The organism is Mucilaginibacter sp. P1_A3 (assembly GCF_056406855.1).
The window spans coordinates 57,672-115,342 of record NZ_JBFTZJ010000011.1 but is presented as its reverse complement, the minus strand read 5'-3'; the positions used below and the strand labels follow the sequence as shown (position 1 = coordinate 115,342).

General features: G+C 42.3%; 51 protein-coding genes and 1 pseudogene (2 of these 52 cut by a window edge). 28 read left to right on the top strand and 24 right to left on the bottom strand.

Annotation, left to right across the window (positions count from 1 at the left end; genetic code table 11):
- On the top strand, positions 1 to 1,496 hold the 3' portion of the coding sequence (locus AC1D0K_RS23185) for a T9SS type B sorting domain-containing protein (RefSeq protein WP_477463108.1). Its footprint begins 1,336 nt before the window's first position; 1,496 of the gene's 2,832 nt are visible here — the last part of the coding sequence; its start codon lies off the left edge, out of view; it ends in the stop codon at positions 1,494 to 1,496.
- A 179-nt stretch (positions 1,497 to 1,675) separates the two neighbouring features.
- On the opposite strand, the gene AC1D0K_RS23180 is transcribed toward AC1D0K_RS23185, so the two are convergent.
- From AC1D0K_RS23180 to AC1D0K_RS23150, 7 genes are all read right to left on the bottom strand, one after another.
- Positions 1,676 to 2,206 carry a DinB family protein gene (locus AC1D0K_RS23180; RefSeq protein WP_477392486.1) on the bottom strand — a complete coding sequence of 177 codons (531 nt, stop codon included), beginning with the start codon at positions 2,204 to 2,206 and terminating at the stop codon, positions 1,676 to 1,678.
- A 196-nt stretch (positions 2,207 to 2,402) separates the two neighbouring features.
- Complete coding sequence (locus AC1D0K_RS23175; RefSeq protein WP_477441434.1) at positions 2,403 to 3,467, bottom strand: S41 family peptidase; 1,065 nt, start codon at positions 3,465 to 3,467, stop codon at positions 2,403 to 2,405.
- Positions 3,468 to 3,730: 263 nt separating this feature from the next.
- Positions 3,731 to 4,078 (bottom strand): protease inhibitor I42 family protein, encoded by a 348-nt coding sequence (locus AC1D0K_RS23170; protein WP_477392490.1) that lies wholly within the window; start codon positions 4,076 to 4,078, stop codon positions 3,731 to 3,733.
- 223 nt (positions 4,079 to 4,301) lie between these two features.
- Complete coding sequence (locus AC1D0K_RS23165; protein ID WP_477392492.1) at positions 4,302 to 5,408, bottom strand: acyltransferase family protein; 1,107 nt, start codon at positions 5,406 to 5,408, stop codon at positions 4,302 to 4,304.
- Complete coding sequence (locus tag AC1D0K_RS23160; protein ID WP_477436632.1) at positions 5,398 to 5,451, bottom strand: hypothetical protein; 54 nt, start codon at positions 5,449 to 5,451, stop codon at positions 5,398 to 5,400. Before AC1D0K_RS23160 ends, AC1D0K_RS23165 begins: the two co-directional genes overlap by 11 nt.
- A gap of 473 nt (positions 5,452 to 5,924) precedes the next feature.
- The gene (locus AC1D0K_RS23155; RefSeq protein WP_477392494.1) at positions 5,925 to 6,365 is read right to left on the bottom strand and encodes a hypothetical protein; all 441 of its coding nucleotides are present in this window, start codon (positions 6,363 to 6,365) and stop codon (positions 5,925 to 5,927) included.
- Between the two features lie 163 nt (positions 6,366 to 6,528).
- Complete coding sequence (locus AC1D0K_RS23150; protein WP_477392496.1) at positions 6,529 to 8,340, bottom strand: glycoside hydrolase family 2 protein; 1,812 nt, start codon at positions 8,338 to 8,340, stop codon at positions 6,529 to 6,531.
- A gap of 405 nt (positions 8,341 to 8,745) precedes the next feature.
- Here AC1D0K_RS23150 and AC1D0K_RS23145 point away from each other — a divergent pair, with 405 nt between their 5' ends.
- From AC1D0K_RS23145 to AC1D0K_RS23135, 3 genes are read left to right on the top strand one after another with little or no spacing between them, the layout of a single operon-like run.
- A complete protein-coding gene (locus AC1D0K_RS23145) occupies positions 8,746 to 11,349 on the top strand; it encodes an N-6 DNA methylase (protein WP_477392499.1) in 2,604 nt (867 codons plus the stop codon).
- Entirely contained in the window at positions 11,346 to 11,522 is a 177-nt protein-coding gene (locus AC1D0K_RS23140; RefSeq protein WP_477392501.1) for an ATP-binding protein, read from the top strand. Before AC1D0K_RS23145 ends, AC1D0K_RS23140 begins: the two co-directional genes overlap by 4 nt.
- Before the next feature lie 8 nt (positions 11,523 to 11,530).
- Entirely contained in the window at positions 11,531 to 12,409 is an 879-nt protein-coding gene (locus AC1D0K_RS23135; RefSeq protein ID WP_477392503.1) for a hypothetical protein, read from the top strand.
- A 337-nt stretch (positions 12,410 to 12,746) separates the two neighbouring features.
- Here AC1D0K_RS23135 and AC1D0K_RS23130 read toward each other — a convergent pair whose 3' ends face one another.
- The 5 genes from AC1D0K_RS23130 to AC1D0K_RS23110 all read right to left on the bottom strand — a co-directional run bounded on the left by AC1D0K_RS23130 (position 12,747) and on the right by AC1D0K_RS23110 (position 17,142).
- On the bottom strand, positions 12,747 to 13,451 hold the full coding sequence (locus tag AC1D0K_RS23130; protein ID WP_477392505.1) for a hypothetical protein: 705 nt from the start codon (positions 13,449 to 13,451) through the stop codon (positions 12,747 to 12,749).
- A 474-nt stretch (positions 13,452 to 13,925) separates the two neighbouring features.
- Positions 13,926 to 14,672: a LytR/AlgR family response regulator transcription factor gene (locus AC1D0K_RS23125; protein WP_295714122.1), complete on the bottom strand. Its 747-nt coding sequence runs from the start codon at positions 14,670 to 14,672 to the stop codon at positions 13,926 to 13,928.
- Positions 14,669 to 15,700 carry a sensor histidine kinase gene (locus AC1D0K_RS23120; RefSeq protein WP_295714119.1) on the bottom strand — a complete coding sequence of 344 codons (1,032 nt, stop codon included), beginning with the start codon at positions 15,698 to 15,700 and terminating at the stop codon, positions 14,669 to 14,671. Before AC1D0K_RS23120 ends, AC1D0K_RS23125 begins: the two co-directional genes overlap by 4 nt.
- A 210-nt stretch (positions 15,701 to 15,910) precedes the next feature.
- Positions 15,911 to 16,246 carry a DUF4288 domain-containing protein gene (locus AC1D0K_RS23115; protein WP_295714116.1) on the bottom strand — a complete coding sequence of 112 codons (336 nt, stop codon included), beginning with the start codon at positions 16,244 to 16,246 and terminating at the stop codon, positions 15,911 to 15,913.
- A 17-nt stretch (positions 16,247 to 16,263) separates the two neighbouring features.
- The gene (locus AC1D0K_RS23110) at positions 16,264 to 17,142 is read right to left on the bottom strand and encodes a LiaF transmembrane domain-containing protein (RefSeq protein WP_477392508.1); all 879 of its coding nucleotides are present in this window, start codon (positions 17,140 to 17,142) and stop codon (positions 16,264 to 16,266) included.
- A gap of 215 nt (positions 17,143 to 17,357) precedes the next feature.
- Between AC1D0K_RS23110 and AC1D0K_RS23105 the strand changes: the two genes are divergently transcribed.
- Positions 17,358 to 18,539: a hypothetical protein gene (locus AC1D0K_RS23105; protein ID WP_477392547.1), complete on the top strand. Its 1,182-nt coding sequence runs from the start codon at positions 17,358 to 17,360 to the stop codon at positions 18,537 to 18,539.
- 284 nt (positions 18,540 to 18,823) lie between these two features.
- Here AC1D0K_RS23105 and AC1D0K_RS23100 read toward each other — a convergent pair whose 3' ends face one another.
- Positions 18,824 to 19,228: a LiaF transmembrane domain-containing protein gene (locus AC1D0K_RS23100; RefSeq protein WP_477392510.1), complete on the bottom strand. Its 405-nt coding sequence runs from the start codon at positions 19,226 to 19,228 to the stop codon at positions 18,824 to 18,826.
- 201 nt (positions 19,229 to 19,429) lie between these two features.
- On the opposite strand from AC1D0K_RS23100, the gene AC1D0K_RS23095 reads away from it, so the two are divergent.
- Positions 19,430 to 20,740 (top strand): flavin monoamine oxidase family protein, encoded by a 1,311-nt coding sequence (locus AC1D0K_RS23095; protein WP_477392512.1) that lies wholly within the window; start codon positions 19,430 to 19,432, stop codon positions 20,738 to 20,740.
- 186 nt (positions 20,741 to 20,926) lie between these two features.
- On the opposite strand, the gene AC1D0K_RS23090 is transcribed toward AC1D0K_RS23095, so the two are convergent.
- Positions 20,927 to 21,820, bottom strand: a complete 894-nt coding sequence (locus AC1D0K_RS23090) for a flavin reductase family protein (protein ID WP_477392514.1) — start codon at positions 21,818 to 21,820, stop codon at positions 20,927 to 20,929.
- A 12-nt stretch (positions 21,821 to 21,832) separates the two neighbouring features.
- Entirely contained in the window at positions 21,833 to 22,828 is a 996-nt protein-coding gene (locus AC1D0K_RS23085; RefSeq protein WP_477392516.1) for a fumarylacetoacetate hydrolase family protein, read from the bottom strand.
- Positions 22,829 to 23,275: 447 nt separating this feature from the next.
- On the opposite strand from AC1D0K_RS23085, the gene AC1D0K_RS23080 reads away from it, so the two are divergent.
- The 6 genes from AC1D0K_RS23080 (at position 23,276) to AC1D0K_RS23055 (ending at position 29,234) form a co-directional block, all read left to right on the top strand.
- A complete protein-coding gene (locus AC1D0K_RS23080) occupies positions 23,276 to 24,433 on the top strand; it encodes a homogentisate 1,2-dioxygenase (RefSeq protein ID WP_295714096.1) in 1,158 nt (385 codons plus the stop codon).
- A gap of 94 nt (positions 24,434 to 24,527) precedes the next feature.
- Positions 24,528 to 25,652, top strand: coding sequence for a 4-hydroxyphenylpyruvate dioxygenase (hppD, locus tag AC1D0K_RS23075; RefSeq protein WP_295714093.1), 1,125 nt, complete (start codon positions 24,528 to 24,530; stop codon positions 25,650 to 25,652).
- A gap of 125 nt (positions 25,653 to 25,777) precedes the next feature.
- Complete coding sequence (locus AC1D0K_RS23070) at positions 25,778 to 26,242, top strand: YciI family protein (RefSeq protein ID WP_295714091.1); 465 nt, start codon at positions 25,778 to 25,780, stop codon at positions 26,240 to 26,242.
- A 3-nt stretch (positions 26,243 to 26,245) separates the two neighbouring features.
- Positions 26,246 to 26,902, top strand: a complete 657-nt coding sequence (locus AC1D0K_RS23065; RefSeq protein ID WP_477392521.1) for a DNA alkylation repair protein — start codon at positions 26,246 to 26,248, stop codon at positions 26,900 to 26,902.
- A 380-nt stretch (positions 26,903 to 27,282) separates the two neighbouring features.
- Positions 27,283 to 28,764: a PAS domain-containing sensor histidine kinase gene (locus AC1D0K_RS23060; RefSeq protein ID WP_477392523.1), complete on the top strand. Its 1,482-nt coding sequence runs from the start codon at positions 27,283 to 27,285 to the stop codon at positions 28,762 to 28,764.
- 26 nt (positions 28,765 to 28,790) lie between these two features.
- A complete protein-coding gene (locus tag AC1D0K_RS23055) occupies positions 28,791 to 29,234 on the top strand; it encodes a response regulator (protein ID WP_477392525.1) in 444 nt (147 codons plus the stop codon).
- 32 nt (positions 29,235 to 29,266) lie between these two features.
- Here AC1D0K_RS23055 and AC1D0K_RS23050 read toward each other — a convergent pair whose 3' ends face one another.
- The 3 genes from AC1D0K_RS23050 to AC1D0K_RS23040 all read right to left on the bottom strand — a co-directional run bounded on the left by AC1D0K_RS23050 (position 29,267) and on the right by AC1D0K_RS23040 (position 32,190).
- Positions 29,267 to 30,247: a type I phosphomannose isomerase catalytic subunit gene (locus tag AC1D0K_RS23050; RefSeq protein ID WP_477392527.1), complete on the bottom strand. Its 981-nt coding sequence runs from the start codon at positions 30,245 to 30,247 to the stop codon at positions 29,267 to 29,269.
- A 198-nt stretch (positions 30,248 to 30,445) separates the two neighbouring features.
- Positions 30,446 to 31,144 (bottom strand): PH domain-containing protein, encoded by a 699-nt coding sequence (locus AC1D0K_RS23045; RefSeq protein ID WP_295714076.1) that lies wholly within the window; start codon positions 31,142 to 31,144, stop codon positions 30,446 to 30,448.
- A 59-nt stretch (positions 31,145 to 31,203) separates the two neighbouring features.
- The gene (locus AC1D0K_RS23040) at positions 31,204 to 32,190 is read right to left on the bottom strand and encodes an acyl transferase (protein WP_477392529.1); all 987 of its coding nucleotides are present in this window, start codon (positions 32,188 to 32,190) and stop codon (positions 31,204 to 31,206) included.
- 248 nt (positions 32,191 to 32,438) lie between these two features.
- On the opposite strand from AC1D0K_RS23040, the gene AC1D0K_RS23035 reads away from it, so the two are divergent.
- The 3 genes from AC1D0K_RS23035 to AC1D0K_RS23025 all read left to right on the top strand — a co-directional run bounded on the left by AC1D0K_RS23035 (position 32,439) and on the right by AC1D0K_RS23025 (position 34,644).
- Positions 32,439 to 32,918, top strand: a complete 480-nt coding sequence (locus tag AC1D0K_RS23035; protein ID WP_477392531.1) for a DUF1203 domain-containing protein — start codon at positions 32,439 to 32,441, stop codon at positions 32,916 to 32,918.
- Positions 32,919 to 33,014: 96 nt separating this feature from the next.
- Positions 33,015 to 33,686 (top strand): lipid-binding SYLF domain-containing protein, encoded by a 672-nt coding sequence (locus tag AC1D0K_RS23030; protein ID WP_477392533.1) that lies wholly within the window; start codon positions 33,015 to 33,017, stop codon positions 33,684 to 33,686.
- 292 nt (positions 33,687 to 33,978) lie between these two features.
- Entirely contained in the window at positions 33,979 to 34,644 is a 666-nt protein-coding gene (locus tag AC1D0K_RS23025) for a lipid-binding SYLF domain-containing protein (RefSeq protein WP_477392535.1), read from the top strand.
- Positions 34,645 to 34,742: 98 nt separating this feature from the next.
- Here AC1D0K_RS23025 and AC1D0K_RS23020 read toward each other — a convergent pair whose 3' ends face one another.
- The 4 genes from AC1D0K_RS23020 to AC1D0K_RS23005 form a co-directional block, all read right to left on the bottom strand.
- Positions 34,743 to 35,090 carry a hypothetical protein gene (locus AC1D0K_RS23020; RefSeq protein WP_295714060.1) on the bottom strand — a complete coding sequence of 116 codons (348 nt, stop codon included), beginning with the start codon at positions 35,088 to 35,090 and terminating at the stop codon, positions 34,743 to 34,745.
- 5 nt (positions 35,091 to 35,095) lie between these two features.
- Positions 35,096 to 37,537 carry a penicillin acylase family protein gene (locus tag AC1D0K_RS23015; protein WP_477392538.1) on the bottom strand — a complete coding sequence of 814 codons (2,442 nt, stop codon included), beginning with the start codon at positions 37,535 to 37,537 and terminating at the stop codon, positions 35,096 to 35,098.
- A 35-nt stretch (positions 37,538 to 37,572) separates the two neighbouring features.
- The gene (locus AC1D0K_RS23010) at positions 37,573 to 38,145 is read right to left on the bottom strand and encodes a thermonuclease family protein (RefSeq protein ID WP_477392540.1); all 573 of its coding nucleotides are present in this window, start codon (positions 38,143 to 38,145) and stop codon (positions 37,573 to 37,575) included.
- A gap of 157 nt (positions 38,146 to 38,302) precedes the next feature.
- On the bottom strand, positions 38,303 to 38,662 hold the full coding sequence (locus AC1D0K_RS23005; protein ID WP_477392542.1) for a VOC family protein: 360 nt from the start codon (positions 38,660 to 38,662) through the stop codon (positions 38,303 to 38,305).
- 229 nt (positions 38,663 to 38,891) lie between these two features.
- Between AC1D0K_RS23005 and AC1D0K_RS23000 the strand changes: the two are divergent.
- Positions 38,892 to 40,038 (top strand): annotated as a pseudogene (locus tag AC1D0K_RS23000) (DUF3095 family protein).
- A gap of 141 nt (positions 40,039 to 40,179) precedes the next feature.
- Positions 40,180 to 40,440: a (2Fe-2S) ferredoxin domain-containing protein gene (locus AC1D0K_RS22995; RefSeq protein WP_295714049.1), complete on the top strand. Its 261-nt coding sequence runs from the start codon at positions 40,180 to 40,182 to the stop codon at positions 40,438 to 40,440.
- Between the two features lie 796 nt (positions 40,441 to 41,236).
- Here the strand turns inward: AC1D0K_RS22995 and AC1D0K_RS22990 are convergent.
- Positions 41,237 to 41,767, bottom strand: coding sequence for a ferritin (locus AC1D0K_RS22990; RefSeq protein ID WP_295714047.1), 531 nt, complete (start codon positions 41,765 to 41,767; stop codon positions 41,237 to 41,239).
- Positions 41,768 to 41,876: 109 nt separating this feature from the next.
- Positions 41,877 to 42,239, bottom strand: coding sequence for a hypothetical protein (locus AC1D0K_RS22985; protein ID WP_477396667.1), 363 nt, complete (start codon positions 42,237 to 42,239; stop codon positions 41,877 to 41,879).
- A 189-nt stretch (positions 42,240 to 42,428) separates the two neighbouring features.
- On the opposite strand from AC1D0K_RS22985, the gene AC1D0K_RS22980 reads away from it, so the two are divergent.
- The 11 genes from AC1D0K_RS22980 to AC1D0K_RS22930 form a co-directional block, all read left to right on the top strand.
- A complete protein-coding gene (locus tag AC1D0K_RS22980) occupies positions 42,429 to 44,291 on the top strand; it encodes a glycoside hydrolase family 13 protein (RefSeq protein ID WP_477441422.1) in 1,863 nt (620 codons plus the stop codon).
- 45 nt (positions 44,292 to 44,336) lie between these two features.
- Positions 44,337 to 44,984 (top strand): beta-phosphoglucomutase, encoded by a 648-nt coding sequence (pgmB, locus tag AC1D0K_RS22975; protein ID WP_477396671.1) that lies wholly within the window; start codon positions 44,337 to 44,339, stop codon positions 44,982 to 44,984.
- Positions 44,985 to 45,119: 135 nt separating this feature from the next.
- Positions 45,120 to 47,429, top strand: coding sequence for a glycoside hydrolase family 65 protein (locus tag AC1D0K_RS22970; RefSeq protein ID WP_477396673.1), 2,310 nt, complete (start codon positions 45,120 to 45,122; stop codon positions 47,427 to 47,429).
- Between the two features lie 101 nt (positions 47,430 to 47,530).
- Complete coding sequence (locus AC1D0K_RS22965) at positions 47,531 to 49,252, top strand: alpha-amylase family glycosyl hydrolase (RefSeq protein WP_477396675.1); 1,722 nt, start codon at positions 47,531 to 47,533, stop codon at positions 49,250 to 49,252.
- A 150-nt stretch (positions 49,253 to 49,402) separates the two neighbouring features.
- A complete protein-coding gene (locus tag AC1D0K_RS22960; RefSeq protein ID WP_477441438.1) occupies positions 49,403 to 50,833 on the top strand; it encodes an MFS transporter in 1,431 nt (476 codons plus the stop codon).
- Positions 50,834 to 50,947: 114 nt separating this feature from the next.
- A complete protein-coding gene (locus tag AC1D0K_RS22955; protein WP_295714031.1) occupies positions 50,948 to 53,422 on the top strand; it encodes a glycoside hydrolase family 31 protein in 2,475 nt (824 codons plus the stop codon).
- A gap of 189 nt (positions 53,423 to 53,611) precedes the next feature.
- Positions 53,612 to 55,831: a 1,4-alpha-glucan branching protein GlgB gene (glgB, locus tag AC1D0K_RS22950; RefSeq protein ID WP_477396678.1), complete on the top strand. Its 2,220-nt coding sequence runs from the start codon at positions 53,612 to 53,614 to the stop codon at positions 55,829 to 55,831.
- A 90-nt stretch (positions 55,832 to 55,921) separates the two neighbouring features.
- Entirely contained in the window at positions 55,922 to 56,113 is a 192-nt protein-coding gene (locus AC1D0K_RS22945; RefSeq protein ID WP_295714026.1) for a hypothetical protein, read from the top strand.
- Between the two features lie 35 nt (positions 56,114 to 56,148).
- On the top strand, positions 56,149 to 56,328 hold the full coding sequence (locus AC1D0K_RS22940; RefSeq protein ID WP_477436414.1) for a hypothetical protein: 180 nt from the start codon (positions 56,149 to 56,151) through the stop codon (positions 56,326 to 56,328).
- Complete coding sequence (locus AC1D0K_RS22935) at positions 56,329 to 56,634, top strand: DUF3784 domain-containing protein (RefSeq protein WP_477396681.1); 306 nt, start codon at positions 56,329 to 56,331, stop codon at positions 56,632 to 56,634.
- Positions 56,635 to 56,801: 167 nt separating this feature from the next.
- Positions 56,802 to 57,671: the start of an ABC transporter permease gene (locus AC1D0K_RS22930; protein WP_477396683.1), read on the top strand. 1,548 nt of this gene lie beyond the right edge of the window; 870 of the gene's 2,418 nt are visible here — the first part of the coding sequence; it begins with the start codon at positions 56,802 to 56,804; the stop codon falls past the right edge of the window.

Here is a 57,671-nt window from a genome sequence, read left to right as displayed (position 1 = left end):
TTGGCGACGCTGTTCAAAATTTGATAACCCTAACTGCCAGTAGTACCAATAAAGAAACCCCGCTTATTTATACCAGCAGTAATCCCGCTGCGGCGATAATTACTGCCGATGGGCACATCCAGTTGATAGGTGTAGGTTATTCAACCATTACCGTTAGCCAGGCGGGTAATGGTAATTATAGCACAGCCGCGCCTGTATCCCGAATACTTACGGTTTACCAGAAGGAAGAGATCGCCTTTGTAGCACCACCAGTTAAACACCTGAACGATGGCGATTTCAGTCCCGGGGCAACAAGCAATGTTTCTGCTTTTCCGGTTACTTATACAAGCAGCAATCCGCAGGTAGCAACCATTGTTAACGGGAAGGTCCATATTACCGGGATCGGCACTACACTTATTACTGCTTCGCAAGCGGGTGATGCATTGCATGTTGCGGCAGCTCCTGTTACGCAGGAGTTTACTGTAAGTCCCTTATTGGCATTTGGCGGCATCCCATTAAAATTAACCTGCGATAATGATTTTGATCCCGGTGCAACAAGTACCAAATCAATAGCCTATGTAAGCGGCAATACTGCCGTGGCAACCATCATCAACGGTAAAATTCATATAGTTGCCCCGGGTACAGCAACTATAACTGCAACCAGTAATGGCGAGGTGCTTACCCAGGAGTTAACTGTGGGCGCGGTGCCACAGCCTGCCATAACCATAAGTGCTTCAATACCTACCCCCAATTGCGCGGGCACCCCGGTTTTGTTTACAGCTTTACAAACAGATGCAGGTACAAATCCAACTTACCAATGGCGGGTAAACGGTTTAGATGCCGGTACCAATACGGCAACTTTTACAAGTAATACCCTTGCCGATGGCGACCAGGTATCCTGCACACTCACCAATAACAGTAGCTGCGCCGGTCCGGTGCCGGCAAAATCGAATATTATAACTGTGGGGGTATTATCAGCGCTTGATCCGGCACCAACTGTGGCAATAGCAGCATCTGTTAATGATGTTTACTCGGGCACAGCCATTACTTTAACGGCTACTACTCAAAACGCGCCATTGGTTACAGCCTATCAATGGAAAGTAAATGGCGTCAATGCAGGTTCAAACCAAAGTACATTCACCAGTACAATCTTTAAAAACGGGGACGAAGTTACCTGCACTATTACGGTAAGTAATGCCTGTACGCTGCCTGCTACGAGCAATATTGTAACAATTAACGTATTGCCGCCGCTTGCCATAACCGTTGCCAATATTTTTACGCCCAATGGCGATGGCGTTAATGATACCTGGAGTATTCCAAATCTTTCTTATTATCCGGATTGTTTGGTAAGTGTTTTTAACCGCTATGGCAACAGGATCATGCAATCCACAGGCTATGCTAAACCCTGGGATGGTACTTATGGCGGTAAACCATTACCACCAGGCGTTTATTATTACATCATTAATATTAAAGATGGCAACCAAAAACTATCCGGCAATGTTACTATTTTAAGATAGGATGATTCGTCGTTTTATCGCTTGGTACCGGGGTGTTGGCATTTATCGCTTTGGGAAACGGCATAGTTTTGTGGAGATAACAGACTGAGTGAATTTGGGTAGATACTGAAAAGTACTCCGCAGGGTTCTTTCAATGAGAAGCCTGCGGAGATGAAGCTTTTTAAACCTGCTTGTGCTGCTTAAAACAATTTTTCCTGTGGTGGTTTAACACCGGCCAGGCGTAAGTAAACGGTAGTTTGCCCCCTGTGATGCGTTTGGTGCTCAAAAGCTTTGGTAAACGCCATTCTCCTTGTAAGATCCATACTGCCGAAAAGTTTAATTTGCTCATCCAATTGTTGGGGCGTTAACTTTTTAAGCGCGTTTATGGCAAAATCATAACTTTCCATCACGGCTTTAGTAACAGCTGCTTTTGATTTGTCGGTTGATTTTTCCAACGCGCCGGGGGCGTAAGGGCTTTTTTCGCCCGATGCACCTGAAGCAAATCCAAAGTTGGCATCGCTAAGGTGAAGCATCTGCTCGGCAAATGAACGCATTTCGGGCGTGGGCTTTAAGGCATAACCAGTTTCGGTCATGGCATCCAGGTACTCTTTGGTGTAGGTTTTTGCCCGTTCCCATTCTTTCACCAAATCGGCGGTGCTTGTTTGTGCTTTAGCAAAGCCCGTGAAGCCTAAAATAAGGCACAACGTAGTTAGTAGTTTTAAAGTTCTCATAATCATGGTGGTTTATGAAGACAAAGTTCGACTATTTAATGTAAAACAACCAAATAGGCAGGTTAATAAATCATAAAAGATTGACCTGCGGGCAGCTTAGGTGCGGCTGAATATCTGTTCTTGTTTTATAGTCCGGGTGGCAATAGTTGAAAAGAAAAAGCTACAGGATAGAACTGGCGGGTAGTTTCATCTCTTTCTAATTTTTTAATGCCTCCAGTTTTTTTTCTTTCTCAGCGATCACCTGCTGCAAGCCGGCTATGCGGTCTTTATCGTTGGGATTACGTTTTATCACCGCCCGGATGGCCATGATCTGCGCGGTCAACAGGGCTTTGTTAGCGGTAACTTTCACATCTGGCTGAACGCCTTTTCCTTCCCAGTCGGTATGCGTAACCGGGTTTACACTGTAAGCAAATGGAATATCGGTTAAAAAATAAGTACCAATCTTGTAGGGCTTAGTTGGATGAGCGCCCCCGCCGGTGACCTCACCGATCACTTTTGCACGGCCCAGCGCCTGCATATTGTAAGCAAAATCTTCCGATGCTGAAAAGCAGTCTTTACTGACGAGGATATAAACATCCTTATCGACCAGTTTGGGACCGGGAACAACCGGCAACGTCCATGACTGGCGCAGCGTTTTTGCGTCGCGGTCATAGTTATCATTCCAGTGTACCGGATCGCCAAAAAAATAACTGGCGATCAAATAGCCGCCGTCGGCAAAACCGTGGTTGTTGCGGATGTCAATGATGATGGCGTCGGAATTGGCGAGAAACGTCATAGAGGATTGGGCAAGGTCCTTGATCCAATCCGAGGGGAAAAATGTATCAACCTGCAGGAGGCCGATATTGCCATCAAGTATTTCGACTTTCTTAAAATTGAAATTACTGCGAGCCCAGGTCTTTCGGAACGCGTCGGCATCTGCTTGCGAAGGAGCTTCCGGTTTTTCATCACCGATAGGAGTAGCCGAATACTCTACGCCTAAATGCCCGTCGTTATTGACGGCATGGAGGTCGGCAGTTAATGTTTTAGCGAGCACTTCCCGGCTGCTAATTGTATCATAGTTGTGATGCTGCTGATGTTGGCGAATGGCCTTAGTCATTTTTTTGGCCAGGTCTTCATAAACATAAAGGGCGTTAATTTTCGCAATCAGCGTATCTATCACCGTGTTTCGTTCTGCGGCTCTAAGTTTAGGCGGCTGAACTGGTTGTTGTGCGTGTACGGTTAGCGCGGAGATAAAGTAGACCAGGTAAATTATTTTCTTCATAATGGGGTGATTTTCAGTTGTTCCATGCCGGTGGATCGGTATCTGAACAATAAAAATAAGAAAATAATTGCTGTGTAAATTGGATTATTGTGGCATATCCAACAAGAGGAGGTATTTCAACTCATGTTTTTATTTTGTGTAGTTGATATTGGAGCGTGCCTGCATTAACACCCATGAAAGATAAGCCCACCTTATCCAGTTAATCCCTTTTCTTAATAAATAACTGATTAAGGGTGCGACCGCCCTTTGTAGTTTTAATGGTTTTATTTTACGGTGATCTGATTAGAAAACAATGATAAAGTCTCGCCGCTGCCGCGGCTGGCTGTAACTTCGAGCGTTGTTGTGCCGCTTCCCTTTGCGGTAAACGTCCAGATATCCTTACCAAAATCGCCAATATTATTTGTACCATTTTGGTGTGTATGGCTCTGCAATGTTAATACCGAACTTTTATACTGAGGGTTGTTAAACTGATAGCCGCCATCTCCGGGGTTCCCTAAGATTAATGAAATACTTTGTCCCATGGTAACCGACGCTGTGCTGCCTGCGTCGGCTGCGGTTAATTGCTTAACGGTAGTTTTATCTCCGGTGTTTTTATCTTTATGGCAACTCATTATGAACAGGCAAGTTATGATACAGGTACAGTTGTAAATTAACTTCATGACAAGTTTAGTTTATTGGTTTATAAATTTAAGCGTATTTATTGAATAACCGCTACATATCATATAACGTAGGGGTACAGGTAAACGCTACAATTGTTTAAAAAATAAAGATCGTTGTGAAAAATCTACAATCAATTATTTTCAACCTCATTGTCTAATCCGGGGACTTTTCTTTTTAGCCAAGTTTTTTTCGCAGCCATTTACGAACTGGCTCATCGTACCATTTCAAAGCGATATACGCCAGGATAATTGCACCCATCAAAATAGCTAACGCATAAGGCCAGGCCTGTACAATGGTTACGCCTTTGTGATTGCTGATCCATGCCACATAAAAATAAACCAGCGGATAATGTACCAGGTAAAGAGGATAGGATATATCGCTGAGAAACCTGCATATCCTGCTCTCCGTTTGGGTATGAACCTCACCGCTGGCGCCAATGTAAACGATAAGCGGAAAAATGATAATGATGCAAACAGATTCGTATATCCCGTTCATCCAAAGATGGTGAGCGCCGCCGATGCGCGGCATATACAATACCATCGCTAATAAAAGGCTGCACCATAAAAAGGCATTCCTGATGCGGGCGGGTTTAGCAATACGCGAAAGCAACAGGCCGGCAAAAAACGGGTATATCGTACGGGTAATGCCCACGCGCACCTGCTCCACATTAAATGTCCAGCCGCCGCTCACATCCCCATTGGTGATCGCCAGGTGCGCAAGTGCTACAGCTGCAACGCATACCAATACAGCCAATGTTGTTTTTGAAAACTTTCTTATCCAAACCGCATAAAGGATGTTGGCGATGTATTCAAAGAATAAAGACCATCCTACGCTGTTAAGCGGATGCATTTCCTGCCAGCCGCGTATATCCAGGGATAGCGGTATAGGCAGAATAGTGTAACCGATGAGCATAACCAGCAGCATTTTCCAAACTGGCACGGTATGGATAAGCGGCCAAAGCGTTGAATCTGTAAAGTAAAAGCCTATAGCACCCAATGTCATACCCAGGACCACGAGCGGCTGAAGGCGCTCGATACGGCGTTTAAAAAAGCTGCCAATAGTCATTTTATGCCAGCGATCGTCATAAGCATAGCCGATAACAAAACCCGACAGCAGGAAAAAGAAATCGACAGCCAGGTATCCGTGATTAACTATGATATCCAGATGGCCGCTCCCCAGCGGTTCGGTTAAGTGAAAGGTAACTACGATGATGGCTGCAACACCGCGTAAACCATCCAGTATCTGGTAATGCGGTTTGGTGATCAGTTTATTATTGTCCATGTATAGGATTAGAGTTGTTGAGTTGGCCGGTATTTGACCAGATGCTAAAGTAGATGTTGTGGGTGATCAGCGGGTAAGCAGGTGCTTATCTATCCTGTGCATGCGCAGGATAGGTCAAACATGTATAGGCCAGTAAGACCGATGACTTAAGTCGGTTAGATTGGTTCATGGATGGTATATAATTATTTATTCAGATGGTAAAAATAAGTAAAAGCGTTGCCGGGATATCTTCATATTGTATCAAAGTCCACGCATATCGTCTCATTTTTGCATGTTTTTGCCCTCCGGTGCTCGGACATGTCATGTTCAGACAGCAAAAGAGCCGCTGTACTTTCGTAGAGCGGCTTCGTAACTCATAGTGGAGTCGGACTCCTAATCTAAGGCGCCTTGAAGAAAGCTATTACCTTCAATTATGTCCCCTCAGGGTCTCTCGTAGAGGATCCTGAGGACAAGACAAGCATTACGCTACCGCAGGGTCCTCGTTGAGAGACCCCGCGGGGACTGAATTTTTCATCCTTAATTAACCTTAGCTAAGGTGATAGTTCCCGATCCGGTAGGATCAGGCGAATTTTTCCAGGTGCCATGTAACCCGCCGGTTTTGTCAACAACAGCTACGGCAACTTCCGTTACGCCAACATTACTGGCAATACCGTAAACACAAGTGTAGGTACAGGTAAGGGTATCGGCTTTTAAAGCCCAGGTGCCTGGCGCTAAATGCTGCTGACCGGCCCCTTTGGTATCGGCAATCATGGTGCCGTCGGGCTTAATGATGAGACTGAAATATTGCTTGCCAAGGCTGGCGTTGGCGTTGTCGGTATAGGTGCCAATCCACAAACCATGTATGGATGTCACTTGTGGTATATCGGCAATGGCCCCTTTCTGACAGCTTATTTGAAACAACATCACCGATAGTGCGAAAACGGTTAATACAACCGCGCTCATTAAAATTTTTTTCATGATATTTTTTTTAACAGTTTAGGCGTGGTTCTGGGCCTCATTAAAGTTAAGTGGAATCATAATAAAAAGCAAGAGGTAATAAGTATCAGGTAGTTAGTGCCAGGTTGCAATACACAAAGCATTGGCCGCTGCGGCGAAAACACCAACCAGCGGCCAAACTTTTTTACTTATTCATTTTATAACTTTCCTTAATAACGGCCTCATTAACTTCTTTTATCCTTTGAAGTTCCATTTTTTCAACGGCGCGGTCATAGGTAAGTACGCCGTTCACTTCATGTTCCACGTCCGTGGTTTGGGTGTATATGGCTACGCTGAGGCCCTTGTATTTCATGAGCTGTTCTACCTGATCAAGCAATAAAATGTAACGGTCGGTAAGCGAGCTTTTGGTGGGTTGTAAATCATAGGCGTTGTTTTCTACCGGCCACATATGCCCACGCACAAACAGGCCAACACCACCAAATTCTCCTAATGATGCCGCACGGTGGGCATCCGGTTCCGAAGCACCGTTAGGGCCAATGTAAATATGGGTATCTACATAATCGCCATTGCCCGGGTCGCCGTAAGCTTTCTGATAGCCGGGGTTATTGTTGAAACCCGAGTTGCCGTTCACCAACCGCGACGGGTCATATTGCTTTACCCAATTGGTGATATTTTTAACATCAAAAGCTCCCCAATTTTCGTTAAAGGGTACCCATGTTATTATCGATGGCGAATTGTAATGATCGTCCATAATGGCTTTCAACTCCTGGCGGTATACGCGCCTGTTTTTGGTGGTGTCTTCATTTTGATACCAGATGGCAGGCATATCCTGCCAAACCAACAAACCCATTTTATCGGCCCAGTAGTAAAAACGCTGCGGCTCGGTTTTCATGTGTTTACGGATGAGGTTGTACCCGGCCTTTTTGGTGTACTCCATATCATATTTCAGGGCTTCCTCCGTTGGGGCAGTTAAAACACCGTCGGGCCAGTAACCCTGATCAAGCAGGCCAAGCTGCATCATAAATTTACCATTTATCAGCGGCCTTACCACACCGTTAAGTTTGCCCAGCTTTATATCGCGCATTCCGAAATAGCTTTTAACTTCATCGGCTTCACTGCCGTCTGCATTATAAAGGGTTAATTTAAGATCATATAAAAAAGGCGCATCCGGCGACCACAGCATAGGTTTATCTATCGGCAGATAAAAGGTTGCGCCCCCGGTTGCATCAGCTTTTGAAACTATTTTTCCGTTATTGAGCGCAACAGCCGAGATCCTGGCGTTGCCATCTGTATTAACCAAAACTTTTAGACGACTATTGTCCAGATCGGGCAGCAGGCGAATACTTTTTATGTAGGATTTACTCACCGGCTCCAACCAAACTGTTTGCCAGATGCCCGAGGAAAAAGTGTAGTCGCCGCGCGGACCGTTTTTACCGGATGGTGTTCTGCCATCATTTAAATCATGTGCTGCAACAACAAGGCTGTTTGATCCTTTTTTTAGATATGGGGTGATGTTGAAGCTGAATGAATCATATCCGCCCGCGTGCGTACCCCCTTTTTTACCATTTACAAAAATGGTGGCATCATGATCTACCGCTTCAAAATGAATAATTACCTGCTTACTCTGCCATTTTGCAGGCACATCAAAAGTACGACGATACCACATATTAATCTCCTGTTTGCGCTGCACACCCGATAGTACAGATTCGGGACAGTAGGGCACCAGTATCTTATCGGGCGTAGCGTTAAAAGATGCCGGTTTTTCGGGGTTCAACGCATCGGGAGCGGTTTTGCCACCCAAATAATCCCACTTACCATTAAGGCATAGCCAATCGTTACGCTGCAACTGCGGTCTCGGATATTCGGATAAGGGAACAGCGGCTTGCATGGCAGCGGTTGTCCACTGCGTAGGCAATTTCGGCTCCTGGGCAAATAAGCTACAGCAGCTAACAACAAATAGGAAAAATGCAGGAATAGTTTTTTTGTAAGGATTCATAATAGGCGTTATTATTCACAGGGTTACTATCGCCTAAAATAGGTATTTGATATAGATTATGACAATTTATTAAGATGGGGGAGGGTTACGCCATGATAATTGTATGCCTAACAGTTCCATAAACCCCTATCTTCCCTTCCCCGGGGAAGGAATCGCACGTAGGCCGGGCTTTTGGATGGTGGTGATGCCCATTTTAGCGCAGGTCTTGTGTGGAGGGCTTTGAGTGATGGTGACCTGTGCTCCACGTTTTGTAAAATAAATCACAAGTCATCAACCCTTAAGCAGCCACACAAGACTTGCGCCAAGGGGGGGATGGGCGACGCCCAAGATTTCCGTTATGCGACAGAAAATATAGCTGATTCCAAAAGGATTCAGCTATATTGCTAAAAAATTGGAATAATTGTTATGACCTTACACGAAGCGATCCAACAGGTGCTGCGGGAACGACAACGCCCAATGACGGCTGCAAATATAGCAGCGACGATCAATGAGCGCGGATACTATACGCGAAATGACCGCGAACCGTTGGAAGCTAAGCAGATTTACGCACGGATTAAAAACTATCCATCTCTTTTTCATAATATCAATGGCTACATACTGCTTATTGAAGATGAAATATGGAAAAACTTTTTAACAGGCTATAAGTTCATCGGTAGTGTGTTGAAAGGTATTTACAATACCTCAGAAGTGCAATTTATTGCCGCGGCGCTGTTATATGCTAAACGTTTAATAGACATCAATGATGGTGACATTTCTGTTGAAAAACATGCAACTTCAATTGAAGACCTTTTTGAAGTTAGTTGGATATCGGTTAAACATAACAGAATTGCAGGCTTCCATTTAGACGATTCAAGGGAAGTATTAGAAGAGAGCTCTCGTCTACTAAGTAAACTAGATTCTTTTAAACGCAATGAGCTATGGGGGGTGATTAGGTTGATTAATACTCAAAAATTAAGCGATTTGGAATTTGGCACGATGTACGAGTATATTTTAACTGGTATATCCTCTGACCAAATCAAACACTCATTTCACGCAACACCTTATAGTTTGCGACAGTTAATGGTTAGTATATTAGATCCAGAACCTGAAACGCTAGTATTCGATCCAGTGGCTGGAACCGGCAACTTATTGATTGAAGTTCTTTCACAAAAAGGAAAGACGCTAAAAGTAAGTGGGGCAGAGATTAACAAGAGGGCTGCTCAATTAGGTAATTTAAATTTAATAGTACACGGATATTCACAGTCAAGTATCACGGCTGAAGACTGTTTTGAACGCGTCAATGAGCAAAAGTATTATGATTATATCATTGGTGATCTACCTGCTAACGGTGTTACCAACTCTTGGGAGCATCGTTTATTATATGAACATTTTGGGCTATCAGCGCCACGATCAGGAAAAAGTTTTGGATCCCTTGTGCTTTATAGCTTTTTCAAATTGAATCCTTATGGAAAAGCGGTTTTAACCGTATCGGACGGTTTTTTAGTCAAAAAAGGTAAGGAAATGGAAATTCGTAAGCTGTTGAGTGAGGAAGATGTTATTGAATCAATCATCAGCTTACCTTATGGAACTTTAAGGCCATACACAGATGCCAAGGCCTCAATCATCGTGCTGAATAGAAATAAGCCTACGCATATGCGTAAGCGTATAAAGCTCATTACCGCTAATGCCGTCGATCAAAATGCCAAATCTCTAATTTTAGACGTTGAAGAGGTACTTAGTGCTTACAATGAAAAATCGAACTTTTCCAAAAATTCTCAAATCATAGATTTAAGTGATTTGCGGGCAGATTTTAATTTGTCGGTAGATGCCTTTGGCCCACAATTTATCCTTGGCAACCAACTATTAAAAGACGGTACAGCACGACGCCTGGGCGACTTAGTTGACATGAAAGCTGGCATAACACCAGAGCGTGAAGACATGCATTCGGATGCACAAGTGCCTCTAATCAAAGTTGAAAACCTATCAAAAGATATACTCGATCTACAATTGGATGTCAGCAAGACTGATCGGGTTGATTTGACTTTACGTTATGAACGTAATATCATAGATAAAGAATGTGTATTGATTGCACGCATAGGTGATCAATTAAAAGCTACAATTTTTAGGCCTACGTTAGAGGTGCCACAAATTTTGCCGCACAGCAATGTAACTACGTTGATCGTAAATCATACAAAATCGATGAATATAGAATACCTTTATTATCAATTGCATTCTGTATTCATTCTGGAACAAATTGAGCGACGCAAATCGGGAACTGTTATGCCTTATGTTAGTATTTCAGCGCTCAAGGAAATTTTGGTTCCATTTATGAGTTTGGCGGCGCAAAGTGAATTTGTACAGTCTCAGAAAGCCAATTTGATTGCAGAAGAGCGTCAGCGTATTGAAGAGCGTATTCAAGCTTTAGGCTACCGGGAAGAAACGAAGCAAGCGGAAGCGGATGTCATTAAAACGCTAACTCACCAATTAAGACCTACCTTTACTGGACTAAACAACCTAGCGAATCGGATCGAGCGAATAGTAAAGCGTGAGAGTTTGGGAAAGCTTCTTGAATATGAGGAACTGGAATTAGACATTGATCCCGAACTTGAAGGACAAATTGCAAAGCCAGATAATTTTAGCCTGGCGCAGTTGATGGAAAAGCTTTCAGGTGACACTCAGCACTTGAGCAATATCTTGACAAATGTCGATAAAGTCATGAATTTTAAATTGGCCAAAGAAGATCTCAAACCGATTGACTTAAACAAATTTTTGCAGAGTTACCGAAAACAAAAAAGCATTGAGCAGGGGCACCCTTATCAAATTGAAGTTAAAGGTGAAACTACCTTGGTGGCACTCCACGAGCCATCGTTTAAAGAATTGTTGGACCAACTATTACTCAATGCTGACCGCCACGCCTTTTCTGGGGACATGATTAAGCGAAATAATCGAGTGCAGTTTAACCTGCGCACCAGTAAAACTCGCCACGTAGCGATCTTAGAATATACTAATAATGGCTTGCGTATGAGTTGACAGAAAAAGATTTTATCACCGCTTTCGAAAAAGGGCAAAAAAGTAGCGGATCGGGCATTGGAGGAAACTACATTAACAGAATCGTTGAAGCCCATGAAGGGAAGTTGACTATCGTTGAGGGCTATAAAAGAGGCTTTAATTTAATTATTGATTTACCATTACTTACAACATAAAATCAACCATGGATAGTATTATCTTAATTGACGACGATGAACAATTTGCAAAAAGCTTTACCAATGAAGTCTTCGCTCAAGCGAAAATCACGGTTGCTCATCAAAGAAGCTTACAAGGTCTAAAAAAATTATTACCCGCTTTGGGGCACAAATATGCAGCTGTAGTATTAGACATAAAAGGTCTTACAGATGATGGACAAGCAAAAGAAGATGCTTCATTTATTACTGCTGCTTTGAAGTACCTGGATACTACCATGCCAAACTTTCCACGCTTCATCTTGACAGGTGATGAATCAGAGTTTGATACGTTAAAAAAATACTATCAGCAGGAAAAATTGTTTCTAAAAAAACCTGACGATCAAACAAGATTGTTACAGGAACTGAATTATTGTGTTATTAACGCAGAACCATTACGCATCAAGAGGGAAAACCCTAATGTGTTTCAAGTGTTTGATCGCAACCTTTTACCATCTGCTAATGAAATCAAGATAATCAATGTTCTCAAAGGCATCACCGAAACTAATACGGCCAATTTTAAGGGTATTATAGCCGATATACGAGAAATTCATGAAGAGATTTATAAGGCGCTCAACAAAAGAAATAAACTGGTGATACCAGATAAATTTATCAATCCAAATGGTTCACCATCCTTTAAAAAAGACTTACATAGCCATCTTGCAGGGAACCCAGGCGGACATCCAAATTTTGCACCGACGAGCACTATTTATCAAGATAGCACTATTTCTAGCCACACAAAGTTAATTCAAATGGCCTGTAGCGAATATCTGCATAACACGTCCAAGGCTAATTATTTTATTAGTATTTATACAGTGAGAGCCTTGATCAACTCCTTAGCTGAAATGATGATATGGTCTTCACAATATTAAATTCCCCGTCGCTGGCGCCCGCGTGTCGCGGGTGCCCCGCTGACAGGTGAACGCTCTGCTAAGTAATGAATTTGCAAATCCCGGACGTTTTACCGTGCAATTGAAGCCTAATTATATACCCATATTAATTAGAAGCCCCTCCGCGTAAGGGATAGCAACGAATACCGGCCTCGCGCTTAATGCCTGAAGCCGTATAAGTGAATAGCCCGACCCGACCTAAGGAGGGTTACGCCATAATTAATGGTGTTACCTAAATAGTTCCATAAACCCCTACCTTCCCTTCCCTGAGGAAGGAATCGCACGTGGCTGGGCTTTAAAAGTTATTGGGGTAAGGTAATTAATTAGCCCATTTGATCATTGTGGTATCAATTTCAAACATTTTAGGATCGACAGGTTGTTCCTTTACAGATATAACATCATATATTTTGGCTGACAAAGCATTTTTGTGCGTACTATCAAAATGGACGGCTTTTAATCTCAAATAAAAGACGCCAGTTTCATCTGCAATTTTGTTAAAAAAGCCAAGGTTCCAGTTTTTAAAGTGTTGTTTATCTATTTTTAAATATCCCCTTGAAATTATAAAGTTGAAATCGGTGTACGTGGTAGAATCCTTTAGGGGATAACTAACGTTGACCTCGATATTTTCGCAGTCTCTTGAAAGTATTTTGTCGCTTATTTTTTTCACTTTAAAACCGTCGAGCTTTTGAACAGGGTAGTTTAAATTCAATTGATGTAAAGTATCCGAGGTATTATAAAGAAACAATCGTAAAGGTTTACTTTCAAGGTAATAATCTTTAACTACGTGAAATTTTGCAGATTTTTCGGAATGTATGCCAACGTAATTGCCATGAGAGTAAAAAAGCTGCACCGTGTCGTTTAAAAAAGATTTGCCATCGGGGTAATTAATAAATTCAACTTCATGGTAAGTGATCACACCTTCAAACTCCTTTTGGGATGTTTCTTTAGGTTTTGCTGCGGATTTACACCCAAATTGGGCGATAGAAATTATTACTGAAAGTATGGTGGTTAAGGTTTTACGCATAGGTTTAATTGGTGTTTGTTGTATTGCAAAGTTCCATAAACCCCTACCTTCCCTTCCCCGGGGAAGGAATCGCACGTGGGCCTTTGCTTGGATGGTGTTGAGGCATGGTTTTTATGAAATTAGCTATTACAATTCCCCCAAAATAAAGTCGTCCCGTCCGTCAGCCGACGGATCGGGGTCCCATAGGACAGGTGGCCTGCATGATGTATACTTAGCATATGGGGTGCCGAAACAAGTTCGGCATGACTTCGGGGGTTAAACCAACTGTCATAATACCAAAAACTGAAGTCGTCCCGAACTTGTTTCGGGATCCCATGGGACAGGTGGCCTGCATGATGTATACTTAGCATGTGGGGTGCCGAAACAAGTTCGGCATGACTGTTTGGGGGGGCGCCGACGCTCTTTGCCCTCCCTCGCTCTATCGAAATGACAATTTTTTTTGGGGCTTTCAGCCTTAAGCCTTAGGCTTTCCGCTTAAATTCCCAATACTTGTTTCAACTTTACATAGCCTGTTTTACTCACCGGTATTTTGGCGCCGGATTTTAGGATGGCCAGGTGGGCGTCTTTTTCGTAGGGATCTATACGGGTGATCTGTTGTATGGCAATGATGTAGGAGCGGTGCACGCGGACGAATTGGCGTGGATCGAGCGTTTGCTCAAAGAAGCTCATGGTTTTGTTTTTGAGGTACGAGCCTTCTTTGGTGATTACGCTTACGTAGTCGTCATCGGCCATCAGGTAGTCAACATCGGCAACGGGGATGATTTTTACTTTGGTGCCGGTTTTAACTACAATACGCTCGTGCTGGGCGGGCGAATGTGCGGCAACGGCTTCCAGTAAATCTTCGGTATGTTTTTGGGCCTGCTTCTCGGGCGCGGCAGCCAGGAATTTTTCCACGGCTTTGTTAAAACGCTCCTTGCTGAAAGGCTTCATGAGGTAATCAACCGCGTGGGCTTCAAATGCTTTAATGGCATATTCGTCAAAGGCGGTGGTAAAAATTACTGCAGGAGGGTTCTCCACCAGTTCAAGCATCTCAAAACCATTGATCTTGGGCATCTGCACATCTAAAAAGATAAGGTCGGGCTGGTGCTGCTGAATGGCTTTTAGGCCTTCAAAGCCATCATTACATTCCTGTATCAGTTCAATCTCTTTAAAATTTTGCAGGTATTCCATTACAACCATGCGTGCTAATGGTTCGTCATCAATAATTAAGGCTCGCCTCATAACTGTGGTACTTTTATTATGGTTGTAAATATATTATCATTTGCGTGAGTTTCCATCAGGTCGTTACGGGCAAATAATAAATAAAGGCGTCGTTGTACTCCCCGCAAGCCAAAACCGGTGCCTTTTTTGGGGCGCGAGGTTTGCGGATCATAGGGGTTTTGTACCATGATGACCAGGTAATGCTCTTCAATTTCGCCGCGGATGCTCACGGTTACGTCGCCGGTGGTATCATATAAGCCAAATTTAATGGCGTTTTCTACCAGGGGCTGTAGCAGCATGGATGGCAGCAAGGCCGCGCCGCATTTGGTATCGCAGCTAATTTCGGTTTGCAGGCGGTGACCAAAGCGCACCTTTTCAATATCGAGGTACAGGTTTAAATGGGCCAGTTCTTCTGATAGGGGTACTTGTTGTTTATCGTCCTTTTTTAAAGTGCCGCGTAAAAAATCAGATAACTGGTGAATCATCCTGCGGGCTTCATCGGGTTTAAAGCCGATAAGGGCATTAATGGAGTTAAGACTGTTGAATAAAAAGTGGGGTTGTAATTGCTGGCGCAGGTTGTACAGCTCGGCATCGCGGGCCAGTTGCTCTGCTTCGTTTTTGCGTTTCTGGGTTTCTTTTTGATCAAGCTGCGAGTACCACAACAGGCTGAGCATGGCCATCCAACCTACGGCCAAAAAGTTGATAAAAAACCTGATGGTGAGGGATTGGATTACAAAATTGATAAAAACTTTATCGGTATTGAGCAGGGGTAACAAGTAGCGGCAACCGGCGGCGCAGATGCCCGCCAGGGCAACAACCCAGATAAAGAGGTTGATATAGCTGCCCTTGCCGGGTTGGTAATAGCGCAGGTTATTGTTGATGAGCCAGCAGGCGCCCGATAATAAAACGGCGCTCAACATACCATCTACCGAGGCGGTGAACCACAAGAAGCCAAAACTATGGATGATATAGGTTTGCAATGCGGCCCATAAAAAGCCGCATGCAACTAATGCACCGTATAATTTTGAAGTAGATGAAGGTATGGCCAATGTTATTTTTTTTTACTTTATAATCTTTTGTCATTTGGAACGAGGTACGGGCGCTCATGCTTACCATGTGCATTGTAGTTGAGCAGGGCGTATAAGGTTTCTCTTTCGCCTCCACCGCTCATTGCCCTCTCCGGCTCTATCGAAATGGCATTTACTTTTATTTATTTTATTCTTCCTCTCACCACTCACAATTCACTCCTCCCCCCCCCCTCAATTCCTAATCCCCAGCAATGCCGCTTTATGGTGCGCCCAGGCAATGTAAAGGTCGGCATCGGGAGTTTCGTGAATGTTGTAATACAGTTCGGCTCCATCGGTTGGTTCATTAATGCGGTTTAGTTCGGCCACATCAATAAACTGCCATTTAACGGTTTGTTTCTCTATGTTTTTAAAGCTATCCTGGTTGGCATGGCCAATCTTGTTAGCTTTTTCAAAGGCATTTAGTTCGGTTTCGGCACTTATAAGTCGTAATTGCTCATCAAATTGCGCCTGATGATCTCCATCACCGCTTATTACCCTGAAAACTAATTTTGCTACGTACCAGTTCATGATTGTTTTTTTTATAATTAATAACTGCGGATATCAACTCCCGCAAAAATGGAAACTCCTTTTAGCACCAGTATTTTACCGTTTACGCTTGATGCGGTGCTTTTTATCCTTTTATCATCCACACTGGCGAAAACCGCTGCCAGGTCTGATACCACCTGCCAGTTGGATGGCACAATAATTTTGGTGCCGCCAAATATTTGGGTAATATCAAGATATACACGCCCGTCAATATCGGCCTGGGTAAAATCAAGTTCGGCACCGCCAAAAATGTTCACTATATCGCCGCCCTTAAAATCTTTACTCAATATGGTTTTGTTAACGCCGCCAAATATGGAAACAGTATCCAGGTAGTCGTCGCCATTATGGTGACCAAATGGAGGAGTGTACGGCGGTGTATTGGGTTCAGTTGGCGGCACATCTTCACCTTCTTTTACCACGTAATCAACCTCGGCGTCGGTGGCTTTTTCAAAGTTAAATTTGGGTTTTTCTGCCTTGCCCCAATTTTGGGGATCGGCATAATTTTTTTCCCATTTTGTTTTGTATTTGCCTTCCCATTGCTGGTCGCCATGTTTGCCGCGCTTCACTATCAGCCACATACCGAAAGCGATAATGGCTATAGGCCATACCACCCTGCCAGCATCGGGAATGTTATTATTGAATAAAAACAAGACGCCTAAAAACACCAGGATAGCCCATGACGAATTTTTGTAATTGTGTTTGGCGCCGATGTACAATCCCCAGCCAATAAGCCACATTGGCCAGCTGAACAGCCAGCCGGGGATAAGAAAAGATGCAAACTGCCTCAAAAGCAGTACCCCACCAACGGCAAGCAAAATGATGCCGGCCATTGCTTTGCCTTTATTTGGGTTTTGCGGAGAATTTATATCGTTGTTCATTTGTTATATGCCTTTTAAATCATATTCAAAACTAAGGTAACATTATAGTTGAGCCAAACAAAAACTGGCGATATATTTAAAGAAATCGGTAAGAGTGGAAGTTTTGTCGGTGAAAAAGTTTGGGGGTTTTAAGTAATTGCTAATTATTAGATTAAAGTTGAACGAAACCTGTTCAGTCCCTGAATAAATTATCATATTTTTAGCCTCCTTATTACATCAAATTGAACAGAGAATATCCTATAAGCCCCGGCTGGAAAATAGTTATTTATATAACTATTGCTGCAGTATTTGCAGGGGGAATTTACCTATATACTACAGTACCACCTACAGATAAATTACTTCATTTTTTAGTGGCAACCTTGCTGGTTAGCTGGGCTGTTTACCTGGTACTTTATGTTAAAAGAAAAAAGGTGATCATTACCCCGAACAGCATAATAGATCAGGCGGTTTTTACAAGCAAGGAACTTCAAAAAAACGAGATAAATGGCTATAAGATTGTGAAGGATAATCTTATTTTAGAAGTTGATAAGCCTGCTAAGTCACTATATATCAGTAATTATACAACCCTTGTTAATAGTGGTGAAATTTTGGTTTGGGCTTGTCAGTTTAAAGATATTTTTGCCAAAAAATACCAAAACGAATTTGATGCGATGCTGCATGACGAGGCTATTGGCAGCACACTAAAGGAAAGAAAATTAAATATTGCCCGGGCTAAAAAACTGAGCGCGTATGCCAATTACATAGGGATAGCTATAGCAATATGGGTGTTTGCTTATCCACATCCTTATAAGTACGCTATGGTATCCGGATTGGTATATCCGTTACTGGTGATAGGCCTGTTTTACGCAAAGCGCGATATCATGATATTTGGCAGCGACATATCTGGTAGCAGCGGAGGTAAAGAGTCGGTTTATCCTAATTTAACAAGCGCGCTGATAGCCACTCCGTTCGCCTTATTGTTAAGGGTTATTTATGACTGGGACCTGCTAAGCTATATGGCCATCTTTTTACCGTCCCTGGTCATCGCGATTGTTTTATGTGTTGTTTTTGTGTTTATATTAAATGATGCCAATATTAAAACCCGGAGCAATGAATTTACAAAATTCAATATCGTTTGTTTTGTTTTATTATATAGTGGCGTAGCTACAATAACAACAAATTGTGAGTTCGATAACGCCCCGGCCCGGATTTATAAAACTACGATCTTGGATAAAAGATATACCACTGGTAAGCACTCGGCCTATTACTTAACCATTGATAAATGGGGGGCAAAGCAAAATTCGGGGGAAATTACGGTGGCTAAGGATTTCTACAACAGCGTGTCAACAGGACAGGCAGTTAAGGTAAATGCAAAGCCCGGTCTGCTGCGAATCCCCTGGTTTTATGTAGATCAATAAAGCCGCAAATTACGGTTACTGACAAGATTCTGTCAGTGTTCGGATTACAAAATCGAGGTGTTCGGGCACCTCCCGCCCGAACACCGGGGTAAAACTAAAGCGCTTATTATCAATGCTTTGGTTTTGTTTGTAAAATATAACCGAACACTTAAGTAGGTTATTATCAATGGTTTAATTTTTACTCCTTTTTAAAACACCCAATCCTCTCCAAAAAGCGAACACCCGCAAAAAAGGGAGAACCGATACCGGCCCTCCCTCACACTTAAATCAAACTATTAAATCAATTAAACTTCCGGCTCAGCGGTTTTATCAAAATGGAATGGCTTTTTAGCCTCTCCAAAAAAGTGTTCTTCTTCTTTCTGTCTGCGTGGTTTTAATACCAGCCAGGTACCAAAGCCCATGATGGCTATTGGCCAAACTATACGGTCGGCATCGGGTACGTTGTTGCTGATTAAACAGGCTACGCCTATGAGTATGATGATGATCCATGATGGTTTCCTGAAATTATATTTGGCACCCATATAGGCTCCCCAGGCTATCATCCACATTGGCCAGCTAAACAACCAATCGGGTATAAAAAACAAGTGAAATTCGTTTATCAGTAAAATACTACCTATTACCAATAAAATTACGCCGGCAGCAGCTTTGCTGTTGTTTGGGGTAATGGCGGTGTTTATGTCGTTGTTCATTGTTGTAAGTTTTAAATAATACCTAAAAGTACAGCGGTACAAAGGCGCCCACAAGCCTATATTGGCGACTTGGGGTGATTAACCCGGTAAGGGATGGGGTTTTCTCGGTGAAAATAGTTGGTGTTTTTACCGGAACTTTGATGCTGTAACACTTCCGGTTAATCCCTGCAAATCGTTATATTGCTTTATCAAATTATAATCATGACAGATGCCGATATACTTATTATAGGTGCCGGTGCAGCCGGGCTGATGGCTGCCCGTACACTGGCAAAATCGGGCAAAAAAGTAACCGTACTGGAGGCCCGTGACCGGGTAGGAGGCCGCATTCATACACTGGAATATGGCTCATCCCAACAACCTTTAGAGATGGGGGCAGAGTTTATTCATGGCGATTTGCCAGTTACCCAATGCCTGCTTGACGAGGCCGGAATAGTCTATCATCATGCAACTGCATCTATGTGGAGATATGATGATGGTGACTTTAAAAATGATGGGAGTTTTGTTGAACACTGGGATCTTTTGATTGATAAGCTGAACGCATTGCAGCAGGACACAAACATCAGTGCCTTTTTAATTGAGGAATTTAAAGGTGATGAATACCAGGGTTTAAGAGAATCTGTAAGGAAATATGTATCGGGCTATGACAACGCCGACCCCAAGAAGGCAAGCGCTTTTTCCTTAAGAAAGGAATGGCAGTGTGAAGATGAAAATGCACAATACCGTATAGAAGGCGGATATATCAGGCTGGTTAAATTTATGGCTGATGAACTGGTGCAGGCCGGGGGCAATATTTATTTAAATGCCGTAGCGCGGGATATTGACTGGCAGCAACACCAGGTTAAAATAACTACCGATGCCGGAATTACCTACACAGCGGAGCAATTGCTTATTGCATTGCCATTAGGGGTTTTGCAGGCGGGTAAGGATGCTATTGGTGCTGTAAAATTAAATCCTCCAATACCTGTTTACATCAACGCTATCAATACCCTGGGTTTTGGAGCTGTGATTAAAGTACTATTGGAGTTTGATAAGGCTTTTTGGGAAAGTATGGAAACAGAAACGCTCCCGGTTGGCAGCCTGGAAAATATGGGCTTCCTGTTTAGTGAAGAACAGATACCTACCTGGTGGACCCAAATACCCAACCATACAACCTTGTTAACCGGTTGGCTTGGTGGCCCCGAAGCAAGCGAAAAAGTTGAAACGCCGGATGAGGAAATATTACTCCAAAGCCTGCATTCATTAAGCAATATCTTTAAGCGCGATCCTCAGCAATTGAAAGATAGCCTCCTAAGCTGGCATGTAGTAAACTGGACGGCGGATAAGTATACCAGGGGCTCATACGCGTATGATACCGTGGAGGCTAACCAATCCAGAAATATTTTGTGTGAACCTGTTCAAGATACCATCTTCTTCGCCGGCGAATACCTTTACGAGGGTACTGCTATGGGCACTGTTGAGGCGGCGCTTACCAGTGGTTTAAGAATGGCAGAAAGGATATTGGATTTTAAATAAACGGTGGGTAGATGTGCAGATTATAGATTTCAGATGTGCAGATTGATTTTGATTGTCTGAACCGAAATTTCTCGAATTCATGGAATTATTTGAATTTTAAGAATTCTGTCGCACACAATATAAGTTTGGTAATTCTGTTCATTCTCTAATTCGAAAAATTCCGGTTCAGACAATCAATCTGCACATCTAATCTCCTATCAATAATACCATGAAGGCTTCTTCAACCCTGCCTTCATCAAGTAATTGTTTGGCTTTTAAGTGAAGTTGCAATTCGCGGGTGTTGCTATCGCCGATGGTGGCATCAAGCAGGTCCTTAATTTCGGGGACCTGGGCATAGGTTTCAATGGCTTCGTCGGCAGGGATGAGCTCCAGGTTGCCCAATTGGCCCAGGTTATTCCCGGTTAATATCCTCGAATTGCGGATGGCATGTGGCAAAGCGTCCACCCCGATACCTATTTTTACGTTCGGTTTAGCTACTTTAAAAAGATTATCGCGGGTTACCCTGCAATACCAGTCGCCACCAAGGCGGGCTACCTGGTCTGTTTTAGTTTGATCTATCTTTCCATCAGCCCCCAAAATACTTTCGCTGATGTGGATCAGCTTTATTTCGGCCAAAATTAAATTTCCGGCACCGGCGTTTTTACCCAGGCTTATCACCTCATTTACCACGCACTCCAACTGTACAGTTGATTCTGCTACCCGTGGCGGTTTTACCAAATGGGAGGCAATGGGGGTTAATCCCGATTTAATAAATTCATTTATCCCTTTACCGTACTCCACGCTTGATAAGGAAACCTGCTGCACCATATCGTAATTGACAATATTTATGACACATTCCGGTACCTCCAGTATATTATCCAAGGTGTGCTTGGTGGTATTATCGCGTACCCGGCGCGACGGCGAAAACACGCATATCGGCGGGTTAATGCTAAAAACATTAAAGAAACTAAAAGGGCTCAGGTTTACATTACCAGCCTTATCAATGGTTGATGCCAGGCATATAGGGCGAGGGGCAACTGCATGGTTAAGATAGTTCTGTAGCTCTAAGGTTGTAAGGTCTTTAATATTTATAGATAGCATATGGTATAAAACTTATTTCTTCAGGGCCAAAATGGAAAAATCATCCTTGGCTTTAGTGATGATATTGCCCAGCATACCCAGGCCGGTTATTTCCATCTCTACCAGGTCATCGGCTTTAAGCCATTGGGTTTCGTAGTTGGGGTCATTCAGTAACCCTGTTCCGTTAAGTTCCAGGAAGCAGCCGGTACCAACCGTGCCTGATCCTATAACATCACCGGGCAGCACATCGCAACCGTAGGCACACCGTTCAATGATTTCGGCAAAGGTCCAGTCCATATCGCCCATATTACCTGCCGATACCTGCTTGCCGTTTACCACGCATTTCATTTCTAAATTATAGGCATTGCCGGTATGGCCAGGTTTGGCAGCCACCTTATAAGCTTCCAACTCATCAGGCGTTACCAGCCAGGGGCCAATCACAGTTGAAAAATCTTTTCCTTTTGCCGGCCCAAGGTTCAGCAACATTTCTTCCATCTGCAGGGTGCGGGCGCTCATATCATTCATGATCATATAACCGGCTATAAAGCTATCCGCATCAGCAGCCCTAATGTTGCGGCCTTTTTTGTTGAGTACAACGGCCACTTCCAGTTCAAAATCAAGTTTATTAAAATGATCGGGCATGCACTCAATTTCGCCGGGGCCCTGTATGGCATTATGATTGGTGAAGTAAAATATAGGGTATTGGTCAAATTCGGGTATCATATCAGCCTTTCGGTTGCGACGTGCGGCGGCCACATGCTGCCTGAAGGCGTATCCGTCCCGACATGATGTAGGGTGGGGCACGGGGGCTATCAGTTCAAAAAACAATTCCTCTTTAGCATCCATTTTTCCCAAACTTATGGCCTCATGAACCTTTTGGGCACGATCCATCAGCTCGTCGCCACCCCACAAAAACTCGTTCATATTATTGGGGATCAGCTTATCGCACGAGTTCAGATTATAAATGTGTCCGTTTATAAAAATGCCTAAATGCTCGCGGTCTTCGGTTTTATAGGATACTAATTTCATAAATTGAGGTGTTGGTTGTGTCAAAACTAATAAAATTTAGTTGAATGCTGAGTGTATGATGATGTGTGTGATTATTTAATTGAAAGCGTTAGGCATGCGGATATTAACCAATCGCTCAACAAGTCGCCTCGTCAATCATTCATCCAAACTAAAACTTGCATCACAATAATATTCCACCTAACTTCGTATTCAATAAACCATGAGCATACAAAAGCATTTTTATTTTTCCCTGGGGCTTACCTCAATGAGCGATGCATCATCGTTCAGGGATGCCATGCTTGCCAAAATTGTATTGGCTCAATACTAATTACCTTTCCAACTCTTCTTTTTTAAATATTACTGAAGCCATTTTAGTCGGCTTATTCACGTTGTTTTTGGGCAATTTTTGATTGCTTATGAAACTATCCGGATACTTTAAACGTTTTATTTTCAACCAATTAAAACACTATGCCTGTTTATCATTCATTAGGAGCTATTCCGCCTAAGCGGCATACGCAGTTCCGTAAGCCCGATGGTACATTATATGCCGAAGAGCTGGTTTCCACCGAGGGTTTTTCCAGCCTTTACTCGTTGGTTTACCATGCTTACCCGCCCACTATAGTAAAAACATTAGGCGAGCCTTATAGTGTTGAGCCTAAAATAGCGCGCGAAAAGCACCTGAAGCATACCAGCCTCATCGGCTTTAACATTGAGCCCGAAGATGACTACCTGCAAAGCCGTAAACCTGTGCTGGTAAACAGCGATCTGCATATCTCGCTTGCTGCGCCGCGCCAAAGTATGACTGATTATTTTTACAAGAACAGCCAGGCCGACGAAGTAGTTTTTATACATGAGGGAACAGGAACATTAAAAACCGGTTTTGGTAATATTAAATTTCAATATGGCGATTATTTGGTGATACCGCGTGGTACTATTTACCAAATGGAGTTTGATACAACAGCAAACCGCTTGTTCATCATTGAAAGTTTTAGCCCTATCCGCGCGCCAAAACGTTATCGCAACCAATACGGGCAACTGATGGAACACTCGCCTTATTGCGAGCGCGATATTAAGCGGCCAACGGATTTGAAAACCCACGATGAACATGGCGATTTTAAAATACTGATTAAGAAACAGGGACTCATCTATCCATATATTTATGGCACTCACCCTTTTGATTTTATTGGCTGGGATGGCTTTCATTACCCATGGGCGCTATCCATACATGATTTTGAACCTATTACCGGGCGCCTGCACCAACCACCGCCGGTACACCAAACCTTTGAGGGCAATAACTTTGTGATATGCTCCTTTGTGCCCCGTAAGTTTGATTATCATCCCATATCAATCCCGGCGCCATATAACCACAGTAATGTAGATAGCGACGAGGTTTTATATTATGTTGATGGCGACTTTATGAGCCGTAAAAGCGTAGTAAAGGGACAAATTACCCTGCACCCGGGCGGTATTCCACATGGTCCGCACCCTGGTTCTGTAGAGAAGTCAATAGGTAAAGAATCAACCGATGAGCTGGCCGTGATGATAGATCCTTTTCGCCCGCTGATGCTTACCGAGGATGCTATTAAAATAGAAGATGAAAATTATTATAAAAGCTGGCAGATGTAAGGCGAAAAGTTAAAGGCGAAAGCTGAAAGGTACCCGCACTTTAATTAAATCACTAATTCAATAAATCACTACCTTACTAATTAATTAAGAAACAATGAATACACAAACCATAGATAAGCCAACAACCGCAACTGATTTTTTACCTCTTAATGGTACCGATTATGTTGAATTTTATGTGGGAAATGCCAAACAGGCGGCCCATTATTACAAAACTGCTTTCGGTTTTCAAACGCTGGCCTATGCCGGGCCGGAAACCGGAGTTAGGGACAGGGCATCTTACGTTTTAAAACAGGGTAAAATAAGGCTGGTATTAACTACCCCCTTGCACTCCAGTCACCCCATTGCAGAACATATTAAAAAACACGGCGACGGTGTAAAGGTACTGGCCCTTTGGGTTGATGATGCTTATGACGCTTTTGAACAAACTACCAGCCGCGGTGCCGAGCCTTATCAGCAACCGCTAACACTTAGTGATGAATATGGCGAGGTGCGCACTAGCGGGATTAAGCTTTATGGCGAAACCGTTCATCTTTTTGTGGAACGTAAAAATTACAAAGGTTTATTTTTACCAGGTTACAAAGCGCTGGAAACCACCTATAATCCAACAGAAACTGGCTTGTTATATGTTGATCATTGCGTGGGCAATGTTGGCTGGCATAAAATGAACGAATGGGTGAATTTTTATGAGGAAGTATTGGGTTTCAAAAACATTTTAACATTTGATGATAAAATGATCTCGACAGAGTACTCGGCCCTTATGAGCAAGGTAATGAGCAATGGTAACGGGTACGTTAAATTCCCTATCAATGAGCCCGCTGAAGGAAAAAAGAAATCGCAGATTGAGGAATACCTCGACTTTTATGAGGGTGAAGGCGTGCAGCATTTGGCCCTTGCCACACATGATATAGTTGCAACGGTAACCGAATTGCAAAACCGTGGTGTGGAGTTTTTAAACATACCAACTTCTTACTATGATGAACTAACTGATCGGGTTGGCCATATAGATGAAGATTTGGAGCCACTTAAAAAGTTGGGCATTTTAGTTGATCGGGACGATGAAGGATATTTATTGCAAATATTTACCAAACCTATTGAAGACAGGCCTACCCTTTTCTTCGAGATCATTCAACGTAAAGGTGCTAAATCATTCGGTGCCGGAAATTTTAAGGCGCTTTTTGAAGCTATTGAACGCGAACAAGAGTTGAGAGGGAATTTGTAATTCTGATGTTCAATTTTCATAATCGATAATTTCCAATGGTTTAATATCAAATCAGCCGGGCCATTCGCCCGGCTTTTTGTTTATATAACAATGCCTATATTTGATATGACTAAAACCTCAATCAGATGAAAAAGATCGTTTTGCTACTGGCAATTATTACCCTGGGTTTTAACTGCTTTGCTCAAACCACCTCTAAGCCTGTTTATAACGCCGCATTGGCGAAAAAATTAGGAGCCGATAAATATGGAATGAAAAAATATGTAATGGCATTTTTAAAAGATGGGCCTACCCAAATTAAAGATTCTGTTGCAAGGGCCAAATTGCAAAACGCGCATCTGAAAAACATTATGAAGCTTGCTGCCGAAGGTAAGTTAATTGTTGCTGGTCCGTTTTTGGATGATCAGGCTATAAGAGGTATATTCATTTTTAATGTGGAAACGGTTGAAGAAGCTAAAATACTAACAGAAACCGACCCGGCGATAAAAGCGGGGGAACTAACAATGGAACTACACCCCTGGTATGGCAGCGCTGCTTTAATGGAAGTAGTGAATATTCATCATACTATTGAAAGTAAAAGCGTTGCCGATTAACCAATGCAAACAGAAGATATTATTGACCTGCTAAAACAGAAGGCCAATCCTGCTTATCTCGCCGGGATGCTCCGCTTTGGGGTAGATAATTCACATGCATTGGGAGTTAAGCTCCCCGATTTGCGAAAGTTGGCAAAAACAATAAAAAAAGACCACACCCTGGCCCAGCAACTTTGGGACAGCGGTATTCATGAGGCCCGCATTATGGCTTCATTGATAGATGACCCGGATTTAGTTACCGGAGAGCAAATAGATAGCTGGACAAAAGATTTTTATTCCTGGGATCTGTGCGATCAGGTTTGCGGCAATCTCTTCGATCGCACGCCATTTGCTATTGACAAAGCTATAGCGTTTAGCGCCCGTGAAGAAGAGTATGTAAAACGTGCCGGATTTGTTTTAATGGCCGAATATGCAATACATAATAAAAAGGCACCGAATGGGTCATTTATCCCTTTTTTTGCCATTATGGAACGTGAGGCCTGGGATAACCGCAACTTTGTTAAAAAGGCAGTGAACTGGGCACTAAGGCAAATTGGTAAAAGAAACGACTTTTTAAGGCTTGAAGCAATAGCCACCTCCCGGCGTATGTTGCTGCAAAATCATAAATCGGCTAAATGGATAGGCAATAATGCATTGGCCGAATTGCTAAATAAGCAATGATTGATCAATAAACTTAAATAATTAATATAGAAGAGTAATATTATTATTCTTTATTAAAAATTTCAAATAATGCAGGCTACCCGAGGTTTGATGTTTGAACATTAAAGAATAACACATAAATTACATAACGAGAGAGTATTGTAAACATACTTTTGGTATAAATAATTTACTAATAGTTATAAGTTGTTGTAATTGTCAGTATTTGAGTGGTTTATACCATATCAAATACTATATTTGGAATCCCATAATTATTAAGAAAAAATAAAAGTTCATCAAAATATAAAACAACCTCGGGTTGTAGGGATAGTTTTCTGATTGTGGCACGTGATTTATTATTAGCATGTGTCATTAACAAAGTAAATGAAGAGGTTATTTATTGTATGAGTTTTTCTATAGGGCATAAATTTTCTGATGATAGCAAGCGGCATCTTGCTCAAATTATCGATAATATTAATGCCGGTATATGGGAATATAATATTACGACTAAAGACATTAGGTGGTCATCCGGTTTTTATTTGCTTTTGGGATATGAACCCGGCGAAATAGAGTGCTCAAATCATATGTTTTTTGAACACCTGCTATACCATCAGGATAAACCAGCTTTTCTGGCCGCTTTAAGTAATCAGCAATCGGCTATTACTCAGCCTTTACAAATAAGACTGCTAACCAAAACATCAGGCTATCATTGGTTTGAAAGCACTATAAGGAAATATAACGACGAAACCGGACACATCATTTACGGTTCTCTCATCAACATTAATCAATATAAGCAGGCTCAGATACAGGCAGCGCATAATGATGCCATTTACAGGGATACCCTTAAAATTGCAAAATTGGGCAGTTGGGAAATCAACGCTGCTTCTATGGGTTTATCGTTATCAAAGCAATTATATGATATTTATGAGCTGCAAAACCACGTTAAACTTTCATTGGATGAGGCTATAAGTTTCTTTGAACCCCAGTATCGCCACGTAATTAAAAATGCTATTGATAGCGCCATCGCCTTTTGCCAGCCCTATGATCTGGAACTGCTTTTCAGATCGGCAAAAAACAATGTAATATGGGTACGGGCTAAAGGAATACCTATTATAGATGATTTTGGTAAATGTGTAACCGTACATGGCATTATCCAGGATATCAACAATAAAAAGCGAAAAACTCTTGGATTGGAATCCTCGTTAAATTTGCTGACAGATCAAAACCGGCGGCTGCAAAATTTTGCTTATATAGTATCTCACAACCTGAGGTCGCACACTGGTAATCTGCAGTTTATGGTCAAATTACACGATGATACCGCGGTTGATGAGGATCGAACTGAAATTTTTTCGCACATTAAATCTATCAGCGATAGTTTAAGCACCACCATAGAGCACTTGAATGAAATAGTTGCCATACAAACCGAAATTACCCGTGAAAGAACAGTAATTGATTTTCAAGCGCTTTTCAAAAATATTTTATCGGCACTTAAAAGTAATATAGAAGCACTTGATGCTACAATTGAGCTTGATTTTAGTAAATGCCCGCAAATAAGCTATATCCCGGCTTATATGGAGAGCATTCTGCAAAACCTGCTTACCAACTCTTTAAAATACAGCGACCCGGCGAGGAAACCGCTAATAAAATGCCATACGCTGAAGGACCGCAATCATATATACCTCATTTTTGAGGATAACGGAATAGGTATAGATATGGAGCGCTACGGCGATAAAATTTTCGGGATGTATAAAACATTCCATCAAAATCCAGATGCTAAAGGGATTGGTTTGTTTATAACCCGTAACCAGATAGAGGCTCTTGGGGGCACCATCAAAGTGGAGAGCACTGTAAATATTGGCACAAAATTTACTATTAGGCTAGTATAAAAAAATTCTAAATATACTATCAATAGATGAATGTAGAGAAAGATGCCGTGCGTGTTTGCTTAATTGATGATGATCAGATTTATGCTTTTGGATTTAAAACACTAATAAAATTAAAGGGACTTAATAGCCAGGTAACTCATTTTAGCAATGGAAACGCGGCAATTGCCTGGTTGAAAAATTCACTAAACCGCGATAATTTGCCAGATGTGATATTCCTGGATATTAATATGCCTGTTATGGATGGCTGGGAATTTATGCACGAGTTTGCAGAGATAAAACCCCAACTGGGAAAAATAATCACAATTTATATGCTCAGTTCCTCAATTGATCTGAACGATATTTACCGGGCGAGAAAAATTGCCGACGTTGAAGATTATATATTTAAACCGGTAAACGGGTACCAGTTAGGTGAGATCATAAATTTGTTGCAGGAGCAACGGGAAACCAAAAATTACAAGTACAGGTCCTGATAATTCAGGACCTATACTTGTAATAAATTTTATTATTCAATATAGCTTTCCAATATTTTAAAGCCGCCTGTAGTTTCCAGTTCAACTTTATCAATGCTTTTTGGCAGCAAAATACACTCGCCCATTTTTACCTGGTAGGTCTCGCCATTATAAGTAACATTGTAGGCTCCCTCAACACAAACATGTATCACAAAAGAATCAAGTGCGGAGTAATCTTTTGAGGTGCTTTTATCAAAATCCAATAAATTGGTAGTGAAATATGGGCAGCTCACCAATTTAACAGTCTCGTCCTTTGCCGGCTGGTATTTGGTTTTATATTCGGGATAATGCTTGTAATCAATAGCTGCAAGAGCTTCCTGGGTATGCAGTTCGCGCTTGTTGCCTTTATCGTCAACCCGGTCAAAGTCGTAAATGCGATAAGTGATATCTGATGTTTGTTGTATTTCGGCAATTAATAAGCCTTTACCAATGGTATGTACACGGCCGGCCGGTAAAAAGAAAACATCACCTGCTGCAACATTTTCTTTATTTAAAATATCCATGATATGGCCGCTATTTAGCTTATCAAGATAAGTTTGTTCATCCAATTCCTGGTTAAAGCCTGCAATGAGTGTTGAACCCGGATCAGTTTCAATAATATACCACATCTCTGTTTTACCGAAAGAATTGTGGCGTTTTTTAGCCAGTTCATCATCAGGATGCACCTGTATAGAAAGGTCATCATTGGCATCAATAAACTTTACCAGCAAGGGGAAAATATTACCAAAATGGTCATAAACCTTTTTACCCACCAGTTCATCTTTATATTGCTCCAGCAGGTTGGCAAGTGATTCACCTTCCAGTGCTCCGCCTGCTACTACAGATACATCAGATTTTACGCCCGATATTTCCCATGTTTCACCACAGTTTGGCAGATCGCCAAAATCTTTATGCAGATAGGTCTTGATTTTTTGACCACCCCATATTTTATCTTTATATATGGTTTTGAATTTTAATGGATATAATGCCGACATAGTATGAATGATTTTTAAACGCTAAGTTAAAAGTTAAATAGAAAAAGCCCTAAATAACTTTCAATCTATAATTGAACCCTGCAAATAAGGCTGTTGATTTACCGGTTCCGGTGCTTTTTAATTGAAAATATTTCCAAAACAAAAAAAGCTGCCCTTTTTTGAGGCAGCTTCTTTTGGTAATTATATAATGCTTAATAACTAAAAGTCACTCAGCAAGTCCAGTTTTTTATTGTTGTATTCTTCCTGCGATATCAAACCATTATCAAAAAGCGTTTTCAGCTTCTTCAATTTTTCGGTAAGCTCATCGGGTTTTGGTGTTTCATGAACTATTGGGGCAGGTGCCGGTGGTGCAATAGGTGCCGGTGCTGGCGGCGGTGGTTGAGGCGCAGCTACGGGCGCTTGTGCGGCATATGCCTGTTGCGCGGTTGAAGCATGTGCTGCAGTTGGGTTCTCAAATTGAATAGAGCCAGATTCGGCACGTTTTTGTTCCAGGTCGCGCAGGCGGCGGGCTTCACGCTCAACCTCTTTACGTTCCTGGGCATATTGGTATAATTTACGGCCTTGTATTTTAGGCAGGTAATCAACAGCCATTTCTGCCCCGTTGGTAGTTTTTACACTAAATACTGCACCAATGATTTCTTCTTTAGTATATACATCAACTATATCCTTCCATACAAAATCAACAAATTTGATAGAAAGGCCCAGGTTTGCCGGGGTAAAAAACAATATACGCTTGTTGGTTATAGCAATACAATCAGGAAATAAATTCACCAATGGCTTTTTCTGAACGGCAATATATATTACCTCTTCACCTGAAGAAAGCAGGTCGACCAAACGGGAATAAACTTTTTCAACCGTTTTTGGATCTTGTTCTTCGTTTAAAAATTTCTCAATCATGTTTTTAGCATTTATGATGCGCGCAAAAATAATAATAATACTTCAGTTGGCTATAAGTTTTAAGCAATCAGCAAATTACAGCCACGAATATCGCTCTGGTCAAACCTACCCAATACCTCAAAGGAGCCGTCGACATAAGTTTTACCCAGGTCCTGTGTAGCAATAAACGAGCAGGAATTGATATTAGCCAGGTCAATAACGTTAATGCCCCCGGTTTTACCTGTGGTTAACGTACTGATAGGGTCGTTAGTATCACGGATGATGATCTTCATCCAGGGGGGGCAGTCAAAAATACCATCGCCTTTTGAATAGGCCTGTGAAAGCAGTTCGGTCATGCCATACTCCGAATGAATGGTTTTAACCCCGAAACCCTTACATAACACTTCGTGCAATTCCTCCCGTATCATCTCCTTACGGCGGCCTTTCATCCCCCCGGTTTCCATCACAATCAGTTCGGGGAAATCAATATGGTGATTCTCAATAAAATCAAGCAACCCAAAAGTAACGCCAATTAATAATGTGGGTTTTTTAGCATCCTGCTGTTTTTTTAGCTGATGATAAAGCTCCTCATGGTTGTATAAAAAGAAGCCGCTATCAGGGTTGCCAGATAATTTAATCAGTTCATCAACCATATAAATCAGCGATGAGCCTTCCCGCTCCAGGTAAGAGGGGAGCAGCGCCAGCACCGTATAATTTTTGATGTCGCCATAAAACAAATGGAAGGCATTACAGAAGCTGTCTTCATACCAGGTTTTATCGGTTACATAATGGCTGCTGGTTACCATCCCCGTAGTGCCCGAGCTGGTGAACGTTACTTGAACCGGCTCCTTTGTGCTGAGGATTGGGTGCGATTTAAAAAACTCGATGGGTAAAAAGGGGATTTGATTTACAGTGTTAATTTTATCAGGATTGATTTTTAATCCCGATATAAACTGCCCGTAAACCGCGCAGTTTTTGGCCTGGTAGTTAAAGATCTGTAGAGCTGCCTCTTCAAACTGCTCCTTATTATTTATTGAAAATACCTGTTTTTTATCCGGGATACTCATTTGATGCAAAGATAGGTAAATGTGCAGATGTGCAAATTTCAGAATGTCTGAACCGGAATTTATAGAATTAAGGAATTAACCGAATTTTAAAATACTGCAATGGGAAGCTATACATAAATTCTCAAAATTCTTTAATTCGAAGAATTCGGGTTCAGACAAAATTCCTCTCTTCAGACAAAATCTCCGCAAGTTCCGGGTTTTAAACCAGCCATGATAGCCAGACCTTTGATTTATAAAAATACAACACCATGAATAAATTTAAAATAGTTCCACTTTCAAAAGCCTTTGCTCAGCGGATAAAAGCAACCATGACCGATGATTTTGGTAACCCGGTTATAGAGCAACTGGCTACTGGGCTGGGGCCTTGCCGCATATCCTTAAAACCATTTAACAAAGGCGTGGACAAGCGTTTATTATTTAAGCATTCGCCTTTTGAGGTAGAGAACGCCTATAATCAGCCAGGTCCGGTTTTCATAAATGCTGCCGACGTGGAGGAATACAGCGATGTTTTTCGTTTCCCACCCGAAATTAAGGCCAACAAACAAAGCTTTCCATTGTCGCTTATCGGGTATAATCATGATCAGATGATGGTTTTTACCCGGCTTGTTGGCGATGCTGATGTTGATGAGCTGATAGGGGAGATATTTGATAAAAACAAGGGGGTTGCTTATCTGCATGCCCGTAATGCGCAGGCTTGCTGCTTTATCTGTAAAATTGAACGAATTTAATTAGATAGTTAAATAATTTAATTGGAAACAAAGCGTCCGGTTTCGGGGTTGATTATTTGATGAATGATTAATAATGGTAATTAAATGATCGACCCCATGAAAACAATCAAATTTTTAATAACCCCGCTGATATTGAGCCTCTTTTTGGTGCTGATATCGGCAAAAGCAGGGGATAAGGAAAATGAGCGTGTGCACAGCGCGGCAAATGTGATGAAGGAATTTGGCAAAATGAAGGAAAGTATTCCGGGCGAGTTATTGAAGCAGTATGAAGGTATTGTTATTATCCCCAAACTGATTAATGCCGGTTTGGGTATTGGCGGCAAGCACGGCAAGGGAGTTGCCATGGTAAAACTGGCTGGTGGTAAATGGAGCGACCCTGTATTTGTAACTTTAACAGGTGGAAGTATTGGTTTACAGATAGGCGTACAATCAGTCGATTTGGTTTTGGTGTTCCGCCATAAAGGCGTCCTTACCAAAGTTAAAAACGGCGATTTTACCATAGGTGGCGATATCTCTGCAGCAGCTGGTCCCGTTGGCCGCAGCTCAACCGCCAGCACCGATTATAAATTGGAAGCAGAAGTGTATTCATATTCGCGTAGCCGTGGTTTGTTTGCGGGTATCACCATAAATGGCTCAAACCTGGGTATAGATAAGAAAGGCAACGCTAATTTTTATGGTAACTATGCTACTTCGGCTGATATATTTGCGATGTCAAAAAGTAACAAAGAATCAGTTGCAGTGTTAAAGGAAACTTTGAAAACATTTTAAAGTTCATATCCTCACACAACAGAGCATAGATATTAAAAAAAAAAGCGATGAGTTGTTTAAGCTCATCGCTTTTTAAAATGTGTTTTTTTTCGGCTACCCAATGTTTTCCAGCCTTTCCATAATTACTTATATCCATATCATGCAAGGTTGCAGGTAATTGCCTGTTAACGAAAGCCGATATTGGTAATAGTTGTATACTACCCTATAATTTAATTCATAAACAGCGGCACTTTTTAGGGAGTGATTACGTTGATAACTCTTATAATTGTAATTTATTTACTCCATGAAAACAATGAGATTTTTGAAATTTCCGCTGATATTAAGCCTATTTTTTGTACTGATATCGGCAAAAGCAGATGATAAAGAAACAGAGCGTGTGCACAATGCAGCCAATGTGCTAAAGGATTTTGGCCAGATGAAGGAAAGTATCCCGCCGCAATTGTTAAAAGATTATGAGGGTATTGTAATTATCCCAAAACTGATCAACGCCGGTTTTGGTATTGGCGGCAAACGGGGAAAGGGTGTAGCTATGGTAAAGTTGGGCGATGGCAAATGGAGCGATCCTGTTTTTGTAACCCTTACCGGCGGTAGCGTTGGTTTCCAGATAGGCGTACAATCTGTAGATCTGATATTGGTATTTCGCCATAAAAAGGTGTTAACCGATATCAAAAAAGGTAATTTTACTATCGGGGGCGATATCTCTGCAGCAGCAGGCCCAACTAATAAAAACAAATCGGCCACTACCGATTATAAACTGGAAGCTGAAATTTATTCCTATTCGCGCAGCCGTGGATTGTTTGCCGGTATAAGTTTAAATGGCTCAGGTATTAATATTGATAATAATGCCAATAGCAATTTTTACGGCAATGATGATACCTCACAGGAAATATTTGCCGCGTCAAAAAATGATTCGGAAGCAGTTACTGTATTGCGGGCCAGTTTAAAAGATTTTAAATAATTGATGTTTATATCGTCATTGTGATGATGAAAGCGATCTCCATGCTACACAGATCAGCTCTGTAAGCCGGAGATCGCTTTTATCCTCGCAAATGACAATTACTTATTTTGCGGCTTTTCAAAAGCTTTCTTTACCAATAAGCCCGATAGGGCAGCAAACCCGGCAACTAAGCCACCAACAAGGCCGCTGATCACCAATATAAATCCCCATGACGGTAAATGGAAAAGCTCCGCTATGCGCTTAGCCAATATATGATCGTTTGGGATACTTTTGAATAGTGCCAAAACTATCCATACAATAAATACAGCGCTAAATCCTGATATAAAGGCTTGTCCGGGTGTTTTGCCCGCAAAAAAAGCGGCTAAAAATGCCGCGATGGCCACCACCCACCAGGGTAAAAAGAAACCGCTTGCAAATGAAAGTATGAGTATAATGAGGAATAGCATGATCTTTATTTTTTGTTGCTAATGGTTAAGGTTGTTTTGATGCGATTTGATTTTTCATCTGCAGATTGCATGAAAAGCAGTTCTTTAAGCTGCCCGTTTTGCCAGGTTTTTAGCATATCATCATAATAAAAACTGCCTGGGTTGCCACTTTCTCCGCCCGGTAAAATACCATATCCTTTTACTGTTGGTCCCATTTGTACCACCATACGCCATGATGGACCATGCCCGTTGTTCAACGCGTTAACCGTTGAGCCGGTACCGCCCGATGCAAAATTTCCGGAGCTTAATGCTTCCTGGTTGGTAAGATGCGAGATCTCCATTTTTTTAACGGATCCCCATCGCCAGCTTTTGCCGGGTTTGCCATATTTATGTGTCAGATCGTCAATGGTACTTGTAAACGCATTGTTGATAATATCGATGCATGTTTCTTTTGCCGGGGTACGGATATCATCAAACCATTTTGAATTGGGTTCCTGCAGGATCAGTTTTTCGGTCCGATCCATCGACGGGTAATTGGCCTGCAAGTTTTTCGTAGCAAAATCATCACTCCATATCGTATCATAAACCTTAAGCCACCAGTTACTAAAAATAGTTGCACCAATAGAGTTAACAGAAAAGTTTTTATCCCATGTTTTTACAGCGTTTAAAGCGGCAAGTTGTGTTTGATCAAGCTTTGATGCATCAACATATTTCAACATTGCCGGCATGATGTCCTGTGCCCGTATGCTGTATACATCGGTTTGCAAAATACGCATGCTATCAACTGTGGCTTTTTGCATTACGCTAAGCCGGTCATTAATGCGTTTACCGCGCTGGTATGGCGCAAACGACCAATTGATGTAATAAGGATAAGTTTGATCTGTTGATGATTGATTTGCCGAGCTCACAAATCCCCTCGGCGGATTTTTAACGGTAGGGTTTTGGTCAAAGGGGATCCAGCCATGCCAGTCGTTTGATGGGTCGCTGCCATCCAAAATGAATTTCCCTTGGTCTTTAAACTTCAGCGGGAATTTCCCGTTAGGAGTAATAGCGATATCATTGTCCCTGCTGGCAAATACAAAGTTTGATGCCGGGGCATTAAAATAGGTAAGCGCTTTGCGGTAATCATCATAGTTTTTACCCTTGTTCAGGATGTACATGGTCATCAGCTCGTCCGATTCATCATGCGCTATCCACCTTAACGCGTCGCCAACCGGAACAAAATCTGGTGTGTGCGCTGTGGTTTTACTTTTATCCTCATAAACTACAGGGCCGTGGTGGGTATAAATAACGGTATCATATAATGGTTTTTGGCCACGGATGCCGATCACCTCAACCCTTCGGCTGGTTTTGTTCCATTGGTTATTATACCAGTATTCGTTCTTTTTATCATCCTTAAATTTAACCTGGTACCAATCCAGCACATCTGCGTCAACATTGGTAATACCCCAGCTGATGTTATTATTAAAACCAAGGATAACGCAAGGCGCACCCGGTAAACTTACCCCGTAAACATTTATACCCGGTGCAGAAAGCTGTACCTGGAACCAGATGGATGGGTAGGTTAAATTCAAGTGCGGGTCATTGGCCAAAATAGGATAACCGTTGGCTGTTTTACTGCCGGCAACCGCCCAGTTATTGCTGCCTATACCTTCTTCTTTTACCGCCCGCCGGGCACTATCATTCATTGACGCTAAAAAGCTGGCAGATGGTTTTGGAATAGGTAATGGTTTAAAGCTCCATTTGGTGCCTACCGGGATGATAGGGTCTTCCCTCATCGGGTAATCAGGGAAAAGGTCATTGGTGGCGTTAGCTCCAAAGTGCTTCAATATATTGCTCATGGCAAACTCGTTTGAGCCGCCTGCCAATGTTTCTGACATCAGCTTCAATAAAAATGCACAGTTGATGGGTTTAAAATCTTCCGGGGCATAATCCAGTAACTTAAATTCAAGCGGGTATTGCCGCGGACCAAGCTGGTGTATATAAGCGTTTACACCTTCAGTGTAAGCTGTTATTATATCAGCTATTGGCTTATCGCGCATCATGGCTTTCAGTGTTTTTTCGGCGCCATAAACCATGCCCATGCGGCGGTGGTAACGGTCTATTTCCAATGCCTGAGGACCGGCAACTTCTGCCAATCGTCCGGCCGCGCTACGGGTTTGAATATCCATTTGCCAAAGCCGATCGGTTGCGGTTACATAACCTTGCGCATAATACAGGTCATGCTCGTTTTTGGCAAATATGTGCGGGATGCGGTTCTCATCGTACTTAATAGTTACCTCATCCTGCAGGCCTGGCAGGTTTAACTTATTGGTAGTTAAAATATGCTTGCTCTCGGCGTTTTGCCAAAAGCCATCTGCCGGACTTAAAAATTTACCCAAAGGGGGTACCGGACCAAATTTTGTTTGTAGCACCCAAATAAGGGCTAACGTAAGGGCAATTGATAAAAATGCTTTTATAAACTTCATCAGTTTAGGGAGATATCGCCTATAAAGTTAGCGTTTTAATATACTTCTTCAAGCTTTGGTTTGCGCTTCCTGTAATGTTTTTTAGGTTTATTTTGCAGGCTATCGGGTTTGGTTGCACGGTTGCCCGATTTTTTTTCGCGTCTGTATTCCCATGGGGGTGTTGGATTGGCATCCAGCCACAGGCCAAGTTTGCTTTCCCTGGCTTGTTGTTCCAACCTTGCAAGGTCAGCACTTTGTGAATATTGCTTGTATTGCCAGGCGAAACCATTTTTTACCAATGCATAATTTACATTAGTACCATCCTCCAAAATTACCAGGGCTACAGTGCGGCCATAACGGTCATGTACATTGCCAATTAGCTTCACATACTTTCCAAAGCAAATATCCGAGGTGAACTTTTTAGCTGCCTGCCCAAATGCTTGTGTTTTTTCAGGGCAATCAACCTCGGCCAGCCTGACGGTCATTTCCTGGTTATCACTGCTGAGTAAACCGATGGTGTCGCCATCTTTAATTTTTACAACTTTATATAAATTATCGGGTTTGCGGTTACAACCCCACAGGGTAAAAAGAATGATCAGGAGGAGGAGGGAGGAGTACTTTTTTAACATCTGTTACAAATGTGCAGATTAAAATTAGATGTGCAAGTTTCAGATTTCAGATGTGCAAATAATTTTGTCTGAACCGGAATTTATTGAATTTACGAATTTTTAGAATTCTGTTAATTCCTTAATTCGATAAATTCCGGTTCAGACAACACCTGCACATTTATCTATCCCCATGCAAACTTACCACATTCCCGTCCGGATCTTTGATGGCGAGGAATTTGCCCCATGGTGTTTCATCCACTTTGCCTAATTCGATGCCTTTAGCCGTAAGATCTGCTATATCGGCGTTAAGGTTGTCTGTTTTAATCACCAGACCGCGGGTGCTACCGGCCTTCATTTCGGGAAACCAGTTGACCAATGTAATGGAAACCGCCGAGCCTGGATAGGCCATCTGGATCCATTGTGATTCACCGGGACCAAAAGGCGCTTCAACCAGGACTTCGAAACCGAGTTGGAGGTAAAAATCCCTCGCCTTTAACTGATCAGTAACCGGGATGGAGATAATTTCAATAGCTTTCATGTTATTTGGCCTTATGTTTTTGGTTTAAAAAGGTTTAAAAAATTTAATTGTGGGCTATCAAGTTTATGGGTAACTGATGGCTTGCGCAAATATTTTTTATTTTTTTTGATCCCGGCTTAATTGGCTTTTGTAATTATAAAAAATCAATAATATTCGCTGTCAAAAAGGTAATTTAGTGTTTAGGTTCAATTGGTTATAATCATAGTTTTATAAATGTAGTTATAAATCCATGTTGGCAAATAACGATCACTTTTACGGTAACCTCCTGGTTAACAACATGCCCCTCGGCGAGCTTTTTATTAAAGAGGAGCTCTTTATGGATGTTCCTAATGATTGGCACGTTGTTATTACCGATATTAAAAACTCAACCCTTGCCGTGCTCGAGGGCGGATCGCAAAACGTAAACCTTATTGCTACGGGTAGTATCATATCTGTACTTAACATTGCTTTAAAGGCCCGTATAACCGTTCCTTTTTTCTTTGGCGGGGATGGCGCAACGTTCCTGGTGCCCTCTTCAATTATCAACACTGTTATGAGTGCCTTGCTTTTGTACAAGGATAACACGATGACAAATTTTGAAATGGAGCTACGTACAGGTACGGTACCTGTTAAACAGGTTTATGAGCAGGGATATAAACTGCGGATAACCAAGTTTTGCATGTCCGAAGTATTTTCTATTCCGATTGTTTTGGGAAACGGTTTAAGTTTCGCCGAAAAGCTGATTAAAGGCAATGAAGTTGCACAGAACTATGCCGCGCAATTTGGGGAGGTTGACTTAACGGGGATGCAATGCCGCTGGGACGCAATTGCCCCGCCGCAGAACAGCCACGAGGTTCTGTCATTATTGGTTGTGGCGGCGCATGAAGGCGGGCAGGCCGATGTTTTTAGAAAAGTAATGTGCTATATTGACGAGATTTACGGCGATCCCAAAAAACGACAACCTATTTCGGTAGCCAAACTGCGACTTAAAACAACCTTTGACAGGATTGAGACAGAGCTAAGGGTAAGGATGGGCAACGTTCGCTTTTTTGAGCTAATGCAAACGTGGTTGATCAATTTATACGGGTTTATTTATTTCCGCACCGAAAAGGGAAAGCACTATTCTGGTAGAAATGTCTGATACACTGGTGATAGATGGTAAAATAAATACGGTTATAACCGGCACTTCAGCCCAGCGCAGGCAATTGCAGGATGCTTTAAACAAACTGGAAAACGATGGAGAATTGTACTACGGTTTTCATGTAAGCAGGGAATCCGTAATGTCATGTTACGTACGGGATTGGGACGATGGCCATATTCATTTTGTTGACGGGGCCGAAGGTGGCTATACCAAGGCGGCCAAATTGATAAAGGCTAAGCTTTTAACAAATAAGTAAGATAGGCCTGCACAAATCATGGATTTGTATCAGGAGGCATCGAAATTACGATAATTAGACAAATCGCTGATTCAGATTACTTTAATGGAACTTTATTGTTTTAACTTTGTTATAGCTTAACATTGTAATAACATACCTCATATGAGTAAGTTCACAATACCCGATAAGGTACTGTATGTATGCACCGGGAGTAAATGCGGCAAAAGAGGCGGTAAGGAAATGTATAAACTTGCCAAATCATACATTAAACATCACCACGGAAAAGAAGAAATTGAAGTAATAGAAACGGAATGTACGGACAGATGTAAATTTGCCCCCGTTTGCAGTATCCAACCCGGCAATACCTGGCTAAGTGAATACAGGGCCAAAGATGTATTGAAGCTGATGGATTTAATAGAGTAGAAATAACGTTTTAAAAGGTTTGTCGTCCTGAACGATAAAGTTTCGCGAACCGCTGAACGGGGAAAGACGTAAACTAACCGAGGTTAAGACTCACCCTGTCATCGCTACGTTTGACATCCCTCTCTTCAACTTCGTTGGAAAGAGGGAGTTGGAAATTTAAAATTAGCTTTTTCCCCTCTTTCCGGCGAAGCCGAAGAGAGGGGTGCCGCGCAAAGCGCTGGCGGGGTGAGTCGTTGCCAGCATACAGAGTCGATTGCCAGATATGAAACAATATGTCATCCTCCACTATCGTTCAAGGATGACAAAAAATTTTTGCAAATAGATCATAGGTCCCAATAGGACGACACATGAGATAATAAAAAAAGTCCTTCTGCAATCAGCAAAAGGACTTTTTCGTCCTCTCAGGGTCTCTCCAAAGGAGGACCCTGAGGCGCCATGCAGGTCAAATATGCATGGTATATACCTTAGCAAGCGGCCTCAGGGTCCCTTTTCAAGGAGACCCTGAGGGAACAGGAAGCGGCGAAAGACTTACGAAGTTTTTAAAACTTCGTAAGTCTGGGGTTCAACAACTTGTCATTCTCGAACGCAGTGAAGCATCTATTTTACGCCATGCCTCTTCGCCCTGTACAGTCTGAAAATAGATCCTTCGCTATCGCTCAGGATGACAAAAAAATTTTTTGCAACACATCATAGCTCCCCATAGGATAACAAATGAGATAATAAAAAAAGTCCTTCTGCAATCAGCAAAAGGACTTTTTATTTCAAATCTTTCTCTTAGGGGAAGATTTATAGGGCGTTACGCCCCTGCGTTATATTTTATTTCGCCAACATGTTTATCAATCTGCCAGCGGCCGGTTCCTTCTTCACCTATCACTTCAAATAATTCCAGTGCACGGCGTGCTTTATACTCTTCTTCGCGTTGTTCTTTCAGGAACCAGTTTAAAAATTCCATGGTTATAAAATCCTGCTCTTTCATGCAGCGTGCATATATGTTTTTGATAGCGTTGGTAACGCTGATCTCCTGGTCTAAAGCTTCCTCAAATACTTCACGAAACGAGTTATATTCCTGTTTGATGCCGGTAATTTCCGGAGAGATGGAATTGCCACCCATATCAAGGATGTATTTATAAAATTTTAACTGGTGTAGTCTTTCCTCTTCTGCTTGCTTAAAAAAGTAGTCGGATGAGAAATCATAACCATTACGGTTGCACCATGATGCCATTGAAAGGTATACTGATGATGAGTATGCTTCTTTTTTTACCTGTTGGTTTAAAAGCGTTTCTATCTCGGTAGAGATGAGGCTTTTTATGCGGAGTAAATCTTTCATGATTGGGTTAAATTGAGTTTTTCGAACCTACAGCAGAATTATATACAATAATAATGCTATAAATTCAAATTAGATCAATATTAAAACAATATGAATTTAATCTAAATAACTATACGGAAACAGTAAAAAGCCGTTCATGGAGGATGCGGTTCAATTCCAGCATTACAAAAGTGCCTTCTAAAATTTCTTTAAGGGCGATGATCTGTAAAAGGGACAAAACATAGCAATGATCGCAGGCGCAGATGAAAATGATCTCCACATCAGGATCTTTGGTGGTGTTTAACAGGGCGTGTTCAATATCTATATGATAAACTGCTTTACGGAGTTTTAGCAAACAGCGGTAATCAAATTTGGCAACCTTCCCGGCAAAATCAACATACCAGCAGCGCTCTTCATCGCATTGATAAACGGCTCCTTTTGCTGTTTTAAAAACATCGGTCCATTGGGTTGTTGGGCTAAGTGTTGCAATCATATAATAGTACAAATGTCGCTATTATTTATAATTAATCCAAATAAGATTATTTTTTTTTGATGGCTGATTTATCCCCTTTAATAATATTTAACTTTTTCATACAACAAATCATTTTTATTATAAATTTGAAACGCGGATACTGGTCACAAACCCGTTACGCAACCAATTATTTTTTTTGACCTGTTAAATATGAAAAAAACTTTACTATTTACCTTTTGCTGCTTAATGCTGGCATTGGGAACAATGGCTCAAATACCGGCCCTGGAGCGTGTAGAGCCCATGTTTTGGTGGGTGGGCATGAGCAACCCCAACCTGCAGTTAATTGTTCACGGCGATAATATTGCAGGCCGCAATGTGGTATTAAATTACCCTGGTGTGAAGCTTAAAGCAGTGCACAAAGTTGAAAATTCAAATTATTTATTCCTCGATCTGCAGATTTTTTCATCGGCACGTCCGGGAACGTTCCCGATAAAATTTACAAAGGCCGGTCAAAAGGACCTTGTTTACGAATATGCGCTCAAAAATCGCGATAGATCAGCAGGCCGGGCGCAGGGTGTAACCAGCAAGGATCTGATCTATTTGATCATGCCCGATCGTTTCTCCAACGGCGACGAAAGCAACGACTCGTTTGATAATATGCGCGAAAAAGGTGTTCACCGCGATTCGATGTACAGCCGCCACGGTGGCGACCTGCAGGGTGTCATGAACCACCTGGATTATTTAAAAGGTTTGGGCGTTACCGCCATATGGTTGACCCCCGAAATTGAGAACGATGAGCCACATGCATCATACCATGGCTATGCTGTAACTGATTATTATAAAATAGATCCACGCTACGGTACCAATGACCTGTACAAAAAATTTGTAGAAAAATGCCATGCAATGGGATTGAAGGTTATCAAAGATCTTGTTCATAACCACGCCGGTACAGAAGGCTATACCATTATGGATATGCCGATGAAAAGCTGGGTACACCAATGGCCAAAGTATACCAAATCAAACTTCAGGGATGCCGCGGTGATGGATCCGCATGCGTCACCGATGGATCGTAAGCTAATGGCTGACGGCTGGTTCGACCACAGGATGGCCGATATGAACCAGAATAATACCTATGTGCAAAATTATTTAACCCAAAACCACATCTGGTGGGTAGAGTATTCGGGTTTAGATGGTTTCCGTTTGGATACCTACCCGTATAACGATCCCATTTATATGGCCAAGTGGGCGCAGGATGTTAAGGCCGAGTTTCCTAAGCTTTCCATATTTGGCGAAACGCTGGTATGGTCGGCGGCTAACCAGGCATTTTTTACACAGGGAAATACCGTTAACCGCGGTATGGACACGCACTTGCCGGGCGTAACCGATGGCGTATTGAAAGATGCTATTTATGAAGCTTTAAACGGTAATGATGGCTGGACGGATGGTGTTGGTCGCTTATACTCTGTAATAGCTCAGGATTTTTTATACCAGGATGCTACCCGCAACACCATATTTATGGATAACCATGATATGAGCCGCCTGTTATCCATGGTGAAAGAAGATTTTACCAAGTACAAATCTGCCATGGCTATGCTGCTTACTATGCGCGGTGTACCTCAATTATATTATGGCGATGAGATCCTGATGAAAAACTATTCAGATCCGGACGGTTTGGTGCGTGAAGATTTTGCCGGCGGCTGGAAGGGCGATAAGGACAATAAGTTTACAGCCAATGGCCGCAGCAAAAAGGAAAACGAAGCTTATGATTATGTAAGCAAGCTGGCCAATTACCGTAAAAATACAACAGCTTTGCAAACCGGCAAAATGATGCAGTTTGTACCAGAGAAAGGCATCTATGTATATTTTAGGTATGATGCTCAAAAAACGGTGATGATTATATTCAACAGCAGCGATAAAGAACAAACTACCGCTACCGAAAGATACTTTGAACGGATAGGTGATGCTAAAAAAGCCCGCAATGTGATTACAGACGAACCGGTTGATCTGGCGCAACTTACTATACCAGGAAAAGCCACATTAGTGCTTGAAATTTTACCGGGCGTTACTCATTAAAAATTATATCTTAGTGGCTTTGAGCCATGTATCTAAAAAGTTACAATGAACAATATTAAAGCTTGCATTTTTGATCTGGATGGTGTAATTGTAGATACAGCCATTTATCATTATAAAGCCTGGAAAAGGCTGGCCAACTCATTAGGCTTCGATTTTACCGAGCATCAGAACGAACAGCTGAAAGGCGTGAGCCGTGTGCGCTCGCTCGAACTTATTTTGGGCTGGGGTGGCGTAACTAAAACCGCAGCGGAGCAGGAAGTACTGGCCACCCAAAAAAATATCTGGTATATGGAGATGGTAAACCAGATGAAACCCGATGAGATACTGCCCGGGGCTAAGAAGTTTGTAGAGATCTGCCGCAAAGCCGGTATTAAAATAGCATTAGGATCGGCCAGCAAAAACTCCATGACCATACTTAACAAGATTGGGATTACCAACCTGTTTGATGCCGTTATTGATGGCAACAAAGTAAGCAAGGCTAAACCAGATCCTGAAGTGTTTTTGCAGGGCGCAAAGGAGCTGAGCGTTGAACCCGAAGAATGTGTGGTGTTTGAGGATGCCATTGCAGGTGTTGAGGCAGCCAAAGCCGGCGGTATGAAGGTAGTTGGCATAGGCCAGCCCGGCGTACTGGATGCCGATCTGGTAATCAGCGGGCTGGATAAAATGACGTTAGATAAGTTATTTAAATTATAGAGCCTCGATATGTCATTGCGAGGAGGAACGACGAAGCAACCGCGAACCATGCAGGCCCGCTCTGTAAGTTCGCGATTGCCACGCTGCGCTCGCAATGACATGTAAAGGCTTAAACATTATTACAATTGGAATTAAATGAAGGACTATATTAAAGTTGATGAATGGAAGATAATTGAAGAGAGCTTTGATCCGCATCATCATCAAATATCTGAGAGCATATTTAGTTTAGGAAATGGCCGCATGGGCCAGCGTGCAAATTTTGAGGAAGCTTACAGCGGCGAAACCTTGTTGGGTAACTACGTTGCGGGAGTTTATTACCCCGATAAAACCCGCGTTGGCTGGTGGAAGAACGGATACCCCGAATATTTTGCCAAAGTACTTAACGCCGCCAACTGGACAATCATTGATATTGTGCTTGATGGCGAGCAACTTGACCTGGCCAAATGCGCGGTAAGTAATTTTCGCAGGGAATTGAACATGAAAGAAGGGTACCTGAAACGTAGTTTTACAGCACAAACCGCGTCAGGTAAGCAGGTTGAGGTGGAGGCATGTCGCTTTTGCAGCATGGTTGATGATGAAACCGCTGCTATAAATTATACCATCACCCCCATAAATTTTAGCGGTGCCATTACCATTACCCCGGCTATTGACGGTGATGTGATGAACAAGGACTCCAACTACGATGAAAAATTTTGGGACGAGATAAGTAAAGAAAATCAGCCCGACGGCGGTTACATTGTAATGCGCACCAAAAAAACAGGTTTCGAGGTGGCAACCGGCATGAAATTCAGTATAGTGCAAAATGGGGAGGCTATCCAACCCAAAACGGAATCTATCCAAAAAGAAAAATACGTTGCCTCAAAAATTGAATTACAGGCACAGCAGGGGCAAAGCATCAGCATTATAAAATATGTGGCTAACCTGTCCTCACAAAATTACAAGTCCGAAGAGTTGGTAGAACAATTAGCTTTAACATTAAAACGCATCACTGCCAAGGGTTTTGATACCATGCTGGCCGAACAAGCAGCGGCCTGGGCCGAAAAATGGAAGCATAACGATATCATCATAGAAGGGGATGTATCTGCACAGCAGGCTATCCGTTTTAATATTTTCCAGTTAAACCAAACTTATACCGGCGAAGATGATCGTTTAAATATTGGTCCTAAAGGCTTTACCGGCGAAAAATACGGAGGCTCAACTTATTGGGATACCGAGGCTTACTGTGTGCCTTTTTATTTGTCAACTGCACCGCAAAAGGTTACCCGTAACCTTCTTTTATACCGCTATAAGCAATTGGGTAAGGCTATTGAAAACGCGACCCTGTTGGGCTTTAAAAACGGTGCAGCTCTGTACCCAATGGTTACTATGGATGGCACCGAATGCCATAACGAATGGGAGATCACTTTTGAGGAGATTCACCGTAATGGTGCTATAGCATATGCCATTTTCAACTATGTGCGCTATACTGCCGATGAAGCTTACCTGGCCGATTATGGTTTGGAGGTTTTGATCGCGATAGCAAGGTTCTGGTCGCAAAGGGTTAGCTGGTCGCAGGATAAGGGGCAATACGTGATGCTGGGTGTAACCGGGCCTAATGAGTACGAAAACAACGTTAACAACAACTGGTATACCAGCAAACTGGCCACCTGGTGTATGGAATATACCATGGAAGTTATTAATAAGGTAAAAGCTGCAGATAGCGCCAAATACAATGCGCTGGTAAGCAAGATCAGTTTTGATGAGGCTGCCGAAACTTCGAGGTTTACCCACATTATTGATAAAATGTACTATGGCTACGATGCAAAGCAACAGGTGTTTTTACAGCAGGATGGCTATCTTGATAAAGAGCAGATACTGGTTAAAGATCTGCCCGCTACAGATCGCCCACTAAACCAAAAATGGAGCTGGGACAGGATTTTGCGTTCATGCTATATCAAACAGGCCGACGTTTTACAGGGGATCTACTTTTTTGAAGACCAATATGATATAGAAACCATCCGCAGAAACTTTGATTATTATGAGCCCCGTACGGTACATGAATCATCACTATCGCCATGTGTACATGCTATATTGGCTGCCAAACTGGGCGATGAGGCGCGTGCCTATGAGTTTTACCTGCGTACCGCCCGTTTAGATCTGGACGATTATAACAACGATACCGAAGATGGCTGCCACATTACATCAATGGCAGGCACCTGGATGGCTGTTGTTGAAGGTTTTGGGGGGATGCGTGTACGGGATGGCAAATTGCTTTTCCAGCCGTTTATACCAGAGAAGTGGGCATCGTTCTCGTTCCATATCGGTTTCCGCGGGGCATTACTGAATATCAAGGTAAGCAAGGAGGGTGTAATGATCAAAAATCTTGCATCTGTTGAAATCACGGTATCGGTTTACGGCAAGGAGCAGTTGGTAAAGCCCAATAGCGAATTATTGGTTGAGGCATAATGAAAAAAAATAAAATTATTGTCTGTTTTACAGCGGTATTCATATTCATGATGCCGCTAATTTCGTTTGCACAGATAAAACATCACCGGAGATTAAAAAAAATGGAAGAATCTAAAACAGACCATAAACTTATTATATACCAGTTACTGCCACGTCTTTTTGGCAACACTAAAACCCTCAACAAAACCAATGGCTCCATTGAAGAGAATGGCGTTGGTAAACTGAACGATATTAACGATAAGGCCCTGCGGGAAATCAAAAAAATGGGATTTACCTATGTTTGGTATACCGGCGTTATTGAGCATGCAACCATGACAGATTATTCGGCTTTTGGAATAAAAGCCGATGACCCGGATATTGTAAAAGGACGCGCGGGTTCGCCTTATGCTATTAAGGATTATTATGATATTGATCCCGACTTGGCTGTTGATGTTAAAAACCGCATAGGTGAGTACGAAGCGCTAATTAAACGTACCCATACCAATGGCTTAAAGGTACTAATGGACCTGGTGCCAAACCACGTTGCCCGTACCTATGCATCTGATGTAAAGCCGGCCGGTGTTCGTGATTTTGGACAGGATGATGATAAAACGCAGGCTTTTAGCGCCAAAAACGATTTCTACTATATGCCGGGGCAGCCATTTGTTGTTCCTTCGGGATACAATCCCGGTGGTGATGAATTTAAAAGCCCGCTAAAAGACGGTAAATTTGATGAAAATCCAGCCAGGGCGACAGGTAACGACGTGTTCAGCGCGTCGCCATCTATCAATGATTGGTTCGAGACCATGAAGTTGAATTATGGGGTCGACTACATGGATCATCGTCGTGGGCATTTTGATCCGGTGCCTCCGCTTTGGAATAAGGTTTATGATATTTTGCACTATTGGAGCCAAAAAGGTGTGGATGGCTTTCGCTGTGATATGGTGGAGATGGTACCCCTCGAGTTTTGGGCATGGGTGATCCCTAAAATGAAAGCAGAGCATCCGGGCATTGTTTTCATCGGCGAAGCTTATGATAAGGGAAAATACAGCGATTATATTTTTAAAGGACATTTTGATTACCTGTACGATAAAGTTGGTTTGTATGATACCATCCGGAACCTTACCCGTAATGAGCATAACACAACCACCTGGGGAATCAACAGTGTTTGGAATCATGATAGTAAGGGTATTGATGAGCACATGCTTCGCTTTATGGAAAATCATGACGAGCAGCGCATTGCCTCGCCCGATTTTGCAGGTAACCCATGGCTGGCCGTACCGGGGATGATTGTAACCGCTACCCTGAACACCGGGCCGGTGATGATTTATTTTGGCCAGGAAGTTGGCGAACCGGGGGCTGGTAACGAAGGTTTTAGCGGTAATGATGGCCGCTCATCTATTTTTGATTACTGGGGAGTACCCGAGCATCAGAAATGGATCAACAATGGTGCTTATGATGGCGGCAAACTATCAACCGACCAAAAGAACCTACGGGGTTTTTACCAAACGCTGTTAAACGCTGTACACAACAATGAAGCCCTTAAAAACGGCGAATTTTATGAGTTGATGATGGCTAATGAGCATCAACCGGGTTTTGATACCCGGATGTACATTTATCTTCGGTATACCAATAATCAGCGTATATTAGTGATAACCAATTTTAACCGGGAAGTGCGCAAAATCAATGTAAAACTCCCGGATGACCTGTTATATAAATTAAACATAAACGGCAAAAAGCAATTTACCGATCTGCTGAGCGGCGGCAAATTCAGCACCGGTGATATTAAAAACGGCGTTGAGGTAACTGTGGGGGCGAGCGGCGGCTTGATGCTGGAGTTTTAATTGTCAGAATCAGAATTTACAGAATATTAGAATAGGGAGAATTTTGAATAGACCGGCTTTAGAAATTAATGAAAATATTAAACTAATTATTGTTATTGCTTAGTCGTATGCGCCCAAATAAGGGTATATGACAAGTACTAAACACGAAAAATAATTCTGAAATTCTTTAATTCTGAAAATTCTGATTCAGACCGAAGAACCAATAAACCAATTGAACCAATGAATAAAATATTACAAAAGCCAAGATTAAGTTTCTGGCAAATCTGGAACATGAGTTTTGGCTTTTTAGGCATCCAGTTTGGCTTTGCTTTGCAAACCGGTTATGCAAGCCGTATACTGCAAACCTTTGGTGCCGATGTGGGTAATTTATCCTTGTTTTGGCTGGCAGCCCCACTAACAGGAATGATCATCCAGCCTATAATTGGTCATTACAGTGACAGGACCTGGAACCGACTGGGCAGGCGCAGACCTTATTTTTTAACCGGCGCGCTATTATCCGGCCTGGCACTATGCTTTTTACCTAATTCATCCGGTTTGGCATTCCTGATACCGCCAATTATTGTTGGTGCGGGTATGCTTATGTTAATGGATGCATCCTTTAATGTGGCTATGGAGCCCTTCAGAGCTTTGGTGGCCGATAATTTACCCGATAGCCAGCATACCGCAGGGTTTTCAATGCAAACCTGCCTCATAGGCGTGGGCGCCATTATGGGGTCGGTATTGCCATCGGTATTAACCAATTGGTTCCATGTAACATCTGTAGCGCCAGAAGGCATTGTACCCAACAATTTACTATACTCCTTTTATGCAGGCGGTTTAATATTAATAGGCTGTATTGTATGGACAGTAGTAAAAACAAAGGAATACCCACCAGAGGAGTATGCCAAATTTCATGAACCCGATGTTGAAGTAGTTAAAAGAAGCGGTATCAGGGAGTTTTTGCACGATTTATGGAACATGCCTAAAACCATGAAGCAGTTGGGTTTAGTGCAATTTTTCTCCTGGTTTGCATTGTTTTCCATGTGGGTGTGGACAACCCCCGCCATTGCTACACATGTGTATCATTTACCATCCAATGATACTGCGTCAGTGGCATTTAATAAAGCCAGCAGTTGGGTAGGGATCATGTTTGGGGTATACAATGGAGTTTCGGCTCTTTATGCCCTGTCATTGCCGTGGATAGTTAAAAAACTCAACCGTAAAAAAACGCATGCTTTTTCATTAACCATGGGAGGCATAGGTTTAATATCTGTATTTTTTATCCAGGATCATTATCTGTTACTATTGCCTATGGTTGGCATAGGTTTGGCCTGGGGAAGTATTTTAGCAATGCCTTACGCTATATTATCCAGCTCGATACCACCAAAAAAGATAGGTGTTTATATGGGTTTATTTAATTTCTTTATAACCTTTCCGCAGATAGTGAGCAGTCTTACAAGTAGTTTGATTATCAAAAATCTGTTTAATAGTGAGGCAATTTACGGTTTGGTAATGGGGGGCGTATTTATGTTTATCGCAGCGATGATGGTGTTTTTTGTACAGGATGGTAAAAAAATTCAAATAATAGAGGCTACTAATTAAAAAAAACGTTACAAACTGGCACGGTTAATGATTTTTCCTCAAATCAAATGTTGTATATTGCGTAGTAAGTACACATTATACATATTTGCAGAAACCCCTTTTTTAATAATTTGAATGGAAAGTAATAAGCCGAATCCGGAGGAGATAACAAGTAAGATAGTTGAAGCTGAGAATTTATTGGAAGTGGAGGAGGAGTTTCACCACCTTAATAATCCTGCAGATGGCATAAAACCTATCATTAAGAAATACCTGGGTATACCCAACCATGCAGATCAAATAGGAAATAAATTTTTCTTTTCTGATGGTGATGCCAAGGTTGAAGTAGTTGTAGTGACCGATGAGATCATCCGGGTGAGGCTTGCCCCGCACAGTGTATTTTTGGAAGAATTTTCATACGCGGTTCCCAAACTGGAACATAAAGCGGCAGCATTTACCCTATATGAGGATGCCAGTGAATTTCGCGTTGCTACTAAATCGATAAACTGTCATATCCGCAAAAAAGATTTCTTTATCTCTTTTTCTGATTGCAACAACCACATTACCAGTGCAGATGCAGTGCCTATGCACTGGGAAGAGAATGTGCAATTTGGTGGTTACTACGTTTTTTGTACCAAAACCTGCGGGCCCGACGAAAGCTTTTTTGGCTTGGGCGATAAGCCAACCGAGCTTAACCTGCGTGGTAAACGACTAAAAAACTGGAACACTGATGCCTACTCTTTTGCCTGGAACCAGGATCCGCTGTACCGGAGCATTCCTTTTTACATCAGTGTAAATGAAGGCATAGCGCACGGGATATTTTTTGATAATACTTTTAAGGCGCAGTTTGATTTTGGTGCCGAGGATAAAACCAAAACCAGTTTTTGGGCCGATGGCGGCGAACTGCAATACTATTATATCCATGGTCCGCACATGATGGATGTGGTAAAAAGTTATCATATTTTAACAGGTACCCACCCAATGCCACCGCTTTGGGCGCTTGGCTATCACCAATGCCGCTGGAGCTATTATCCTGAGGCAAAGGTGAAGAAGATAACCAGGGGTTTCCGCGAAAATAAGATCCCCTGCGATGGTATCTACCTGGATATCGATTACATGGATGGCTACCGTTGCTTTACCTGGAACCGCAAATACTTCCCTGATCCAAAGAAGATGATCAGCGAATTGGCTGCTGATGGATTTAAAACAGTTGTAATTATTGACCCCGGGATTCGTGTGGATGATAATTACGAGGTATTTAAACAAGGAAAAGAGAATAGATATTTTTGCCGCCGCAGCGATGACTACTTTATGGAGGGCCATGTTTGGCCGGGCCGTTGCCAGTTTCCGGATTTTACCAACCCCGAAGTTCGCGAATGGTGGGGCGGTTTGTTTGACGAGCTGGTGCAAATGGGCGTAGCCGGTGTTTGGAACGATATGAACGAGCCTGCCGTTTTTGGAGCTGGAACCTTCCCCGATGATGTACGCCACCAATATGATGGGCATCGCGGATCGCACCGCAAGGCACACAATGTTTATGGTATGCAAATGGTACGCTCAACCTACGAAGGTTTGCGCAAGATCATGAAAAATAAACGCCCGTTCACTATTACAAGGGCAGGCTACTCTGGCGTACAGCGTTTTTCATCCGTTTGGACGGGTGATAACGTTGCCTCATGGGAGCATTTAAAATTGGGCAATATTCAATGTCAGCGTTTATCAGTATCAGGTATCTCTTTTTGCGGTACCGATATAGGAGGTTTTAGCGGCGAGCCCGATGGTGAGCTGTTTACCCGCTGGATACAGATGGGTACTTTTTCGCCGTTCATGCGCGCGCATTCTGCCGGTGATACCAAAGAACGTGAACCATGGAGCTTTGGCGAGCCTTTTACGGCTATCAACCGTAAATTTATTGAGCTGCGTTACCGCTTAATCCCTTATTTATACTCCACTTTCTGGGAGCACCACCGTTACGGATTCCCTATTTTAAGGCCGATTGTGATGCATGAGCAGGATTTGCTGTTGAATCATTTTCGCCAGGATGAATTTACTTATGGGGATAAAATACTGGTTTGCCCAGTGATGGAGCCAGGTCAGTTAAAACGGAACGTTTACCTGCCAAAAGGCAAATGGTTTAACTTTTGGACATTTGAAGTACTTGATGGCGGGAAGGAAGTAACGGTTGATACGCCGTTGGAGACTATACCATTATTTGTTAAAGCCGGCTCGGTAATACCAGAATACCCGGTAATGCAATACATTGGCGAAAAGGAAATTGAAGAAGTAAAACTGAATATCTATTACACTGATTACGAAGTTAACTCCTTCCTGTTTGAAGATTACGGCGAAACTTTTGCCTACGAGCAGGATATTTACCTGGAGAAAAAATTTGTAGTAAATGGTGGCTCAAGAACGCTTACCATTAGCCAAAGTATGGAGGGGTTATATACGCCAAGATATGAAGGTTATCATCTTAACATCATCGGCTTGCCGTTTAAACCTGGCAGAATTGTAGCCGACGGTAAATTGGTAAAAGATTTTTATATCAACAGCGATGGAACGGTAGAGTTCAAGTTCAGTAAAAACTTTAAACACATAGAAATAATAAAATAATTTAAAGGCCTCAATAAAATGGGGCCTTTTTTATTGAGCTTAAAAGGAAAGTCGGGATTTTTAAATAAATTCTTAAATCTTGCATAATCCTTTAATCGTGTATAAATCCTGTTATATTTGATTACATAAACCAAAACTCAATCCTGTTATTTGGGTTATTCTTACAAGCCCCAACAGGTTATCTATATCATGGCCAAACAAACTAAGAAAACCGAAACCCCGTTACCGGAAGCAAAGCCAGTAAAAGAGAAGAAAACACCAAAGGCAAAAGCTGCAGCAACACCTGTACCCGCGCCCGAAAAGGTTACAAAGGCAAAAGCCGTTAAGGTTGAGCCCGAAGCCTTGGCTGCTAAAGCCAAGAAAGCGGTTAAAGCGAAAGCTGCTCCTGCAGAAGAAGTTGTTGTGTCCAAGTCAAAATCTGTAAAAGCAAAAGTTGCAGAATCCGTACAGGCTGCTCCGCCTGTAATATTAAAGGCAGTGGAACCATATAGCAGGTTTACCGATTTTGATATTGGTTTATTTAAATCGGGTAAGCATTTTAAACTGTACGAGAAGCTTGGTTCGCACGTGATGGAGTTTAATGGGGTTGTAGGAACCTATTTTGCAGTTTGGGCGCCAAATGCGCAGTATGTGGCGGTTATAGCTAATTTTAATGGCTGGAACAGGGGTTCGCATAGTTTAAATGCCCGTTGGGATGCATCGGGTATATGGGAAGGTTTTATCCCGAACATTGGCGTTGGCGAAACCTATAAATATTATATCAAATCATCAACAGGCGAAGACCTGGAAAAGGCCGATCCCTTTGCACTGCGCTGGGAAGTACCGCCAAGTACCGCCTCTATAGTTGCCGATACTTTTTACGAATGGACAGACAGCGACTGGATGACCAATCGCCATCAACATAACGCAATAGATAAACCATATAGCGTTTACGAGGTGCATTTAGGCTCATGGGCCCGTAATATCGAAAGTCCGGATGAGTTTTTAACTTACACACAGCTTGCACATAAACTGGTGCCTTACGTTAAGGAAATGGGCTTTACGCATGTAGAGTTTATGCCGATTATGGAGCACCCGTACTATCCAAGCTGGGGATACCAGATCTCGGGCTATTTTGCAGCAGCTTCGCGCTACGGTTCGCCGCAGGAGCTCATGTACCTGATTGAAGAATTTCATAAGGCAGAAATTGGTGTGATACTGGATTGGGTGCCTTCGCACTTCCCCGGTGATATTCATGCGCTTTATAAGTTTGATGGTACACACCTGTATGAGCATGCCGATGCCCGTAAAGGCTTTCACCCCGATTGGAAATCATACATATTTAACTACGGGCGTAACGAGGTTAGGGCATTCCTGATCAGTAACGCGCTGTTTTGGCTGGATAGATACCATGCCGATGGTTTACGTGTAGACGCGGTTGCATCTATGCTTTACCTGGATTACTCACGTAAACATGGCGAATGGGAAGCCAATATTTATGGCGGCAACGAAAACCTAGAAGCCATATCATTCCTAAAAGAATTTAACGAGGCTGTTTACAGTCATTTCCCATCAACCCAAACCATTGCCGAAGAATCTACATCGTTCACAGGCGTTAGTCGCCCGGTTTATTTAGGCGGATTGGGCTTTGGAATGAAATGGATGATGGGCTGGATGCACGATACTATTGATTATTTTGCGCAAGATCCAATTCACCGTAAATATCACCATAACGAGATCACGTTTAGTACCATATACGCCTTTACAGAAAACTTTATGCTGCCTTTCTCTCATGATGAGGTGGTATATGGCAAGGGGAGCATGCTACGTAAAATGCCGGGCGATGAGTGGCAGCAGTTTGCCAACCTGCGGTTGATGTATAGTTATATGTTTACCCATCCAGGTACAAAACTATTGTTCATGGGGGCCGAGTTTGGCCAGGGCGATGAGTGGAATTATAGCCAGTCGTTACAATGGCATGTGCTGCAGTATGCCAATCACCAGGGCATGTCAGAAACGGTAAAAACGCTTAACCACTTATACCGCGATGAACCTGCGCTTCATGAAAAGAGCTTTGATTTTACAGGTTTTGAATGGATAGATGGCGGCAATGCCAATGATTCCATTTTGGTTTACGGCCGTATGGGGCACAACAGTAAGGATGATTTGGTTATCATCCTGAACATGACACCTGTACCGCGTTACAACTATCGCATAGGTGTACCCGGCGGTGGTAACTGGAAAGAGATCTTTAACTCTGATGCTCAGAACCTTTGGGGCAGCGGTCTTATTAATTACGATCCCGTAAAAGCTGATCCCGAAAAATGGCATGGCAAAGAGAATTCTATCCGTATTACTATACCTCCATTGGGGGCTACCATATTTAAAAGAGCGCCGGAAACGCCTGCTAAATATGAATTGAAGCGGTAATACTTAATACATAAATAAAACTATTTAACCATTTCATAAACTTTTACGTTTAAGGGATGGTTAAATAGTTAATTATAGATTTACCAGCCTATGAATCCCAAATTCCGCAACCTGTTTTTAATCGGTGGAACTATTGCTTTGCTGATACTTATTATACAGGTTATTATGACATACCCATATATGAGTGCCGAAGGAATATTGTTAAATGCTATACCTGCATTGTTGCTTTACTACCTGGCTTATAAAACCTACCATGAGCATAAGGATGGGGAGTTAATGTGATTTTTTGGATTTTGAATAAAAGCTAAATTTGTTTTATGAACGAATTGAATAATTATAACGGGGATAAGCAGCCCGAAATTTATCCTGACTATGTAATTAAAGGTGTAAAGGATTCTTTAAAGCAAGCGGAGAAAGGGTTGTTAACCCCATTCACAAATATCAAGGCAATGCTTAACCTCGAACAAGATCAAAATTCAAATCCTCAATCCAAATAAATGTTTAACCTGATCGTATTTGGCGTTATTGCGATGGTGATGCTTTTATTGGGCTACCAGATAAAGTATAAAAAGAAGGCCAACCTCATATCTGGTTTTAATGAAGACCTCGTTACCGATGTTGATGGTCTGTGCAATTGGGTAGGCAGGCTGATGCTCATCAACGCCGCGATAGCCCTTTCTACCGGTATTTTAATGGCGTACTTCCCAGTAAAAATGGATCTCGTGCTTATATATTTTGTTTCGGGAATTGCAATTACTTGTGTATTCGCGGTTGTGGGTACACGCAAGTTTAAAAGAAAGTAGCTGTTAATATCCAGCCGGTTAGCGGTGTTCGCCTGCCCGTTAACGCACATGAATTGTAACGTATCCGTACAGTAGAGTAAATTCAAAGTCGATATAATATATTGAATGTCAGTTAATTAAATTTAAGGCATGTAATTGGTTGTCTTTCAGGCATAAACACAATTGTTATGCTTAAAAATTACCTGTTGGTTGCTTTTAGAAACTTATCTAAAAACAAAGCCTTCTCGTTTATCAACATTGTTGGCCTGGCTATTGGTATGGCTGCATGCCTGCTTATTTTGCAGTATGTAAGTTATGAATTGAGTTTTGATAATTTCCACGTTAAAAAAGATCGTGTATACCGCATAAACCAGGACAGGTATAACAATGGTAAACTAAGCACCCAATGGGCGGGCGGAGCCTTTGCACCGGGCAGCGCATTCAAAAACGCTTTACCCGAGATAGAAGATTTTGTAAAAATAGTAGGTGCGGGGCAGGCCCTGGCCAATTATAAAGATCAGAAGATGGTGATCAAAAACGATTACTATGCGGGCGCATCCTTCTTTAATATATTTTCGTTCCCATTGATTAGCGGCGATCCCAAAACTGCGTTAAAGGAGCCAAATACCGCGGTAATATCAGAAGAAATGGCCCGGAAGCTTTTTCATAACACAGATCCTGTTGGGCAAACACTGTATCTTAATACCGATAAACCCATGAAAATTACCGGTGTTATGAAAAAGATACCGGCTAATACCCACTTTAAATTCGACTTTTTGCAATCATACAGTACCCTTTTAAAGGAGAATCCACCTAATAAAGATTTTAACCTGGATGATGCCTGGCTCAATGATGGCTGCACAACCTACCTCTTGCTTAAGCAAGGTGTAGACCCAAAAACGTTGGAGGCTAAGTTTGTGCCGGTAGTAAAAAAAGTATATGACAAGTACAAAAGCGCGGGCGAAGGAGGGATATATACTTTACAACCTGTACAAAGCATTCACCTGTACTCCAACCGGATGCTGGAGTTTCAACCCAATGGCGATGGTAAATCTGTT

Bases quoted from the DNA above. Each gene is read 5' to 3' on its own strand.
- AC1D0K_RS23180 (WP_477392486.1), bottom strand. From the start codon at position 2,206: ATGAGAACTTTAAAACTACTAACTACGTTGTGCCTTATTTTAGGCTTC.
- AC1D0K_RS23175 (WP_477441434.1), bottom strand. From the start codon at position 3,467: ATGAAGAAAATAATTTACCTGGTCTACTTTATCTCCGCGCTAACCGTA.
- AC1D0K_RS23170 (WP_477392490.1), bottom strand. From the start codon at position 4,078: ATGAGTTGCCATAAAGATAAAAACACCGGAGATAAAACTACCGTTAAG.
- AC1D0K_RS23165 (WP_477392492.1), bottom strand. From the start codon at position 5,408: ATGGACAATAATAAACTGATCACCAAACCGCATTACCAGATACTGGAT.
- AC1D0K_RS23155 (WP_477392494.1), bottom strand. From the start codon at position 6,365: ATGAAAAAAATTTTAATGAGCGCGGTTGTATTAACCGTTTTCGCACTA.
- AC1D0K_RS23150 (WP_477392496.1), bottom strand. From the start codon at position 8,340: ATGAATCCTTACAAAAAAACTATTCCTGCATTTTTCCTATTTGTTGTT.
- AC1D0K_RS23145 (WP_477392499.1), top strand. From the start codon at position 8,746: ATGACCTTACACGAAGCGATCCAACAGGTGCTGCGGGAACGACAACGC.
- AC1D0K_RS23135 (WP_477392503.1), top strand. From the start codon at position 11,531: ATGGATAGTATTATCTTAATTGACGACGATGAACAATTTGCAAAAAGC.
- AC1D0K_RS23130 (WP_477392505.1), bottom strand. From the start codon at position 13,451: ATGCGTAAAACCTTAACCACCATACTTTCAGTAATAATTTCTATCGCC.
- AC1D0K_RS23125 (WP_295714122.1), bottom strand. From the start codon at position 14,672: ATGAGGCGAGCCTTAATTATTGATGACGAACCATTAGCACGCATGGTT.
- AC1D0K_RS23115 (WP_295714116.1), bottom strand. From the start codon at position 16,246: ATGAACTGGTACGTAGCAAAATTAGTTTTCAGGGTAATAAGCGGTGAT.
- AC1D0K_RS23110 (WP_477392508.1), bottom strand. From the start codon at position 17,142: ATGAACAACGATATAAATTCTCCGCAAAACCCAAATAAAGGCAAAGCA.
- AC1D0K_RS23100 (WP_477392510.1), bottom strand. From the start codon at position 19,228: ATGAACAACGACATAAACACCGCCATTACCCCAAACAACAGCAAAGCT.
- AC1D0K_RS23095 (WP_477392512.1), top strand. From the start codon at position 19,430: ATGACAGATGCCGATATACTTATTATAGGTGCCGGTGCAGCCGGGCTG.
- AC1D0K_RS23090 (WP_477392514.1), bottom strand. From the start codon at position 21,820: ATGCTATCTATAAATATTAAAGACCTTACAACCTTAGAGCTACAGAAC.
- AC1D0K_RS23085 (WP_477392516.1), bottom strand. From the start codon at position 22,828: ATGAAATTAGTATCCTATAAAACCGAAGACCGCGAGCATTTAGGCATT.
- AC1D0K_RS23080 (WP_295714096.1), top strand. From the start codon at position 23,276: ATGCCTGTTTATCATTCATTAGGAGCTATTCCGCCTAAGCGGCATACG.
- hppD (WP_295714093.1), top strand. From the start codon at position 24,528: ATGAATACACAAACCATAGATAAGCCAACAACCGCAACTGATTTTTTA.
- AC1D0K_RS23070 (WP_295714091.1), top strand. From the start codon at position 25,778: ATGAAAAAGATCGTTTTGCTACTGGCAATTATTACCCTGGGTTTTAAC.
- AC1D0K_RS23065 (WP_477392521.1), top strand. From the start codon at position 26,246: ATGCAAACAGAAGATATTATTGACCTGCTAAAACAGAAGGCCAATCCT.
- AC1D0K_RS23060 (WP_477392523.1), top strand. From the start codon at position 27,283: ATGAGTTTTTCTATAGGGCATAAATTTTCTGATGATAGCAAGCGGCAT.
- AC1D0K_RS23055 (WP_477392525.1), top strand. From the start codon at position 28,791: ATGAATGTAGAGAAAGATGCCGTGCGTGTTTGCTTAATTGATGATGAT.
- AC1D0K_RS23050 (WP_477392527.1), bottom strand. From the start codon at position 30,247: ATGTCGGCATTATATCCATTAAAATTCAAAACCATATATAAAGATAAA.
- AC1D0K_RS23045 (WP_295714076.1), bottom strand. From the start codon at position 31,144: ATGATTGAGAAATTTTTAAACGAAGAACAAGATCCAAAAACGGTTGAA.
- AC1D0K_RS23040 (WP_477392529.1), bottom strand. From the start codon at position 32,190: ATGAGTATCCCGGATAAAAAACAGGTATTTTCAATAAATAATAAGGAG.
- AC1D0K_RS23035 (WP_477392531.1), top strand. From the start codon at position 32,439: ATGAATAAATTTAAAATAGTTCCACTTTCAAAAGCCTTTGCTCAGCGG.
- AC1D0K_RS23030 (WP_477392533.1), top strand. From the start codon at position 33,015: ATGAAAACAATCAAATTTTTAATAACCCCGCTGATATTGAGCCTCTTT.
- AC1D0K_RS23025 (WP_477392535.1), top strand. From the start codon at position 33,979: ATGAGATTTTTGAAATTTCCGCTGATATTAAGCCTATTTTTTGTACTG.
- AC1D0K_RS23020 (WP_295714060.1), bottom strand. From the start codon at position 35,090: ATGCTATTCCTCATTATACTCATACTTTCATTTGCAAGCGGTTTCTTT.
- AC1D0K_RS23015 (WP_477392538.1), bottom strand. From the start codon at position 37,537: ATGAAGTTTATAAAAGCATTTTTATCAATTGCCCTTACGTTAGCCCTT.
- AC1D0K_RS23010 (WP_477392540.1), bottom strand. From the start codon at position 38,145: ATGTTAAAAAAGTACTCCTCCCTCCTCCTCCTGATCATTCTTTTTACC.
- AC1D0K_RS23005 (WP_477392542.1), bottom strand. From the start codon at position 38,662: ATGAAAGCTATTGAAATTATCTCCATCCCGGTTACTGATCAGTTAAAG.
- AC1D0K_RS22995 (WP_295714049.1), top strand. From the start codon at position 40,180: ATGAGTAAGTTCACAATACCCGATAAGGTACTGTATGTATGCACCGGG.
- AC1D0K_RS22990 (WP_295714047.1), bottom strand. From the start codon at position 41,767: ATGAAAGATTTACTCCGCATAAAAAGCCTCATCTCTACCGAGATAGAA.
- AC1D0K_RS22985 (WP_477396667.1), bottom strand. From the start codon at position 42,239: ATGATTGCAACACTTAGCCCAACAACCCAATGGACCGATGTTTTTAAA.
- AC1D0K_RS22980 (WP_477441422.1), top strand. From the start codon at position 42,429: ATGAAAAAAACTTTACTATTTACCTTTTGCTGCTTAATGCTGGCATTG.
- pgmB (WP_477396671.1), top strand. From the start codon at position 44,337: ATGAACAATATTAAAGCTTGCATTTTTGATCTGGATGGTGTAATTGTA.
- AC1D0K_RS22970 (WP_477396673.1), top strand. From the start codon at position 45,120: ATGAAGGACTATATTAAAGTTGATGAATGGAAGATAATTGAAGAGAGC.
- AC1D0K_RS22965 (WP_477396675.1), top strand. From the start codon at position 47,531: ATGGAAGAATCTAAAACAGACCATAAACTTATTATATACCAGTTACTG.
- AC1D0K_RS22955 (WP_295714031.1), top strand. From the start codon at position 50,948: ATGGAAAGTAATAAGCCGAATCCGGAGGAGATAACAAGTAAGATAGTT.
- glgB (WP_477396678.1), top strand. From the start codon at position 53,612: ATGGCCAAACAAACTAAGAAAACCGAAACCCCGTTACCGGAAGCAAAG.
- AC1D0K_RS22945 (WP_295714026.1), top strand. From the start codon at position 55,922: ATGAATCCCAAATTCCGCAACCTGTTTTTAATCGGTGGAACTATTGCT.
- AC1D0K_RS22940 (WP_477436414.1), top strand. From the start codon at position 56,149: ATGAACGAATTGAATAATTATAACGGGGATAAGCAGCCCGAAATTTAT.
- AC1D0K_RS22935 (WP_477396681.1), top strand. From the start codon at position 56,329: ATGTTTAACCTGATCGTATTTGGCGTTATTGCGATGGTGATGCTTTTA.